This window comes from Allonocardiopsis opalescens (assembly GCF_003002095.1).
Taxonomy (GTDB): Bacteria; Actinomycetota; Actinomycetes; order Streptosporangiales; family Streptosporangiaceae; genus Allonocardiopsis; species Allonocardiopsis opalescens.
The window spans coordinates 1,369,555-1,427,225 of record NZ_PVZC01000001.1 but is presented as its reverse complement, the minus strand read 5'-3'; the positions used below and the strand labels follow the sequence as shown (position 1 = coordinate 1,427,225).

Here is a 57,671-nt window from a genome sequence, read left to right as displayed (position 1 = left end):
CGCGGCCGACGATGAGCAGGGTGGCGCCAGGCACCTCGCGGCGCAGCCGCGGCAGCGCCCGGATCAGGGTGTCCTGCCCCTTCCTCGGCACCAGCCGCGAGACGCACACCACCACCGGCCGGTCGCCCAGGCCGTACTCGGCCCGCACCCTCTCCCCGTCGCCGCCGGGCGCGAAGGTCTCGGCGTCGACGCCGGGCACCAGACGGCGCATCCGCCCGGCCGCCTCGGGGCGCAGCGAGCGGGCGATGCGGCTGCGGGTGTAGTCGCCCAGGTAGGTGAGCACGTCGACGGCGTCGCCTATCCGGCGCAGCGCCGCCGAGGTGCCGGGCACCCGCGACCACCAGACCTCGTGGCCGTGGGTGGTGGCCACCAGGCGCCGCACTCCCGCGCGGCGCAGCCGCGGACCCATCAGGCCGAGCGGCGCGGCGGCACCGAACCAGACGGAGTCGCAGCCGAAGGCGTGCGCGGCGTCCACGGCGCGGCCCGTCATCCGGGCGGTGGGCAGCAGCACCCGGGAGCGGTCGCGCAGCACCGGGAAGTCCAGCCGCCGGTCGAACTCCGCCGCTCCCGGGGTCGCGGAGGTGTAGACGACGATCTCGCCGGGGTCGAAGCGCCGGGCCAGCTCGTAGACGAAGCTCTCGATACCGCCCTGGCGCGGCGGGAAGTCGTTGGTGACGATCAGGGTGCGGCCCATGGCAGGGACGCTACCGCCTCGCCGCACCGGCCGGGCGCGGGTCAGTCGCGCAGGTAGGCCAGCACCGCGAGCACCCGGCGGTGGGTGTCCTCGGCCGGCGGCAGGTCGAGCTTGGTGAGGATGTTGCCGATGTGCTTGCCGACCGCCGCCTCGCTCACCACCAGCTCGCGGGCGATGGCGCCGTTGGAGCGGCCCTCGGCCATCAGGGCCAGCACCTCGCGCTCACGGGGCGAGAGCCGTTCGAGCGGGTCGCGGCGGCGGCGCAGCAGCTGCCGCACCACCTCGGGGTCGACCACGGTGCCGCCCGCCGCCACCCGGCCGAGCGCGTCGACGAACTCCTCCACATCGCCGATGCGGTCCTTGAGCAGGTAGCCCACGCCCGCGTCGCCGGAGGAGTCCAGCAGCTCGGTGGCGTAGGTCTGCTCGACGTACTGGCTGAGCACCAGCACGGCCAGCGACGCGTGCTCGGCCCGCAGCCGCACCGCCGCGCGCAGCCCCTCGTCGCTGAAGCCGGGCGGCATCCGCACGTCGGTGACGACGATGTCGGGGGCGTGCTCGCGCACCGCGCCGACCAGCCCGTCGGCGTCGCCGACCGTGGCGACGACCTGGTAGCCGAAGCGGGCCAGCAGCCCGGCCAGTCCTTCGCGCAGCAGTACGCCGTCCTCCGCGAGTACTACTCGGCGACCGGTTGCCGGTCGGTCAGGCTGCTCTGGGCGCACGGGATCTCCACACGAAGCACGGTCGGGCCGCCGGGGGGACTCGACCACTTTAGTGTGCCGTCCAGGACCGCGACGCGGTCCGCGAGACCGGTTATCCCGGTGCCTAGCGACGGATCCGCGCCGCCGCGGCCGTCATCGGTGACCTCCACGATGAGGGAGCCGTCCGCGAAGCGGCCGGCGACGATGGCGCGCCGCGCGCCGCTGTGCTTGGCGACATTGGACAGCGCCTCGCTGACCATGAAGTACGCCGCCGCCTCCACCTCGCCGGGCAGACGGTGCGGCAGCTCCATGTCGACGGTCACCGCGACCGGTGAGCGGTCGGCGACGTCGGCGACCGCCGCGGGCAGGCCCCGGTCGGTGAGCACCTGGGGGTGGATGCCGCGGATCAGCTCGCGCAGCTCGGCCAGGGCCAGCTTGGCCTGCTCGTGCGCCGAGGCGACCTGCTCGGCCGCCTCGGAGCCCGGCGGCAGGTCGAGCTTTGCCAGCCCCAGGCTCATCGCGAGGGAGACCAGGCGCTGCTGGGCGCCGTCGTGCAGGTCGCGCTCGATCCGGCGCCGCTCCACCTCGAAGGCGTCGACCAGGCGGGCGCGCGAGCGCTCCACCTCGACCAGCTGGGCGCCCAGCTGCTCCTCGTGCGGGGCCAGCATCAGCCGGGCCAGCGCGCCCCGCGAACCCGCCACGGCGGTGAGCAGGTAGCCGGAGACGGCGAGAAGCACCAGCCCGACCGGGACCGCGAACAGGGACTCGGGCAGGGTGGAGATCTCCCAGAAGGCGATCGCCACCGGCTCCTGGGTGAACATCAGCACCAGCGGGGCGCTGAGCAGCGCAACGGGGATGATGAGCAGGAGCATGCTCACCAGCAGGTCGAGCGGGGCGAGCACCACGACGAACAGCACCGTGTAGCCCAGCTCCCGCCAGGTGACCGCCTCCCCGTAGCGGGTCAGCAGCCAGCTCCACATCCCGGGGCCGTCCGGCTCGCGGTGCGGGTCGGCGGCCGGGCCGGTGTCGACCAGGCGCAGCCGCCAGCGCTCGACGGAGGCGACGGGCACCCCGGCCAGCAGCGACAGCGCCAGCAGCGGCAGCCCGATCAGGACCACCGAGCCGATGCCGCCCACCACCAGCAGCCCCGCCTGCAGCACCCCCACCACCAGCGCGACCGCCGCGGAGCTGAGCAGGTAGACGGCCGAGCGCCACGGCCATGCCGACAGCAGGAAGCGCTGGCGGGTCATCGCCTGCCAGGCCGTCTTGGCGAGGATGGGCTCGGGCTGGTGGGTGAGCAGCACCCGGGCCAGCCGGACCCGGACGACGGCGAGCACGGTGAGCAGGTAGCCGGCGACCAGCAGCAGCACCAGCCCGAGCAGCGAGACGAGCCAGCCGTCGGCGTAGCGTGCCAGCCACCACAGGTCCAGCAGCGCCGTCGGGCCGACCGGGGCGCCCGAGGGCGCGTAGAGCGGCGCGGCCACCATCGGCAGCGGGCCGACCACCAGCACCCACAGCACGACGGCGTCGAAGGGCGCGAGCACGAAGGCGAACAGCACCATGTAGCCGACGTCGCGCCAGGTGGAGCCGTCCCTGAGCAGGCCGGACAGCCAGCCCCAGGCACCCGGCGAATGCCGGGCCGCCCGGACCGTGGGCAGCGGCGCGGGGTCGATGACGGCCAGCCGCCGCCGCTCCAGGCGGGCCAGGCCGCGGGCGAACATCGGCACCAGCAGCAGCAGCGGCACACCGATCAGGAAGGAGAGGGTGAGCACCCCGGCGCCGGTCAGCACCAGCAGCGCCGGGAGCGTGACGGCGCCCACGACGCAGCTGCCCAGCAGGTAGTACAGCGAGCGCCACGGCCAGCTCGACAGCAGCAGCCGGGGGCTGCGCAGCAGCTCACCGAGGGAGACCTCACCCACGGACACGACCGTAGGCGCAACGGGGGGCCGCCGCCACCCGGCCAGGCAGACCCGCGCAGGTGGGGCTAGCACTACCGCATTTTCACAGGCGCGCCACCCTGCGCCGGACGGCGCGCTGCGGTTTGCTGAACGGATGATGAATCCCCAGTACCGCTCCCCCGGCGCGCCGCGTCCCGACGGGCCGCGGGCGCACGGCGGCGCGCCCGCCGCCGGCGCCCGATGCCCGGCAGACGCTCACCCCGCGCTCGCCTGGCCGAAAGCGGGCGATAACCGCGCTTGGTCAAGCTCGACGGTGGGCGTCGAGCGCGCCGCCGCACAGGCGCCGCGCCGGACCCGGAGCCGTACGGGAGATGAGATGGTGACCGTGATCGCCCACCGCGGTGCCTCGGCGTACGCGCCGGAGAACACCCTCGCCGCGATCGACGAGGCCGCCCGGCGCGGCGCCGACATGGTCGAGCTCGACGTGCGGCTCAGTGCCGACGGCGAGCTCGTGGTGCTGCACGACCCCACGCTCGGCCGCACCTCCGACGCCCGGCTGCGCTTCCCCGACCGGCACCCGTGGAACGCGTCGGACTTCACCCTGGCCGAGCTGCGCGAGCTGGACGCGGGCTCGTGGTTCGACCGGCGCTTCGCCGGCGAGCCCATCCCGACGCTGCGCCAGGCGCTGGACCGGCTGCGCGCGCTGGAGCTCGGCGTGCTGCTGGAGGTCAAGGCGTCGCGGGGGACCGCGCCCTCGGCCGAGCACCTGCTCGCCGAACTCGCCGCCGACCCGTACTGGCTCGCGGCCACCCCCGGGCGGCCCCGGCTGATCCTGCAGAGCTTCTGCTGGGACCTGGTCGGCACCGTCAAGCGGCGGCTGCCGTGGGTGTCCACCGCCGTCCTCGGCCGGGCGCACGGCCAGCGCGGGCTGGGCCAGGTGTCGGCCTACGCCGACCTGGTCAACCCGCACTTCCTCCGGGTGAACGCCCCGTACGTGCGCCAGGTGCGCGGCCACGGGATGCGCGTGTTCGCCTGGACGGTCAACCGGCGCCGCTTCATCCGCAAGATGATCCGCGACGGGGTGGACGGCGTGATCTCCGACTACCCCGATGTGGTGGCCGCCGAGTTCGCCGCGGCGGGGGCGGCGGTGCGCTGAGGCGTCAGGCCGGGAGCACACCGTCCGTCCGGCGGTACGGCACGGCCCGGCCGCCGCTCAGGCCCGCACCGCCTCGGCCGGCTCCTCGGCCGGGGCGGCGGTCTCGGGCGCCGGCGGCCACAGCCGGCGGTCCGCGAAGCGGATCAGGCTGATGAGCGCGGCGGCCACGGCCGCGGTGGCCAGGGCGACCGCGAGATTGCCGGTGTCGGTGGGGTCGAGTGCGAAGAACTGCTGTCCGAAGGGGATGAGCAGCGCGCCGAGGAACCCGGCCGCCATGGCCGCGATGAGCACCACCCGCCACCAGGTGTAGGGGCGGGCGGCCAGCACCAGCACCCAGAGCGCGACCAGGAAGAGGGTGATGACGGGGGTGGTGCGGGCGGCCAGGTCGACCGAGCCCGCCCCGTTGGTGACGATCAGGTAGCTGACCATGGCCGCGACGCCGGCCACCACGCCCGCCGGCACCGACAGCCGCAGCACCCGGGGTACGAAGCCCGCCCTGGCCCGCTCGGTGTTGGGCGCCAGCGCGATGATGAAGGCGGGAATGCCGATGGTCAGCGCGTTGATCAGGGTGGCGTGCCGGGGCAGCAGCGGGTAGGCCACCCCGAACAGCCCGACGATGGTGGACATCGTCATGGCGTAGACGGTCTTGGTGAGGAAGAGGGCGGCGACCCGCTCGATGTTGGCGATGACGCGGCGGCCCTCGGCCACGACGTGCGGCAGGGTGGCGAAGCGGTTGTTCAGCAGCACGATCTGCGAGACGGCCCGGGCGGCGGGGCTGCCGGCGCCCATCGCCACCCCGATGTCGGCGTCCTTGAGGGCGAGCACGTCGTTCACGCCGTCGCCGGTCATCGCCACGGTGTGCCCGCGCCGCCGCAGCGCCGCCACCATGTCGCGCTTCTGGTGGGGGGCCACCCGGCCGAAGACGCTGCCCGCGCCCATGCGCTCGCTGAGCCCGGCCTCGTCGGCGGGCAGGTCGCGGGCGTCGGTGGGCGACTCGGAGCCGGGCAGCCGCAGCGCGCCGGCCACGGCGCCCACCGAGGCGGCGTTGTCGCCGGAGATCACCTTGAGGCCGACGCCCTGCTCGGCGAAGTAGTCGAGGGTGGGCCGCGCGTCGTCGCGGACCCGCTGCTCCAGCACGACCAGCGCCACCGGGGTCAGGCCGTCGAGGGCGCGCCCGCTGTCGGCCGGGTGCGCGCCGCGCGCCAGCAGCAGCACCCGCAGGCCGCGTGCGGCGACCCGCTCGGCCTCGGCCGCCACCGGGCCGTCGTCGGTCAGCAGCACGTCGGGGGCGCCGAGGATCCAGTCGCCGTGCCCGTCGAAGCCGGCGCCGCTCCACTTGCGGGCGGAGGAGAAGGGCGCGACCGCCGTGCGCCGCCAGCCGGGGTCCTTCGGGTACGCCTCCGCGATGGCGCGCAGGCTGGCGTTGGGGCGGCTCTCGTCGGCGGCCAGCGCGGCCAGGACGTCGTGCACCTCGGCCGCCTCGGCGCCGTCGAGCAGCCGCAGCTCGGCCAGGCGCATGCCGTCCTCGGTGAGGGTGCCGGTCTTGTCCAGGCAGACGACGTCGACGCGGGCCAGGGTCTCGATGGCGGGCAGCTCCTGCACCAGGCACTGCCGGCGGCCGAGCCGGATGATGCCGACCGCGAAGGCGATGCTGGTCATCAGCACCAGGCCCTCGGGGACCATCGAGACCAGCGAGGCGACCATGCCGCGCAGCGCGTCGGGCAGGGCCTGGTCGGCGCGGAACAGCTGGCTGGTGACGATCAGCAGGCCGATCGGGATGAGCAGCCAGCTGATGTAGGTGAGGATGCGGTCGACGCCCGAGCGCAGCTCGGAGCGGACCAGGGTGAACCGGGACGCCTCCTCGGCCAGCCGAGCGGCGTAGGCCTCCTTGCCGACGCGGGTGGTGCGGTGGCTGCCGGTGCCGGCCACCACGAAGCTGCCCGACATGACCGGGTCGCCCGGCCGCTTGAGCACCGGCTCGGACTCGCCGGTGAGCAGCGACTCGTCGATCTCCAGGGCCGTGGCCTCGGTGACCACGCCGTCGACCACGACCTGGTCGCCCGGGCCGAGCTCGATGACGTCGTCCAGCACCACCTGGTCCTGCGGCAGCTCGGCGGTGGTGCCGTTCCTGCGCACCCGGGGCCGCGCCTCGCCGACGATGGCCAGCCGGTCCAGAGTGCGCTTGGCCCGCAGCTCCTGGAAGATGCCGATGGCCATGTTCGCGACGATGACGCCGGCGAACAGGCCGTCCTGGATCGGGCCGATGACGAGGATGATCGCGAACAGCACGCCGACGATGGCGTTCAGCCGGGTGAACACGTTGGCGCGGATGATCTGCCCGAGTGTGCGGCCGGTGCGCACCCGCACGTCGTTGGTCTGCCCGGCGGCGACCCGCTGGGCCACCTCGGCGTCGGTCAGGCCGGACGGCCGCTCCGGCGCGTCCGCCGTTCCCGCGGGGCGGTCACCTCGACTGCTCACTCGTCCTCCACAGACGTCTCCGCGGGCACCTCGGCCGCGCCTCCCGGCCGCGCGTCGCGGGCCGGTCACGGGCGAGTCTATTGAGGCCGGAGCGGGAGGTGACCCGCTCTCAGGGCCGACAGAGGGACGAATGGGGGGCGCCTCAGGGTTCCGCCGGAGGCGTCCCCGGGCCGGCCGCGCCGCGCGGGCGGCCGCGCGGCCCGAGGGATCAGGGCAGGTCGAAGCGTCCGTGGATGTCGCGGGCCTGCACGACCGAGCCGCCGATGCGGGCGCCCCTCTCGATGGTGTTGGCGACGTCGCCGTCGCCGGTGCGCAGCAGCGGCCGGGCGTCGCCGCGCACCCATGCGTCCAGCTCGCGGCCGAAGGCGGGGTCGGCCTCGGCCTGCAACTGGAGCAGCATCGCGAGCCTGCGCACCGCCACCTCGTCCACGGCGCCCCCGGCGGCCTGCTCGGCGACCGCCTCCAGCGCCACGGTCTCGGTGCCGCGCTCGCCGAAGGCCCGCCGCACCAGCCCGGTCAGCGCCGTCCATGCCTGCTTGGCCGCCTCGCCGGCCACGCCGCCCGCGGCGGCCGTGACGGCCGCGGTGATCAGCTCGATCTGCATGCCCGCCTCCTCCTCGCCGCCTCGCGCGGCGCCCTGCCGCTAAGGTATTCGGTGCGGTCGCGGCCGGAAAGGCGCCGGTGCCGGCCGCCGCCGAGACGTCACTGGATTCGAGGGACCGTGCCCGAGTGGGGAGCGCTTCGCGACCGCGAGGGACCCCGCGCGGCCTACCGGTGGACCTGGCGGCCGGAGCGCAGGGTGCTGGCGGTCGCGCGCAATGTCACCTCGGTCACCCGCCTGCTCGACGTGCTCCCGGTGGCCGCCGCCGATCCCCGGGTCGACGTCGTGTTCACCGTCGACCGGGGCTCGGCCTTCGACCTCGGGCTCGCGGAGTTCCTGGCCGACATCGGCGCGACGGTGTGGCCGTGGCGGCGGGCGGTGCGCTCGCGCGCCTTCGACCTCGCGGTGTCCGCCAGCGTCAACGCCGGGCTGCGCCGGATCAGGGCGCCGCTGGTCACCCTCTCGCACGGCGCCGGGTACAACAGGCTGGTACCGAGCTCCACGGGTGACGGCTTCTCCTCGGCCGGGCTGTCGCGGCACGAGCTGACCCACCGGGGGCGGGTGATCCCGGCGGTGCTCGGGCTCTCCCATCCCGAGCAGCTGGAGCGGCTGCGCCGCAGCTGCCCGGCGGCGGTGGAGCGCGCCGTGGTCGTCGGCGACCCCTGCTTCGACCGGATCCGGGTCAGCCTGCCGCGGCGCGACGCCTTCCGGCGCCGGCTGGGCGTGCGCGACGGGCGGCGCCTGGTCGTGGTGAACTCCACCTGGGGCGGGCGCGGCACCCTCGCCGCCGCGCTGGAGCTGCCGCGCCGCCTGGTCGCCGAGCTGCCCGCCGACGAGTACCGCGTCGCGCTGATCCTGCATCCCAACATCTGGTACTGGCATGACCCGTTCCAGGTCAGAGCGGTGCTGGCCGACGCGCTCGACTCCGGACTGCGGCTGCTCCCGCCGCGCGAGGGCTGGCGGGCGGCGCTGATCGCCGCCGACGTGGTGATCGGCGACCACGGCTCCACCTCCTTCTACGGCGCCGCGCTGGACCGTCCGACGCTGCTGGCCTCGCCGGGCGCGGCCGAGCAGATCGACCCCGGCTCCCCCACCGGCGCGCTGCTGCGGGCGCTGCCGGCGCTCTCCCCCGGCGAGGATCTGCGCGCCGCCGTGGAGCGGGTGCGCGCCGCGCACACCCCGGGCCGGCACACCGCGATCACCGGCCGCACCCTCGGCGCGCCGGGCGAGTCCGCCCGGCTGCTACGGCGCGAGTTCTACCGGCTGATGCGGCTGCCGGAACCGGAGACCGAAGCGCTGGTCCGGCCGGTACCGGAGCCGGAAGCGGAGACGGGCGACCGGCCGCGCGCCTTCCTGGTGGACGCGCTGCTGCGCGCCGATCCGGGCGACGGGCCCGCCGGAACCGTCACCCTGCGGCGCTTCCCGGTGTCGCCCTCGGCCGGCGGCCGCCCCGGCGCCCCGCCGGGCGCCTTCCTGCTCGCCCTGGCCGAGGCCGGGCTACGGCACCTCAACGGCTCCCCCGTACTGCTGCGCGACGACCCCGAGGCCGAGACGCCCGCGGCGCGGTGGCTGGACGAGACCCTGGCCGACCACCCCGGCTGCCTCCTCGCCGGCGCCGCCCTGGACACCCGCCGCCTCCTGCTCCGCCACGCCGACGGCCGCGAACTGTCGACCGTCGCCTACCGCGGCACCGGCGGCGCCCTCGAACCGGCCCTGGTCATCGCCGCCGTCTACGCCTGGCTCCGCGAGGGCCGCCCGCCCACCGGGCTCCGGCACGGCCTGCGCGTCCGCGCGGGGGGCACCGAGGGGTCGGTATTCGTCACCCCCCCCCGCGGGTGAAGGGGCTGGTGCCTGATCCGCGGCTCGGCGGCCCGGCCTACGCGCCGGAGCCGCCGAAGTGGTCGCGCAGCTGCTGAAGCTGCGGGCTTCCGGCCGCCTCGGCGACGGCCAGCGCCTCGCGCAGGTACCGCTCGGCCGCCGGGGCGTCGCCGCGCTCTGCGGCGATCGCGCCGAGCAGGCGCAGGGCGGTGACCTCCAGCTCCCGGCGGCCCAGCCCCTGCGCGGCGGCCCGGGCCGCTCCGGCGTCGTACTCGGCCGCGTCGAGTTCGCCGAGGGCGCGGCGCGCCTCGGCGCGCCGCAGCCGGAACCGGCACGCGGCGCTGCGGTCGCCGGACGGGAGCGCGTCGAGCGCCGAGTCGAGCACGGGGATCGCCTCGGCGGCGCGGCCGTGCTCGGCCAGCAGCTTGCCGCGCTCGTAGCGGGCGAAGGCGACGCCCCGCCGGTCGCCGAGTCCGGTGTAGAGCGCCTCGGACTCGTCCAGGGCGGCGAGCGCGCCGGGCAGGTCGCCGTGCGCGCCGCGGACCAGCGCGAGGGTGTCGAGCACGGCGGCGCGCACGTGCGGACCGCCGGACCTGTCGGCCGCCGAGCGCGCCTCCGCCAGGTACCCGCCGGCCTGCTCCAGCAGCGCGGCGGCGCGCTCGCCGCGCCCCCTGGTGCGCAGGGTCGCCGCCTGCTCGTGGTAGGCGCGGGTCAGCTGGTTGAGCATGCGGGCCAGCGCGCCGTCGTGGCCGCACCGCCGAGCGGAGTCCACCGCCAGCTCGTGCGCCTCGATCCAGGTCGTGTAGTTCTTGCGGGCGTGGTAGACGGGCCACAGCACTTCGACCAGCCGCCAGACCAGCTCGTGCCAGCCGTGCCGGTGCGCGGTGCGCACGGCCTGCTCCAGCTGGGGCAGCTCGGCGTCGATCCAGGCCGACGCCTCGGCGGCGCCGGCGAAGGGCTGTACGGAGTCGTCGTGGCCGCCGAGCCGCCAGCGGCCGCCCGACACCAGGCGGTCGACGGCGGCGGCGCGGTCCAGGTACCAGCGCACCAGCTCCCGCTCGGCCGCGTCGCGCTCCGCCACCGGGTCCTCCGCCTCTCCACGCTGCCGGGCGTGCAGCCGGCGCAGGTCGTGCCAGTACCAGCGGTCGTCGCCGTCGGCCTCGACCAGGTAGGCGTCCGCGAGCCTTCGCAGCAGTCCGCGCGCCTCGTCGGCCGTGGTGCCCGCGATCACTCCGGCGGTCTCCGGCTCCAGGCGCTTTCCGGCCAGCAGGCCGAGCCGCCGGTAGAAGCGGGCCAGGGGCGGGGCCAGGTCGGCGTAGGCGGCGTCGAAGACGGCGTCGATCGACAGCGCGCCGAGGCGCCGCCGCTCGTCGGCGAGCAGCGCGAGCAGTTCTGCGACGGTGTCCCGGGAGCCGCGGCGCAGCCGTGACGCGCACGACCGCAGCGCCACCGGCAGGCCGCCGCACAGCTCGGCCAGCCGCTCGACCTCGTCTCCCACCCCGTGCAGGTCGGCCATCCGCGCGAGCAACTCGCCGCCGTCCGCAGGGGTCAGCGGCGCCACCACCAGGGGCACCGCCGCCTCCTCGCTGACCAGCTCGGCCAGCCGGGTCCGGCCGACCACGACGACCAGCGCGTGCGGGGAGCTGGGCAGCAGCCACTTGACGTCGGGGTACTGCTCGGCATTGTCGATCACCAGCAGCAGCCGGCGGCCGTGGGTCACGGTGCGGTACAGGCCGACGAGGTCGTCGGACCAGGCGTCGATCCGCTCGGCCGGCACCGCCAGGCCGCGCAGCAGGCGGCGGAGCACCCCGAGCACGTCCACGGCACCGCCGAGGCGGTGCTCGGCCAGATCCGCGTACAGCCGTCCGTCGGGGAAGCCTCCGCCGAAGTCGTCCGCGGCGCGCAGGGCGAAGCCGGTCTTGCCGACGCCCTGCGCGCCGCTGACCAGCAGGACCAGCGGACGTCCGCCGTCCCTGCGCTGGGCCACCAGGGCGCCGAAGCGGTCCAGCAGCGCGCGCTGGTTGATGAAGTGGGCGGGCGGGAGCGGGAGCAGGTGCGGCACGAAGCGCTCGGGCGCAGCGCTGTTGATGGTGACCTGCCCTATGTCGCGTGCCTGCACCGCCGAGCCGCCCACCTGGCCACCGAGCCGGTTGTGCGTGCCCTCGCGCCGCTCGTCGTCCGCGCTCCGCGACATTCGCGCCCTGCCTCGTCTCGTCGGGGTCCCGGCCGCAGCGGGACGGGCCCTACGCTACGGCGCGCAGGGCCCGTGTGACAGGGGTTCGCGGCATTCGGGCCGCTGCCGGACGGGGGTCAGGCGATACCGCCGGTGAGGGAGCGGCCGCCGTCCAGGATGTGGGTCTGGCCGGTGATCCAGGCGGCGTCGTCGGAGGCGAGGAAGGCGACGGCGGCGGCCACGTCGGCCGGGCGGCCGAGGCGGCCCAGCGGGTATCCGGCGGCCACGTCGTCCTCGCGGTCGGCGATCAGGGCGCTGGCGAAGCGGGTCTTGACCACGGCCGGGGCGACCGCGTTGACGCGCACGGCGGGGGCCAGCTCGACGGCGAGCTGCTGGGTGAGGTTGATCAGCGCGGCCTTGCTGGTGCCGTACACGCCGATGCCGGGCGAGGCCGTCACTCCGGCGACGGACGAGACGTTCACGATCGCGCCGCCGTGCTCGGCCAGCCCGGCGTCGCGGGCGGCGCGCGCCCAGCCGATCGCGGCCAGCAGGTTCACCTCGAAGATCTTGGCGACCGCGCCGGGCTCGCTGTCCAGCACGGGGCCCATGACCGGGTTGATGCCGGTGTTGTTGACCAGCACGTCCAGGCGGCCGAAGCTGTCGAGGGCGCGGGCGATCACCTCGGCGCGGTGCTCGGCGTCGTGCGCCCGGCCCGCGACGCCCAGGGCGTGCTCGGGTCCGCCCAGCTCGCCCACCGCCTCGGCGAGCGCCTCCGCGCCGCGGGCGGTGACGACGACCCGGCCGCCCTCCGCGCGGATCCGCTGGGCCACCGCGAAGCCGATGCCCCGGCTCGCTCCGGTGACGATCGCGACTCTGCCCTCGAACCGTTCCATGCCGTCGTCTCCGCTCCCCGCGCCCGGACGGCGCGGCCGTTGGGTCGGTGAGTGCTGCGGCGCTCGCCCGGACCGGCGCCGGGACCGATGCTAGCCTGCCGGCCCGCTACGGCCGCTCGGGTCCCGCGTCGGCGAGCAGCCGCAGGTCCAGGGCGGTGAGCACCGAGGCCAGGTGCGAGCCCAGCATGATGAGGGCCAGCCCCGCGAGCGCGCCGGCGCAGGCCGAGCCCCAGCCGGTCAGATCCGCCGCCGCGGGCGAGGCGAGCGCCACCCAGGCGAGGGCGAGCACGCCGACGGCCAGGCAGAGCACGGCGGCGAGGGCGAGCAGGGCGAGCGGCAGCCGCAGCAGCAGGTGGGCGGCGGCGCGGTGTCCGTCGAGCCGGTCCGGTCCCTGGACGGGTCCGGCGGCCAGCAGCCGGGTGCGGGCGCGGCGGTCGGACCTGGCCAGGTGCAGGACCGTGCACCTGGCCCACACCGCCCACCAGCGCAGGCTCGGCGGCCACAGCAGGAAGGGGACCGCCGCCAGCAGCGCCGCCGCCCAGAAAAGCAGCGCCCGCACCCCGGCGACCAGGTCGGCGGCCGCATTCGCGGTCCGCCGCCACCACAGCGGCTCCCCGGCGTGCGGCCGCCGCGGGGCGGCGAGCGCCCGTGGAGCGGCCGGCGTCGGCGCCGTGGTCTGCTGCGGCACGGTCGGGTCCCATCCGGGGCGGGAGGCGGCGGTCTGCGGATCGTCTCCGACGCTACGCAGCGGGGCCGTCCGCCCCAATGGGGCTGCCACCACGCTTGAGGCGGGCCACCCCCCATCCGCGGGGTAGTGCTGGCCCCACCCCTCCCACCGCCCGCCATCCCGGACACGGCGCGAGTCCTGCGGCTACTCTGGAGGCGGCCCCACCGCCCCGGCGGCGCGGGCCCCCACCAGCGGCACCCTTGCACCATTCCCAGACGGCACCGCCCCCGCCCGTGGCACCCGCCGGGCCGCGCCGCGCGCCAGGCGCCGGCCGCAGACGCCGAGGAGAACCGACCACCATGCACGACCAGCTTGAGCGCAGCGCCCCGGGTCCCGACGCCGGCGAGACCCCCTCGGGGGTGGGCCGGTTCATCCCGTGGCTGCTCGCCGTCGGAGGCGCGATCGGCTTCACCGCCGCCTTCATCCTGATGTACGAGCGCATCGAACTGCTGCTGGACCCCGACTACGTCACCAGCTGCACGATCAACGCCGTGCTCAACTGCGGGAACGTGATGACCTCACCCCAGGGCGAGGCCTTCGGCTTCCCCAACCCGCTGATCGGCATCGGCGGCTTCGCGATCGTCACCACCATCGGCATGGCGCTGCTGGCCAAGGCGAGCTTCCAGCGCTGGTACTGGCTGGGGATGCAGGCCGGGATGCTGTTCGCCGTCGGCTTCGTGCACTGGCTGATCTTCCAGACCCTCTACAACATCCGCGCGCTCTGCCCCTACTGCATGGTCGTGTGGGCGGTCACCATCCCGATGTTCTGGTACGTCACCGTCTACAACGCCGAGCGGGGCCACCTGCCGCTGCCGAAGGCGCTGGTCCGCAACCACCTGCCGATCGTCATCGTCTGGCTGCTCGGCATCGCGGTGCTGTGCCTCCAGGCCTTTGTCTTCTAGCCGCGCTGGCGCGCGGCTGTTCGGCGCGCTTTGAGCTCGTGCCCGGGGTCCGGGGTGTCCCCGGGAAGACACAGCCCTCCTCGTCGGTCCAGACACGAGCGCGCGCCTCACGGATCACCGGGCCGCGCCGCAAACGCCATGGGCCGCGCCGTACGCGGCGTCAGGCCAGTGCGGCCGCCGCCTTGGCGATGGCGTCGACGGCGGCGGTGATGTCGGCGTCGCCGAGGTCGAGGTGGGTGACCAGCCGGATCGCGCCGCCGTAGGAGGCGCCGGCGGCGACGCCGTGCTCGCGGAAGGCAGCTAGGTAGGCGTCGGTGCGGCCGCGCGGGACGCCGACGAAGACCATGTTCGTGTGCACGGCCGCCAGGTCGACGGACAGACCGGGCAGCTCGGCGATGCCCTCGGCCAGCGCCCTGGCCCTGCGGTGGTCGTCGGCGAGGCGCCCGCGGTGGTGGCGCAGGGCGTACAGCGCCCCCGCGGCGATCACCCCGGCCTGGCGCATGCCGCCGCCGAGCAGCTTGCGGGCGCGGCGGGCCCGGGCGATGGTGTCGGCGCCGCCGCACAGCGCCGAACCGACAGGGGCGCCCAGGCCCTTGGAGAAGCAGACGGCCAGCGAGTCGGCGCCGCGCGCCGTCTCCGCCGGGGTGAGGCCGAGCGCGGTGGCGGCGTTCCACAGCCGGGCGCCGTCGAGGTGCACGAGCAGCCCGTTGGCGCGGGCGAAGTCGGCGACCCTGCGCTGCTCGGCCACCGGCACGACGGTGCCGCCGAAGGTGTTCTCCAGGCTGATCAGCCGGGGCGGGGCGCGGTGGATGTCGTGGCGCTCGCGCAGGCCGTCCTCCAGCCACTCCGTGCTCGGAGCCGGGCCCGGGCCGGTGAAGGTGCGCAGCTGGCCCCGGGCCAGCACGGCGACACCGCCCTGCTCGTCGATCGAGACGTGGCTGTCGACGTGCGTCCAGACCTCGTCGCCGGAGCGGATCGCGGCGTAGACGGCGAGCTGGTTGGCCATCGAGCCCGACGGCACGTACAGCGCGGCCGGGAAGCCGGTCAGCTCGGCCACCTCGGCCTCCAGCCGGTTCACCGTGGGGTCCTCGCCGTAGACGTCGTCGCCGGTCTCCGCCTCGTACATGGCGCGGCGCATCGCGTCGGTGGGGCGGGTGACGGTGTCAGAGCGCAGGTCGATCATGGGGCTCTCCGGCTCGGGGGACGGCGGAACGCCCAGGTTATTCCGTGGCCCCGCACCGCGCGGCCACCGGCCCCGGGCCGGCCGCGGCCCCCGGACGGACGGCGTCCGGGGGCCGCGGCCGGCGGTCGGGGCGTCAGTAGCCCAGGCCGTGCCCGAAGGGGTACAGCACCTCCGTCGCGGAGCCGGCCACCGGGATGTCCACCGGCAGCCGGCCGCTCGGCTCCACCTCGCCGAAGAGCACCCTCAGCAGGGAGCGGTTGGAGGCCGAGGTGGCCGAGTAGGTGGCCAGGTAGGCGTCGACTCCGGTGAAGTAGGCGATGTCGTAGGGGTCGCGCATCGCCACCGCCACCACCGGCACACCGGTCGCGACCAGCTCGTTCACCAGCTCGCGCTGCTCGGCCCAGCGGGCGTCGCCGGCGCGGTTGGTGGCGACCACGACGAGGTCGTGCCCGGCCGCGGCGGCGACGGCGGCGTCGATCTGCGCGGGTGTGGGGTTCAGCCCGGTGCCGACGCCCTCGGCCGCCACCCCGCGCTCGGCCATGCCGGCCACCAGCGGTTCGGTCAGGGTGCCGGTGACCAGCACGCTGCCGGTGGTGCCGGCGTCGAGCGGGAGCACGCCGTCATTGCTGACCAGGGTGGTGGTGCGGTCGGTGATACGGCCGGCGGCGGCCTGGTGCAGCCGGTTGCCGACGATGCGGTCGACCGTCCCGGTGTCGGCGTAGGGGTCGTCGAACAGGCCCCGCTCGTACTTCATCGTCAGGATCCGGACGACGGACGCGTCCAGCCGCTCCATGCTGATCTCGCCGGAGTCCACCGCGGCCAGGACGGCGTTGTACTGGGCGGCGAAGGCGCCCTCGGGCGACTTCAGCAGCATGTCGACACCGGCCTGCACGGCCCGCACCGCGATCTCCTCGTCGGTGTAGTCCTGGCGGACGCCCTCCATGTCGAGCCCGTCGGTGACGACCACGCCGTCGAAGCCCAGCTCGCCGCGGAGCACGCCGGTGATGATCGGCTCCGACAGGGTGGCGGGGGTACCGGTGGGGTCCAGGGCCGGCACCACCAGGTGGCCGGTCATCACCGAGTCGATGCCGGCGTCGACGGCGGCCCGGAAGGGCGGCAGGTCCAGCCGCTCCCACTCCTCGCGGGTGTGGTCGATCTGCGGCACCTCCAGGTGGCTGTCCTGGTGGGTGTCGCCGTGGCCCGGGAAGTGCTTGGTCGTCGCGGTGACGTCGGCGGCCTGGTAGCCGAGCACCTGCGCGGCGGAGTAGCGGGCGGCCAGTCCCGGGTCGGAGCTGAACGAGCGGACGCCGATCACCGGGTTGAGCGGGTTCACGTTCACGTCGGCGGTGGGCGCGTAGTTCTGGTTGATGCCCATCGCGCGCAGCTCGGCGCCGGTGATGTAGGCGGCCGTGGTCGCCCCCAGGACGCTGCGGCCAGCGGCGAGCGCCATGTTGCCGGGGAAGGTGGTGGCGGGCTCGCGGATGCGGGTGACCACGCCCTGCTCCTGGTCGGTGCCGATCACCAGCGGCACGCCCGCCCCGGAGTCGGCCGCCGCCCGCTGCAGGCCGTTGGACAGCCCGGCGATCTGCTCGGGGCCGCCGCGGAGGTTGTTGGACCACTCGAAGTAGATGACGCCGCCCAGGTGGTACCTGCTCACCACCTCGGCCGGCGTCTCGACCCCGAACAGCTCCATGTTCATCGCGGCGTCGGCCGGATCGGGGTTCTCGGCGTCGTCGCCGTAGACGTGGGGCACGAACAGCTGCCCCACCTTCTGCTCCACCGTCATCCCGGCGACGATCTCGGCGATCTCGTCAGGGTCTGCGGTGCGCTCCACCTGGCGCAGCGCGGCCGGATCGGGCGGCCCGCCGGAGCCGGGAGCCGGCTCCGCCTGGGCAGGAATCACGGCACCGGCACTGACCAGCACGGCCAGCCCTCCGGCGCTCAGCAGGGATCGGAGGGATCTGCGCACCATCGGCGTCCCTTTCGAAATTAAGTACCGGAAAGCACACCTTTGCTGGAAAGTTATCTACATCACATCCGAAGGTCAATCCCGCCACCGCGGCGCGTTCCGGTCTCGGTCCCGGAAACGACGCGTGAACGCACCCGCCACCGGCACCCCGCGCGCCCCCGCCGCCCGCTAAGGTCGACCACATGCCTGAAAACGAACCGAACCAGTCCAACGACCCCACCGCGAGCACCGGCAAGTTCCAGCGCTTCGCCAACGAGTACCAGCACCAGAGCGAGGACCCCATCCCCCGCTCCTCCACCAACTGGATGCGCTACGCCATCCCCGTCCTCGTCGTCGCCATCGCCGTCGTCGCCATCATCGCGTGGCTCCTCTGAACCCCACCCGCCCCGGCAGCCGTGCACCCCTCCAAACCGATTCGCAAGCGCCCACCAGCGCTGCTAAAGTTCTAACAGTTCCGCGCCACGGCCGCCGGAACACGCGCCGCTAGCTCAATTGGCAGAGCAGCTGACTCTTAATCAGCGGGTTCGGGGTTCGAGTCCCTGGCGGCGCACCCCAAAACCCCAGGTCAACGGGCGTTTCCTACCTTGGCGCTGGGGTTTTCGCTTGTCCGGACGCGCTCCAAACGTGCTCTTCCGTCCGGGTTCGGTCGAAGTGGCAGGCCCGGGCGGCTCGGGGGTCTAGCAAGCCCGTGAGGTGGGGCGCTTCCGGGTGTGTCCTACGAGGGCCGGGTCGGCGGTTCGACTGTTCGCGATGAGCCCATCATCGCGGTGAGTGCACGGTCGCGACGCGCCGCACCCGATCGTCGAGCGTTGCGGCTGGGGCACCGCCGCAGTGTTCGGTACGGCCCTCGGACACCGTCGTTTCGCACATGTCGTGGAGTCCCGGTTCGATCCGGGCCTCCACGATTCGTGTTCGCGGGTGGTAGGTCAGGGGCGCCGGCACCGCGTTCAACCGCGCCCCACTCGCAGCGGACCCAGCCCCACCAACTGCGCCAATGCACGCCGGGAGACCAGTTCTTCGGTTGAGCGATCCAGCTCCTGTCGCGACGTGCACATGCTGTCAGGACGGTGCGGAGCAGGCCACGCCCTCACGGATCTCGGTTAAATCGATGTCCTGCGGCACAGAATGGAAGGCCGCCTCACGGTAAATGTCACGGGCGTCAGCCGGCAGGTCGCGGGTGGTGCCGCCAATACCAGGTCGAAAGTCTCCTCCGCCAGTGCTGAACCACCAAGCCCCGGCTGGATCTACCACGGCGAAGCCGGCAAAGAACATCTCGATGTCGAATCGATCAGCACCCTGGATCCGATCGAGGTGCCCCCAATCCAGTTCGGGCATGGTGATGGACGAGCAGCCGGGGACCGTGGAGTCCACCTGTGCGATCACCGGGTTGACCGGTCCTGCGGAGAAGAACTCTTCGTCGAGTGCGGCAACGGCATCGGGCCAGGCGCCGTCTTCGACCACGTGCATGCTGTACACCAGGAAAGCCTCCACGGGCGCGAAGCCGGTGTTGTCAATGCTGATGACCTCATCAGGTTCCGCCGTCATGGGGTTGTACGAGGCCGAAACCATGTCGATATAGCGGCGCTCGCGGTCGTGCACGTCCGCCTCGTGCTGCTCCTGCTGCATGCGGAAAGTGGCGTCGACGTACTGCAGACTCGCGAATGCGGCCGCGGCGGCCACCACCGTGGCCACCGACATGATGAACTCGTTCCAGTTCCACCGCCGATCGCGCTTGAGCTGCGGGTGGCCCGCAGCCGCGAGGGAACGCGTAGTGGAATGCCGCCGTGTTGAGGCGAGCAGGCGCCTCGAGGCCGAAATGGGCGGCCGCCGTGGTGGTCGCCCGGTCCGCAGGCGACGGGAACCAACCATGACTGGAGAGTAATCGGCAGGTGCCGCTTTTCGGGGCACAACGACGAAGTCGGACAGACGATGAGTTCATCCGCGCGGGCGGGGATGCCGCCGTCGGATCGTCCATATAGAGCGTCGTTTTTGTCCTGGTCGCATCGCCTGGGCCTCCGTACCGTCGCTGGTGTGACGACGAACTTCGACAAGGCACAGTCCCAGACCGGCGACCAGGCACCGCGCACCCGGCGGGTCCGCGTCCCCAGAGCCCCCGTGGTGGGGAACGCTCCGCTCGACATGGGTCACGAGGAAGGCGTGCCGGGTGGGATCCGGCTCACGAAGCGCTATGTCGAGAGGGACGGGCGGCCGTGGTTCCCCGTCATGGGCGAGTACCACTTCAGCCGGGACCTCCCCGAGCGCTGGGAGACCGAACTGCGGAAGATGAAGGCGGGCGGTATCGGCATCGTCGCGACGTATCTGCTGTGGATCGTCCATGAGGAGGTCCGGGGTGAGGTCCGCTGGGATGGTCACCGCGACCTGAGGCGCTTCGTCGAGACCGCGGACCGCGTCGGCCTCAAGGTCCTCATCCGCATCGGGCCCTGGGCGCACGGCGAGACGCGCAATGGCGGATTCCCCGACTGGCTGCAGGCGCTGCCCATCGCGCACCGCACGAATGATCCCGGCTATCTCGAGCTGGCGCGCGGCTGGTACGCCGCCATCGAGGAGCAGGTGCGCGGCCTCTTCCACAGCGAGCACGACCCCGCCGGGCCCGTCATCGGCGTTCAGGTCGACAACGAGCTCTACGACCAGCCCGACCACCTCGGCCGGCTGCGTGCGCTGGCCGAGGAGGTCGGTATGCGGGCGCCGCTGTGGGTGGCGACCGGGTGGGGCGGGGCCGAGCTGCCGAAGGGCGCCCTGCTGCCGGTATACGCGGGGTATTCGGACGGGTTCTGGGAGGAGTCCACGACCGGCTGGCCGCACTTCGGCGTCATGCACTTCACCTTCACCACCGTGCGCGATGATCTGTCGGTCGGTGCCGACCTGCGCGACGCACCCGTCTCCGCCGGCAACGAGGCGGCCCTGGGCGCGGACGATCCGTGGCCGTTCGCGACCTGCGAGCTCGGTGGCGGTATGCAGGTCGCCTACCACCGGCGTCCCCTCGTCGACCCGGAGGACGTCTCCGCCCTCGCGCTCACCAAGCTGGGGAGCGGTTCGGCCTGGCAGGGCTACTACCTCTACCACGGTGCCACCCAGGTCGTCGGAGCGCTTTCGACGACCCAGGAATCCCACGCGACGGGTTATCCGAACGATCTGCCGGTGCGTGACTACGACTTCTTCGCCCCGCTGGGCGCCGAAGGCGGAGAACGCGCCCACTTCCACCGGCTGCGCCGCCAGCACCTGCTGCTCGACGCCTTCGGGCCGACGATCGCGACCTATCCGACCGTCCTGCCCCAGGGCGGTGACACGGTGCGCTGGGCCGTGCGCGGCGACGGCGAACGCGGCTACCTCTTCGTCAACAACCAGCAGCCGGCCCTCGCCGCGCTGGCCGACGTCGACGGAGTGCGCTTCGAGGTCGAGTTCTCCGAGCGTACGGTGACCGTGCCGAGCGCGCCCTTCACGCTGCGCTCGGGCGTCCACGCCGCCTGGCCGCTGCGGCAGCGCCTCGGCGGCATCCCCGCGCTCACCGCCACCGCTCAGCCGATCACGCGGATCGACACTCCTCGCGGGCCGGTCATCCTGTTCGCCGCGACCGAGGGTGTCGGCGTGGAACTCCAGCTCGAGGGAGTCACGGCCGACACCGTCCGCGGGGCCGAACTCCGTGACGAGGGCGATGTCCTCATCGCGGTGCCGACGTCGGCCCCTGGGCTGGGCGCCGAGGTGGTCGTGGGCGACACGACCCTCGTCTTCCTCGACCCCGCGACGGCGGACGCCGTCTGGAAGGGCGAGGTCGACGGCCGCGAGAGCGTCGTGGTCTGGCGCGGCAGCGGATGGTTCGACGGCGGCTTCCGCTACGTCGCGCAGGCGCACGACGGCGTCCTCGACGTCTTCCCCCCGCTTCGCGGGGGCGGGCTCACCGAGGTACCCGGGGAGGGCACGGTCTTCACCCGTTACGCGGTGCCCGGTGAGGACGTCTCGGTTCCGGTCCCCGCGCCGGTGTTCGACATCGCGGCGCTCGCGCCCGTGCGCACGGGCGGCAGCGTCGGGCGTTTGTCGGCTCCCGACGACGATGACTTCGCGGCGCTCGCACCCGTGGAGGTACCCGTGGACGATGCGCTCTTCGACGACGCCGAACGGCTGCTGCTGCGGCTGGACTGGACGGGCGATGCCGTCCGCGTCTACGCGGGAGACCGGCTCATCGCCGACCAGTTCTGGTACGGCCGGGACGTCGAAGTCGACCTGGCACCCTACCGCGAGGAGATCCGCGCCTCCGGTCTGTGGCTGCGCGCGTTCGCCTGGGCGCCGGACTCGGGCGTCTACGTGGACCCGCGGGTGCGCCCCGACGCGTCCGCGCCGGTGCTGCAGGTACGGGAGGCGTCCTTGACCGCCGTCCGCTCGCGGTCGGTCCGCTGACCGTTCCCGCCGGGATCAGCCCTTCGCCTGCGCACGGTAGGACGAGGGGCTGATCCCGTGGTGGCGGCGGAACTGCCGGGAGAAGTAGAGGGCGTCGGTGTAGCCCACCGCCCGGGCGATCTCGCCGATGGTCTTCGTCGTCGTGTCGAGGAGGGTGCGCGCCCGCGCCATCTTCAGTCCGGTGTGGAAGGCGCCGGGGCCGCCGCCCGTCGCCTTGCGGAACTGGGCCGTCAGGTGGGACGTCGAGAGGCCGACGAGCGCTGCCAGGTCGTCCACCCGAACGGTGCCGTCGACGCGCGCCTCAAGGTAGCGGATGGCCCGGTCGAGGGGGGAGTCCTCGCTCGGCAGGGCGCCGTCGGCGGCCAGCCGGGTCAGCAGCTGCCAGGCGACGCCGGAGGAGGCGAGGATGTGCGCGGGGGACAGCCGCCGCTCCAGCAGGGTCAGCAGCTCGTCGAACAGGGCGACCGCGTGGCCGACCGAGCGGACACGCGTGACCGGACGGCCGTCGCGCATGAGCACCCGGGTGAGGTCACCGAGCCCGGTGCCGCGCAGGTGCACCCACCAGATCGTCCACGGGTTGTCGGCGGAGGCCCGATAGGTGTGCGGCGTGAAGGCGGGCAGAACGGCGTAGCTCAACGGGCCGACGGGATGGCTCGTGCCGCCGACCTCGACGGTGCCCGTGCCGGCGATGCAGAGGATGACGATGACGTCGCGCGTGCCCTTTCCGCGTTCGCGCGTGTGGCCCGCGGCGCGGCGGTAGTAGCCCGCGTGGACGACGGTGAGCTGCCGCGTGGCGGGCCGGCGCAGGGCGGTGGCGACCTGCGGCAGCGGGACGACACATACGCGCTGCCCCGCGAAACCGGTGTTCTCCGCACGCGCATGCGCTGCTGCGGGCATCGCGGACCCTCCATGGGACTACGCCGAATCCTTGGTGACGCTCCATCCGCCGTCGACGGCGAGCTCGACGCCCGTGATGAACGAGGCGCGGTCGGAGCACAGGTAGGCGATGGCGTCGGCGACCTCCTCCGGGGCGCCCATACGGCCCAGAGCGGTCGCCGCCGCGGCCCCGGCACGGGCCTGGGCGTCGATGCCGTCCCACGCGGCGGTGAGCACGGGGCCCGGGAGCACGCTATTGACGCGGATGGCCGGGCCGTACTCGGCCGCGAGCTGGCGGGCCAGGCCGGTGATGCCCGCTTTGGTCGAGGCGTACGCCGCGCGGCCGGGGAGTCCGAAGTGCGCGTGCACGGACGAGACCATGACGACGGCACCGCGCCCCGACGCCGTGAGGTCGGGCAGCAGCGCGCGGGTGGCGAGATAGGCGCCGGTGAGGTTGACGCGCAGCTGCCGGTCCCAGCTGGCCGGTGCCGTGTCCTCAAGCGGTGCGACGTCCACGGTGAACGCGTTGCTCACCAGGATGTGGGGGCGCCCCAGCTCCGTTCGGCACGAGGCCGCCGCCGTGTTCCAGGCCACCTCGTCCGCGACGTCCATGACCGACGCCGCCGCGCGGTGCCCCGCGGCGCGCAGCTCGTCGCGGACCTGGAGGACGTCGGGCGAGAGGTCGATGAGGAAGACACGCGCGCCGTCCTCGGCGAGACGGCGCGCGGTGGCCGCGCCGATCCCGCCGGCGCAACCGGTGACGACGGCGACGCGCCCGGCGAGGGGGGATTCGGAGTTCACGGATGGCCTGCTTTCCTGGTCGCCTGCGGGATCACCACTCGGCATGGGCGCCGTCGTCGTCGCGCCAGACGGGAGGGGTCCAGGTGAAGCCGCGTGCGTCGGCGGCACGGACGGCCCCCTCGTCGATCTCGATTCCCAGCCCCGGGCCGGTGAGGCGGGGGATGTGTCCGTCCTCGGTCCGGAAGACGGAGGTGTCGACGAGGTAGTCGAGCAGGTCGGCACCCGCGTTGTAGTGGATGCCGGCGCTGACCTCCTGGACGAGGAAATTGTGCGTGCTGAAACCGACCTGCAGGCTCGATGCCAGCGCGATCGGCCCCAGCGGGCAGTGCGGGGCGATCTGCACGCCCCACACGTCGGCCATGGAGGCGATGCGGCGTACCTCGGAGATGCCGCCCGCGTGCGAGATGTCGGGCTGCGCCACCGAGATCCCCGCTGTGAAGGCGGGGAGGAACTCGTGCCGTCCGAAGAGTCGTTCGCCCGTCGCGATCGGCACACCGTGTTCGGCCAGCTGGGGCAGCAGGTGGCCGAGCTCCGGTACGAGGGGTTCCTCGACGAAGAGCGGCGACAGCGGCGCCAGCCAGGGGAAGAGGCGCCGGCAGTCGATGATCGACATGCGGCCGTGGAAGTCCAGGGCGAAGTCGCGCTCGGGACCGAGGACCGATCGCGCTTCAGCTGCGCGCGCGATGACGGCGTCGAGCTCCGCGTTCGACGCGACCGCCCGCTTGCGCCCGATCGCGTTCATCTTGACGGCCGTCGCCCCCGCCTCGACCTGCGCCGCCACGCGGTCGGCGATCTCGGCCGGTTCGTCCCCGCCGACCCAGGAGTAGAAGCGCACCCGATCGCGTACCGGTCCGCCGAAGAGCTCGTGCACGGGGACACCGCGCGCTTTGCCCGCGATGTCCCACAGGGCCTGGTCGATGCCCGCCACCGCGCTCGACAGGATGCCCCCGCCGCGGTAGAAGGTCGACTTCGTCATGACCTGCCACAGGTCCTCCACCCGCAGCGGGTCGCGTCCGATGAGCAGCGGAGCGAGCTCCTCCACGGCGGTGCGCACGGTGAGAGCGCGGCCTTCGAGCACGGGTTCGCCCCAGCCGACCAGGCCCTCGTCGGTCTCGACGCGGCAGAAGAGCCAGCGGGGGGCGACGAGGAAGGTCTCAATACGGGTGATTCTCATGCTCGACCGGCCTTCTTCGAGGAATGGGCGTCGGTTCCGGCTTCCCTGCCCGTGGCGGAGGTGGTGATCGAGGCGTTCTCGTCCGCGAGGGCCTGGCCCAGGAGCCGTTCGGTAGCACGGGCGGCGTCCGCAGGTGCTCCGGCGGCGATCGACTCGAACAGCGAGCGGTGCAGGGCGAGGCCGTCAGCGGTCGCGACGTGCTGATGCACCAGGAGGTCCCGTTCGGCCAGGAGCACGCGGGTGACCAGTTCGACCCGGCCGAGGAGATCGTTCTTCGTGGCCGCCAGCACCGCGCGGTGGAAATCCAGGTCGGCCCGGGTCAGCTCCTCCGGGTCCGCCGCCGCCTCCATCGCCGCGAGTGCGGCCTCGATCGCGGAGATGTCGTTCTCTTCGCGTCGGGTGGCAGCGAGTGCGGACGCGGCGGGTTCGAAGATGGCGCGCACCTCGGCGAGCTGTTCGAGCTTGCCCGGCAGGTTCTCCGCGGTGATCTCCCACCGCAGGATGTCGGGGTCCAGGAGATTCCAGCGGCCGCGCGGCAGCACGAAGGTGCCACGCCGCTGCCGGGCGTCGACGAGCCCCTTGGCCGCGAGGACCTTCAGGGTCTCGCGGATGACCGTGAGGCTCACGTCGTGTTCGCGCCGCAACTCCTCCATGTCGAGGGTCAGCCCGTCGGTGTAGTGACCCTGGACGATTCGACGACCGACCGCCTCGACGACCTGGCCGTGCAGGCCGCGGCCCTTGTAGCTCCGCACGTTCCTCCTCGTTCCGCCCTGCGCACGCTCCATCGCAGGTTCACGTTACCGCAGATGGACGATTTATTGATAAATTATGAATTATAGTGTGATCTGTGTCATCATGATCCCGGGACGTTCGTCCCATGTGGCTTTCGATGTGACGCGACGCCTGGCCAGGACCGGCAGGCGGGGCGCGTCCCGATCCACTGAGAGGAAACATGAGTACTCGGTCAGCCACCCCCGCCACCGGTCGGGCACCTGCCGGCGAGCGGCCTCTCCCCACCCGGCGCGCCTTCCTGGCCGGTCTGGGAGCGGTCGGGGCGCTCGCGCTCGCGGGATGCGGCGCCCGTTCGGCCACGCAGGTCACGTCCGGCGCGGTGGAACTCGGCTTGTGGACGCACGACCCCGGATACGTCACGGCCTTCCAGAACGCCGCGGCCAGCGACGCGCTGATGCGGGGTTCGGCCTTCGCTCCGCGGATCGCGCCGGTCTCGGCCAACGGAGGCGACCTGGTGACGCGCACCATCACCCAGGCGGTCGCGGGAAACGAAGGCCCTGACCTGCTGGGGATCATCATCTCCGAGTTCCCCCGCGTGATGAAGAGCCAGATGGCCGAGAACCTCTTCGTCGACCTCGGCGGACTCGTCACCGACATCGACGACGAGGTCCTGCGCACGGCGCCCTACACACGGGACGGCACGGTCTACGCTCTGGAGTCCGACGCCTCGATCTCGGTGTTCTTCTACCGGGAGGACGAGTTCGCGAGGCTGGGCATCGACCCCGGGATGGAGACCTGGGACGAGTACCTCGAAGCCGGCGCGATGGCGTTCGAGCGGACGGGGCAGGCGATCGGATCGGTCTCCAACGGAGACAACACCTCGATCTTCAACAGCTACCTGCAGTTCCTGCTGCAGCGGGGCGGCTCCCCCTTCAGCGAGACCGGCGAACTCACGATCGACACCGACGAGTCCGTCGAGGTGCTGGAGTTCATCCGCCGCGGCGTCGACAGCGGCTCCCTCATGGTCATCGGCGACCCCTACGGAGCCGCGGCCGCCTCGGCGCTGCAGTCGGGAACGCTCATCGCCACCGTGATGCCGTCCTGGTACAACCTCTACGGCCTCCAGGCCAACGCCCCGGACCAGGCCGGGCGGTGGCGGATGCGCACGATCCCGCGCTTCGGCGCGGGAGGGCACATCGCGAGCAATCTCGGCGGAACGGGTTTCGCCATCGGGCTCGACAGCCCGCGCGCCGAAGCCGCCCTCGACCTGCTGCGCCGCACCTACCTGACCAAGGAGGGGCAGCTGCTGCGCTACCAGGCCGGCGGCTACCTGCCCACCCTGGCCTCCCTGTACGAGGACCCCGACTTCGTCGGCATCGAGGACGAGTTCCTCGGCGGCCAGCGGGTCTTCGACGTCTTCCGCGAGGCCGCACGCGATATCCCGGTCTTCTACCAGTCGGAGACGATGCAGCAGCTCTCCGCGGCGATGGGGGCTCCGCTCCTGGACGTCTACAGCGGTCGCATGAACGCGGCCCAGGCCATCAGGGCCACCACCGAGGGCTACCTGCAGCAGACGCGCCAGGCCGTCTAGGAAACACGAAAGAGCCCCCATGAGCAGCAACGCACTTCTCGCCGGTCCGCGCTCGGCCACGCGAGCGCAGGCACCACGACCCCGCCGGCGCGGCACGTCGATGACACGCGCCCCCTACCTGTTCATCTCGCCGTTCTTCGTTCTCTACGCGCTTTTCATGCTCGTCCCGATCCTCGTCGGGATCGCGTTGAGTTTCACGGAATGGACCGGCCTCGGCACGCCGGTCTGGGTGGGCTTCCGCAACTACACCGAACTGTTCCGCGACCCCAGCTTCTGGACCGCGCTCGGCAACACCGCCATCTACACGGTTGTCACGATGGCGGTCGTCCTGCCGCTGTCGCTCTTCCTCGCGATGGCCATCAACGCGCGAGGACTGCGGCTGCGTGACATGTTCCGCGCCGTGTTCTTCATCCCCGTCGTGGTCTCGCCCATCGTCATCGCCCTGGTGTTCGGCCTCTTCTTCGACCAGCAGTACGGGCTCGTCAACGCCCTGCTGCGCGCCGTCTTCGGCTTCGGCGGCATCGAATGGCTCACCAGCCCCGCCTGGGCGAAGGTGGTCGTCATCATCCTGGTCCTGTGGCGCTGGACCGGTTATCTCACCATCTTCTTCCTGGCCGGCCTGCAGAACATTCCACGCGAGCTGTACGAAGCGGCCTCGCTGGACGGCGCGGGGGACATCCGTTCGTTCTGGCACGTCACCCTGCCGCAGATGAAGCCGATCAGCGCCTTCATCGCCGTGACCGTGCTCGTCAGCACCGCCCAGATCTTCGAGGAGCCGTTCCTGCTCACCCGCGGCGGCCCCGGTGAGGCGACCATGTCCATCGCGCAGTTCATCTACCGCGCGGGCTTCGAACGGCAGGAGTTCGGCTACGCCGCGGCCGGCGGAGTGGTGATGTTCCTCGCGGTCTTCGTCATCGGCCGCATGCTCTACACGTCACTCGGGATCGGAAAAGCCAAGTGAACAGCACACTCGACCCAAGGCCCACGGAAACGCGCTCCGCCGCCGCCATCGCGCCCAAGCGGGGAAGGCGAGCCGTGCGGCGCCCGGGAGCCTCGCGGGACACATCCCGTCCGCTCATCTTCATCGCGCTCGCCCTGGTGGGGCTGTTCTGGCTCTTCCCGCTCGTCTGGGCCCTGTTCTCGTCCTTCAAGCAGCGCAGCGACCTGTTCGGCTACCCGCCGACCCTGATTCCCGCGGACCCCACGGTCCTCAACTACGTGAGCCTGTTCGAACGCTATCCCTTCGTCTCATGGTTCCTCGTCAGCACGGTCATCGCGGTCGTGTCCACGGTGATCACGGTGTTCGTGTGCTCACTGGCGGGCTTCGGCTTCGCCAAGTACGAGTTCCGGGGCAAGCGCGCCCTCTTCGACATCATGTTCAGCTCGATGGCCATCCCGTTCGCGGTGATCGTCGTTCCGCTGTTCATCATGCTCGCCAAGACGGGACTCGCCCAGCCGTGGTTCGCCCTCATCGTGCCCTGGGTCGCTCCGGCGTTCGGCATCTTCATGATGCGGCAGTTCAGTGAGCAGGCGATCCCCGACGAGATCCTGAACGCCGCCCGTATCGACGGCGCCGGCGAGTTCACGATCTTCCGCAGTATCGTCGCCCCCCTGCTGCGTCCCGGACTCGGTGCCCTCGCCGTCTGGAGCTTCCTCAACGCGTACAACAACTTCCTGTGGCCGCTCATCGTCGTCGGCGACCCCGACATGTACACGCTGCCGCTGGGCCTGCAGGCGATCTTCGGCGCCGAGGGGCGTCAGTACGACATCGTCCTGGCCGGCTCGATCCTCGCCGCCATCCCGAGCGTCATCGTGTTCATCGCGCTGCGCAAGCAGTTGATCGACGGGCTCGCCGCCGGAGCCGTCAAGAGCTGACCGTTTCCCCGAGACGCCCCGCGAACAGAGAAAAGGACGCTCTGTGACCTACCAGCCCACTCCGATCCACGACCACCTCCCCGAACGGCTCACCATCACCCTGTGGGACTTCAGCTGGTACACCCGGACCGGGCCGGGTGAGCCCTTCGAAGACCTCGACCGCGCCTTCCAGGAGGCGGTCGACCGCGGATACAACACCATTCGCATCTGCGCCATGCCCTTTCTCCTCTTCGGTTCGGGGCTGGACACGAGCGCGGCGTCATTCGGTCCGCTGGGCGGCGACTACGCCCAGGGAACCCGCTGGTACGACGTCAGGCACCGGGTGACGCTCGACGCGCGCGCCCATCTCGTCGCCCTGTTCGAGGCGGCCCGGCGGCACGAGGTCTTCGTCATCGTCTCCAGCTGGGAATACCAGCAGAGCTCCTCGTTCTATGGGGACCGCTCCTGGTTCGACGCGCTCATGGCCGTCGAACCCCGGGACCGCGCCGCGGCGCTCGCCCACGCCCAGGCCGACCTCTACGAGTTCCTCGCGGAGCGGGGCCTCCACGACCGGGTCGCCTTCGTCGAACTCCACAACGAGGTGCAGTACGGGCTGCTCACCGGGGGGCTCGAACCCGTGGGAACCGATCTCGTCGTCCCGCTCGAAAAGCGGCTCACCGCGGCGCTCGACGTCTTTCACGAGCGACTCCCCCAGGTGCCCGTCACGGTGAACTACGCGCGCGTGCCGGTCGACGCGATGCGCGGTATCCCGCACAACATCGATGTGGCGGTGTTCCACCCCTACGTCTACGGGGTGCTGGGGGAACTGGCCGACCGGCTCGCCCTGCGCGACGAAAAGAGGTTCAGCACCGAGCGGACACGTCCCTTCCTGCGTCCCGGCGCCCCCGCATACGAGGACTGGCAGCCGCCGGCCGAGGACCTGTGGCGCAAGGAGGCGACGATCGTCGGCAAGCCCGAGATCTATGTGCACGACTGGTGCGACCCGGAGGTCTGGGATCGCTACCTGTACGAACACCACGCACTGCACCACAGCGCCATGCTGGTGAAGCTGGACCTGTGGACGGACGCCGCCAGAGACTTCAGCCTCGGCCGCGGCGTGCCCCTCGTGTTCGGAGAAGGGTGGATCGGCTACACACCGCTCAACACCTGGTACGAGGAAGGGCCGGTCGGCAAGGAGATCCACCGTGCCGCCGCCCGCAAGGCGCGGGCGATCTCGGCATGGGGGTCCGTGGTGACGTCGAACGCCGCGCCCCACCACCCGATGTGGACCGAGATCGACATTCAGGTCGAGTGCAACGACATCTTCGGAAACGGTAGCCCGGGTGACTGACGGATATGCGCCCGAGGTCGTGTGCCTCGGAGAGACGATGGTCATGCTCGTCACCGGGAACGCCCGGCCCATCGCCGCCGACTCGCGCCTCGTCCTGCGGGTCGGCGGCGCCGAGTCCAACGTCGCGGTCTCACTCGCACGACTCGGCCACCGCACACGCTGGGTGAGCGCGGTCGGCAAGGATCCCTTCGGCCGCATCATCCTGGACGAACTCACCGACGCAGGTGTGGACGTCTCGTGGGTCACCACCGACGACGCGGCGTCGACCGGACTGTACGCCAAGGACCCGCACGGCGAGTCGACGCGCGTCTACTACTACCGCGGCGGCTCGGCCGCTTCCCGCATGGACGTCACGCACCTGAACCCCCTGTCCGCGCAGGGTGCCCGCGTCGTGCACATCAGCGGGATCACACCCGCTCTGAGCGAGGACTGCCGCGGACTCACGCACGCGGTCGTCGGTGACCGGGTGCTCGGCCCTGCCGCTGTGAGCTTCGACGTCAACTACCGGCCCGGACTCTGGCCGGTGTCCGAAGCCGCTGACGAACTCGCCGTCATCGCCCGTCAGGCCGACATCGTGTTCGTCGGTCGCGACGAGGCCGAGACCCTCTGGGGAACCGCGTCCCCCGAGGCGGTCCGGGCTCTTCTCCCCGAGCCCAGGACCCTCGTCGTCAAGGACGGGGCGACCGGTGCGACGGCGTTCGGCCCGGACGGAGCGTCCTGGGCGGACGCGCTCCGCGTGAACGTGGTCGAACCGGTCGGGGCGGGCGACGCGTTCGCGGCGGGGTGGCTGAGCGGGTGGATGCGCGGACTGGACTCCGAGCGTGCCCTGCGGCTCGGCCACCTCATGGCCTCGCGTGCGGTGCAGATCGTCGGGGACTGCCCCCAGGCGCCGACGCAGGACGAGATCCGTCGCCATCTCGACCTCGAGCAGGAGAAGCGATGACCACGAACGACATGTTCGACGAACTGTTCTCAACCGCCCAGGTGATGGGCATCTTCCGGGGAGTGTCCCCGCAGGACACCGTCGCGCTCTGTCATGCCGCTTGGGACGCCGGCGTCACGGCGGTCGAGGTGCCCGTGCAGGGCGAAGAGGCGTTCGACGCCCTCTCCGCAGCAGTCGTCGCGGGGCGTGCACGCGGCCGCGCCGTTGGCGCGGGGACGGTGCGCTTCCCCGACCAACTGCGGCGGGCCGCGGATGCCGGAGCGCGGTTCACGGTCGCACCCGGGCTCGACCTCGACATCGTGCGCCTTTCGAACGAGATCGGTATTCCGCACCTGCCGGGCGTGGCGACATCCACCGACATCGACACCGCTCTCAAGGCCGGCCTCACCTGGCTCAAGGCCTTCCCCGCCTCTGTGCTCGGCGCCGAATGGGTACGCGCGCAGCTCGCCCCGTTCCCGGAGGTGCGCTTCATCGCAACAGGCGGAATAGGCGCGGACAACGCCCGGGGGTTCCTGGACGCCGGGTGCCGCGCGGTCGCCATCGGGTCGGCCTTCAGCGACCCCGCGCAACGCGGATCGCTCCTGGAACGGGGACTCCTGCCGGCGTGAGGGCCATGGACGCCCCGACGGTCCCGTCCGTGCCCGCGCGAACGCTGCCCCTGCTCGACCACCTTCGTGTCGTGGAGGCAGGGTTCTTCGCACGCGCCGCGGGGCACGAGTGCGAGCGGCCACGCGGCACGGACGAGACGATCGTGCTGCTCTGTGTGGACGGAGAAGGCGATGTCCGCGTGGGCTCCACCCGTGTTCGGATCCAGCGTCAGCACGCGGCCGTCCTGCCTCCCGCGGTCGCGCACCGCTATGGAGCGGGGGCGAACACACCCTGGTCCATCTGGTGGATGCACGTCGTCGGCGATGACGTCCCCGCGCTGCTGCGGTCGGTGCTCAGCATGCGAGGGGCTCCCGCCTTCACCGTCAGCGACATGGCGGGCGCCGTGTCGGCGATGGGCCAGGTCCGGGAGGCGACGCAGGAGGACTCGCTGGCCTCCCGCTGCCTGGCCGCCGGTGCCGCGTGGCGGCTCTTCGCGCTCTTCACCGGGGAGGCGACGGCCGAGGGGTCGCGCGCCGCCGTCGCCGCGGTCCGCGACAGCATCGTGGACAACCCCGCCATGGACGTCCACGTACCCGAACTCGCCTCGCACGCGGGCCTCAGCCCGTCGAGATTCTCCGTGCTCTTCCAGGAGATCACCGGCATGGGCGTCGTCGACTTCGTAAGGGCACGCCGGATCGAGCGGGCGAAGCACCTGCTTACCGCGAGCGAGCTCCCCGTCTTCCGTGTCGCCGGTCTCGTCGGCTACGCCGATCCGCTGTACTTCTCCCGGGTCTTCCGCTCGGCGGAGGGAATGAGTCCCACGGCCTTCCGCCGAAGACGCGCGGGCACGGTCCCGTCCGAATGAGGGGCGGACGCACGGCGACCGCACACGGCCCGATCTGCACCGTGTGCGGTCGCGATCCCGTCCAGGAGGGCTCAGGGACCGTCAGGGCCCTGCGGCCGGTGCCCGGCCACAGCGATCGTTTCGCGCGGCGAGGCGGCGTTCTCCCGGTAGGCCTGGAACACCGGCAGGGCGACACCATCGAAGTCGAAGACGGTCGAATTGCTGACGTAGTTCGGCTGACCGACCTCCCAGCCCGCTCCAGGGACGCCGAGGAAGATCGGGTCCCAGTAGATGTCGCCGATCACGGTGCCCGGAGGCAGCGCCTTCACCGCGGCGAAGAGTTCGCGGAAAAAGTCGCGCTGGCTGATCGGGTCCTCACCGTAGGGGCCGTTGTCGTTCAGCTGGCCCTCGCGGCCTTCGTGCGTGAGCGGCGTCCAGTTGAAACCGGTTTCCATGATCATGACGGGCTTGTCGAACCGTTCGTTCGCCCACTGGAAGAACGGGGCGACGGTCTCGACGTCCAGCTGCGTCCAGTAGGGGTAGTACGAGCTGCCGATGACGTCGTAGGGCACGCCGCGCCGCTCCAGCTCGCCGAAGTACCACTCGTACTTGTCCCGGTTGCCCGCGTCGTCCAGGTGGATGATGACCTGCGCGTCCGGAAGCGTGTCGTGGACGGCCTGCGAGGCGGCGGTGAAGAAGTCGGCCATGACGTCGAGACTGCCGCCCTCCTGCCAGGAACCACCGTACGGGTGGAGGAGCCCGCCCGCGGTCTCGTTGCCCAGGGCGACGTAGGCCGGAGGAGTCCCCTGGTCGACCATCTCCTGCAGGAAGTCGCGCGTGTAGTCGTACATGAGCCTTTCGAGCTCGGCCACGGCCTCCTCGTAGGGCAGGTCGTTGACGTAGCGCCACTCGAGCGGGATGTCCTGGATCTCTCCATTCGACCAGTAGTCGCTGTAGTGGAACGTGAGCTGGATCTGCATGCCCGCGTCATGCGCGCGGCGGGCGAGGTCGAGGACGTCTTCGGGGTCCTGGTATCCGTCCGCGAGATAGGAGCCGGGGTATCCGATGCGGTGGTTCTCGGGGCCGGTGTCGTTGTACATGCGCAGGCGGGCGATCCCCATGCCGTTGTCGGCCATGAATTCGACGGGGTCGACGGCCCGGCCCTGCTCATCGCGGAAGACGCCGCCCAGATCCTCGATGTAGTTCAGCTGGGTGAGATCGCCGCCCGCCAGGAAGTCCTCTCCCGCGCCGCCCTCGGCGATCGCCACGTCATCGATCACAATCGACTGGCCGGCCGCTCCGGCCAGTTCGAAGCGCACTTCCAATTGGCCGCTCGTCGCCTCGACCCCGCGCACCGTGACCTGGGTCCAGTCGGTGGAGGAAGGGATGCCGGTGCGGCGCCACTCCTGGTCGCCGAGGGCGACCGCACCACCCTCGAGCCCGTCCGTCCGGGTCCAGGCGGTGAGGTCGTAGGCGCCCGCCGCCTGGTCGACGATGACCTGGCGGAGGACCACGGAACCGTCCTCGTCGAACGACACGCGCATGGCGCCCTCGCCGCCGCGCGCGTCGGACACGACGCTGATCCGCGCGTCACCGCTCGCGACGGTCCATCCGTCGGGAACACCGTCCCCGCCGTCCTCGAAACCGCTGTTGACCAGTGCTTCAGCCGCGGTCTCCTCTTCGGCGTTCAGCGGAGCGACGAACGCCAACGGCACCACGACGAGCGACACCGCGGTCAGGGAGAGCGCTGTGCGAACTCTTTCTCTGGGGATCTGCATGGAAACTCCTTGCCGCCGATGGCGCGGCGATGCTCACCTGGCCGACGTCTCCGTCGTCACCGCGCAAGGGTCACCGGCTGCGGCAAGTTCACCACCCGCGTGTCCTCATGTGAGCACGGCAGCGAATATGTCCATGCAAAGGGGCCAGGCGTCCATATCGCCTCACCCCTCGCCGCACTTCCTTTCCTCAGTCCACTCCGACGATGAGCAAGAGGCCGGCGTCGACCGGTAGCACCGCCCCGATGATCACGCGAGCTCCGACTCCAGCGAGGAAGAGGACTATCACCGCGACATCGGTGGAGGCGGCCATACGCTGCAAGGAGTGGGCGTCGACCACACGGTCGAGCGAATGGGCGTCGTCACCGCCGTCGCCCATTCGTCATTGACGGATGTGAGTCCGTCCCGGGGCAACCGCGATGACATTTCCCGTTCCTGGCGCCGAACAGAGCGACGCCTTCGAGGAACGGCAGAGTCCATCCCGCACGATTGGGGGCGTAGCCGCAGCTCAGGTCACTACACCACCCTCGACCAGCAGAGCTTCCCGATTGGCCAGGATGAACTCCTTCAACGCGGTCGGCTTCAAGTCGATCGACGCGAGATCGTCTCCCCGAAGGTCAATCCGGTCCAGGTCATACCCACCGCGCGACGAATCGCCGAACTCCGGGCCACTACGGGCCGACTCGTCCAAACTGACCAGCCGGGCCACGAAGAAGTGCTGCACAGCGACCCCACCATCCGACGGCGAACTGAACAGGAACACCTGCGAGGCATCCGCAGCCTTGGCACCCAGTTCCTCCGCCAACTCCCGGTACAGAGCCGCCTCCACCGAGGCATCGGTGCCCTCGACACCGCCACCGGGCGCGGTCCAGTACGGCGCCTGGCCCGGTCTGGTCCGCTTGATCACCACCAAACTGCCGAGATCGTCAATCAAGATCGCGCGTGCCGCACATCGTCCCACCCCTAGAGATAATCAGCGACCCACATAACCTGCGGGTCCGCCCCCGGCGAGCGTGGTTGCGATCCCTCCAGGGATGATCAGCGAGGTGCAACTGCTCTGACCGGGACGGCACATTGTCAGCCAGGCTCACGGCGGCGCCCTCCAGGTGGTACAGGCACGCCGCTCGCGCTGCCCACCCACCTACCCAAGGACGTCGCGGTGCGCGCCATGGACCCGGTCGACGTCGACACCGTCCGCACGGTCCATGCCCTCGCACTGGTCACAGCGGTTATCGTGCATCCGGGCACCTTGTGTGCATGTCGCGGTGTGGGTCCGAGACCCCGGGCCAGCCGCCAACTGGTCGAACTTCCCCTGTTGACGCTGGGGTTTTCGCGTGTCCGGACGTGCTCTAAACGTGCTCTTCCGTACGGACGCGGTCGAAGTGGCAGGTCGAGACGACTCGGTGGTCTAGCCTGCCGGGTGGCGCTCCCGAGTCGTGTCCAACACGGGGCCAGGGCCGGCGGTTCGACTGGTGTGGTGGTGTGGGGTTCTCTCAGACGGCGTGTCGGCCGCTGGACCCCCGTAAAGGCGTATCCGCGCGAGGGAGACGTGAACGGCACGATCGCGACGAGCCCACCACCGCGGTGGGTGAACCGTGACGACGCGCTGCACCCGATCGTCGAGCACTGCGGCCCGGGCACCGCCGCAGCGTTCGGTACGGCCATCGGACACGACAGGGCGACGAGCTCGCCCCACCGCAGCGGTCGACCGAAGCCGAGGCATTGGCGACCTTCACCTATGCGGGCAAGACCAAGCGGGATCGCGACAGCGCCTCGGCGGCGGTCGAATCCGGAATCAGCAGGTTAAGAAGCCTGCAGCGCGCAACACCTCCGCAGGCTAGACATCTACCGTAGCCCCCACAGCGGCCAATGTGGCGGTGAGCTCCACGACAGCGGAGCGTCACACACTCAGCAATTCCTGCGCCTTACGCCGAACAACCGGTACGCAGGCGGGCTTGATGGCGCGGCGAAGGCCTATTCAGGTTGGCTCTGATGTGCAGGGTTACCATCACACCAACGATGGCCAGGCGGGACAGGTCGCCGCTGTCCGCCCGGTGGGCCGGGTCGGGATCATGGTGCCACGACCGCCGTCCACGATGTAGGCCGATAACGATCCCGGGGCAACGCGTGCTGCGGTTCGGAATTACGCGGTATCCACCGCCGCGATCGGTCCGCCGACGATCATCGTGAGCCGATCACATGGTTTGAGCGGTGTCCGTTTACGGACGGATCCGCCATCAGCAGAGCCGCTCCGAGCTTCGCCTCCCTCGACGAGAAGATCACCGAGATGTCTGATGGAATCTTGATCATTTAATACTCTGAGCTCAAGGCAATGATCATTTATCAGCGTGGACACTCCTACCATCCATCGGACGGCCAGACAATATGCCGAACACGAACGAAGAGGCAATCCACATCACACGAAGCCGCCGCGGCGCTCCGTGCTAGATTGCCTTTGCATCTTCGCAAAACGGATACTATGTTCGCCTGAGTGGAGGCTGGAGTGTTTGCATCTAGGAGTAAGTGGATCTTAGCGGCATCCGCCGCGACGAGTCTGGTTCTCGCTGCCCCCTTGCCTGCGGCGGCAGAGGAGCAGGTGGGGTGGTCCACCCCTGAAGTTGCACACCTTACGCGTCAGCAGATCCTTGAAGGACAACTCTCGCCGGGGCAGATGCGCGCGCTGGACGACCAGCCGCGGATCGAGGAGTTCTTGGACGAGCAAGCACGTCAGGGAAATCTCGTCGACATCACCCAGATTCGCAGTTCTAGCCTTGAGAACCCGGTCAACGGTGGGGCCATTGATCTTATTTGGAGCAATAGCATCCAGCCGTCGGAGGTAAATCTATCAAGGGTCGAGGGACCCGAAGGCCAGGTGCAATCAGGCTTCGGCGTAGGAGTAGTCGAAACCTCCCAAGCTGCACAGGTGGAAACACCCGAAGGTACCGGCATGGGATATGCCGCCGCCACCCCCAATGGGATGTACTTGTATTCGAACGATTGTTTCACCGGTTACTTCGCCCCCCAGTTTCCATCTGACCACGATCACCATATGGTCACCTGTTATGAGAAGTACGCGGAAGCGGGCACGAGGGAGTGGGCTTACAACAGATGGGGCCTGTGGACCACCGCCGATGCCGATCTTAACGTCAGGACCGCCCTCATCGACTACACGTTGCGCAGCCGCCCCTGGCAAGGCACCGGAGCCCGAATCAGTAGGATGAATGATTACGAGCCCCGATCCCCCAGCACTCAGTGCAACCCCGGAGCCAACGTCGACGTCGGCTTCAACGGAACGGGCATATCGATTCCTATCGACAACTGCGAGGATGTCGTCGTTCTTCCCGATACCGGAGCGAGGTCCATGGGAGTGGACTACGATCCGCCTTTCATTCGCTCCGGCGATCAGCGGGCATTGGATTTCGGCATGCACGTGACCGCGCGCGACACCACGACCGTTCCGCTCTATGCTGATTACGTTTGGGCCGAAGTAATGACGTGCAGCATCATCTGTTCGCCCGAGAACCCCTCGTTCAGCTATGTGCACACTGACAGCGGCTGGTAGAGCGTGAATCAGCGCAAGGCATCGGGGGTGCTCCGACTCGTTCGGAGCACCCCTCCAGCATATATGGTGTCAGCATCCATTCTCGTGGTCATCGTCAGCCTCGTAGCCGTATTCGTGCACGTCGACCAGCCTACGCCCGCTTCCCCCATACCGGACTCCGCTCCCGCCACCCCTTGCGAAGAGCCCCGACCGAACGAACCATGCCAGTCGATCACCCATGCTGGCCGAGAAGTCAGATACGCTCTGCTCAGATCAGAGGAGGAAACATCAGAGACCGCGATCGTCGACTTCGGAGGGCCCGGAGTATCGATCCTGTCCGGCAGATTCAATCTGCACGAGTTCCGAAACTCCATCCCCAGCCTAAGAAATTCTAATCTTCTTTTCATCGAAGAGCCTTGGGTAAGATCCAACCAGTCAGATGAGTGCTCTTCGTCCTTGTCATATTTCTATGCGTCGAGCCGCACCGGGCACCCAGACACGCTTCCCGGCATAGAGAACGTCATCAATCAATGTGGTATCAGTGGAGACGACGCCTTGGCTTGGGGATTCTCTCCCGATCACTACGCCTCTGTCGTCTCCGCCATCGAGGCGACTGAATCAATTGAACTAAACGGCTTTCTCGGGTACTCGTTCGGCTCTGCGAGACTTTCTTACCTAGCCGAGGTGGAACTTGACTGGATCGCACTGATCCGCCCTTTTCCAGTCGGAGTGGCCGGCGAAGAGCTGCTGGGTGCGCGCGTAGAGCAATCTGACGGTCTTCTCGACGATTTCGAACGCTCCGACCACGAGTTCATGTCTTCGAACGTCGCAAACAGGCATCTGCCGGTGGAAGCATTCGATTATGCGTCTGCCGAACTCGCACTGGGTTACCTGCCCGGAGACGAGATCACCGATAGCGCCAGAGAGATCGCAGGTAGATCAGACCATGAGTTGGCAGGCCGACTCTCCGACTCGTTGTGGCTCCGCTACGGAGAAAACTCGATTTCGTCCGGATACCTGGCTTACCTTGCGGAAGTCTGCCGGATCGCTGCCCCGTGGGCGGACGATCAAGGCGATGAATCCCCGGTTGCACACGTACTCGCTTCCCTCCACGCTCCCTGCCGCGACTTCACACGTCCACCTGGGGAACCAGCGCGGATCGAGGCGACTGCGGAAAACGTCTGTGTCGTGACATCCGATCAAGATCCACTAGTTCCAGATACACTGATACGTCGTTACCTTCACTTTGACAACGAGGTAGATTGGCTTGAGTCGCCTGATGGTTCGCACTCCGCCCAGGACGGGACCGTGGAGTGCTTGGAATCGGTAGGTCTTTCCGCAGAATGAGAAATGGCTTCGATATGATTAAGGCCCCCGTCGGGTTGCTGGCCGTGGCCCTGCTGGCCACCTCGTGCGCCGTGGGCGACCCCGGGCAAGCGGACGACGCCTTGGTGGTGTCGGAGATCGGCGCCTCACCCCTGCACGCGCGGGTCGGGCACTCCTCGGTGCTGGCAGAGGATTCCCTGCTGATCTGGGGTGGAGATTTCGGGGACGAGCACCGGCCGCATGCGGACGGGGCGGTGCTCTCTCTGACCGGCGGCGGCTGGAATCCGATCCCTCCCGCGCCGGTGGCGCCGCGCACGCGGCACGTCGCGGTGTGGACGGGTACGGAGATGATCGTCTGGGGCGGCGCGACGAGCGCACCCGCCCCTGGCCACTTCGCCCGCGACGGAGCGGCCTACCACCCCGGCGAGGACACCTGGCGGCCCATCGCACCGGCCCCGCAGGAACGGAGTTCGGCGCTGGCGGTGGCGACCGGCGGGTGGATGGTCATCGGCGGCGGGCGTAGGTCGGACCGGCCGACCGACGCACTGCTGAGCTACGCGATCGCCGACGACCACTGGCACACCACCGAGGTCGACATCCAGGTGCAGGCCATGGCGGCGACCGGACCGGGGCGGGTACTGCTGGCCGGCACCGACCCCGACCGCACCCTGGCGATCCGCCACTACGACGCCGACAACGACTCGACCTCCGTCGTGCCCCACGACATCGACCTCACCGAACCGCTCCGCTCACTTGGACTCGCCTCCGACGGCCAGGGCTCCACCTACCTGCTCGCCTCCGACGACACCCGCACCCATGTCGCGCACATGAGCGAGGACGGCGCCGTGCAGACGGTCGCCACCCACGACAGCGTGGACCTGCGCCCCCCGATCGACCTGACACAAGCAGGGCTCAACCGGGGAGCCATGTGGATCTCCGCAGCACGTCAGATCATCTCCCTCAACGGCCGCGACCTCAGCACCTTCGACCCCGACTCGGGCGAACTCACCCACTACCGCCTCACCGACCACGCCGACTACTGCGGCGCCGGCGCCACCGCCGCACTGACCGCCCACCACCTCATCACCTGGGGCGGCCGCAACTGCCAGGGCGCGGACCTCACCATCACCAACCGCGGCCTGCGCATCCAGCTGCCGTCCTGAGCAAGGCAGGAACCAGCCAGCCTCAGAAGACCGGGTTTCAATGGTCAGCCGAAGGAACTCGTCAGAGGAGCAAACCCTCGCCTATCGGAAGCTTCATCTGCCTTTTTGTGAGTGATTTCCCCGCTGGGCCTTCCACAGCCCGCCGCGCGAACCCCGCCTACGCGTCACATGTGGAAGGGCGAGCGTACGGCCAGGCAGTTCCAGCCGCCGAGACCGCACGATGACAGCAGTCCGTGACCAGTGCGACGAGGTTCTTCAGCAGGTCAAAGCCTTCGTGGTCAATGCGGCCAAGCAGGCGAAGGCGGCGAGCAGGGCCACATCCTGACGGCCTGCGGCAATCTCGGTAGCGGCTATCGGGCAACTTGGGAAGTGCGTTCGGGGTGCGCGGTGGCGATGTACTCCATCGCGGTCTGGGCGGCGATGCCGAAGACGCGCATGAGGTGGACGGGGTCGGCGGTGCGGCGGGCTTCGTCGAGGATGCGGCCCTGGCGGAGTTTTGACGGGCTCAGACCGAGGGGTCGGTAGATGGCGTTGATGACCATGGTGGCGACGGCGGGAGCCGGTCGTCGGCGACGGTCTGCCGGCTGACCAGGAGGTAGGGATTGGTCGTCAGAGGCCACCGCTGGTGACGGTCACGAAGCCAGTCGCTCGCGAGGGCAAGGGTGACTTCGTCCAGGTAGGCCGTGTGTCGCAGGACCCGGTGGACTCCCGGGCGGCCGCGGGCACGGTCGAGATCGGTCAGCAGGAGGTAGCGGGTCTCGCGCCGGCCGAGGCCGTGGACGGCGACGAGCGCGACGACGAACTTCGCCACGGGGACTCGACCCGGTCGACCAGGCCGCGGAGCCGATCGGTGGGATGGGCACCGGCAGGCGTCGGGCGGCGGGTAGTGAGATGCCGCGAGTCGGGTCGCGGAAGATCAGTTGTTTCTGTTTGAGGGCCTGGAGGGCTGCGCAGTGCGCTGAGGAGATGCCGGCCTGTTGGACCCGGCCGCTGGGCGAGGGGGTCCTGGAGGTCGTCCTTGGTGATCTCGCGGAGGCTGGTGACGCGACTCGCCCAGGCGGTCAGGACCGGGTGGAGGTAGCCCGGGTACTTGCGCATCATCTCGAACGAGCATCGCAGGATGTTCGCAGCGGCCTTCGCCCCGCAAAACCAGGACCCAGCTGCGCAGTTCGTCGGCGATGTCTTCAGGGAAGGTCTGGATGCGCTGGTGGATGTCGGCCTGGTGGGTTGAATCGGGAATGACCAGGCCGCGGTGTGCGGGGAACTGAAGGATCCGTCGTGCCCTGATTCCGGGCCCCTCGGTGGAAGGGACCGGATGCCGGCCTCGCGCATGGGGTGCCGACGCCGCTGTCAGCTTGCGGATCTCCCGCAACATCGACTCCAGGTTCACATTGCCCGGCATCGCCTTCACCAGCGCCAGCACCGACTCCTCCTCGGAGCCGCCCTCCGCCTCGGCGCCCACCGTCTCCTCGCCCCTTCCGGTGCACCAGCCACCAGGGCCAAGATCCGCTCCCGTACCGGCTAGGGCACCCTGGCGAAGACCGTGGCGACCAGGTCTCCTCCACGGTGTGCAGGGCGGAGCGCACCATCCGCATGATGCGCTCAGGCGACGGCGGCTCGACGCCTCCTACCCCCAGCGCCTCACCGCGGCGCGGCGGCTGTACCGCCACCAGCACGACGCCGCCCAGGTGCGCGGGCACCTGCTGCTGCGCGCCCCCACCGGGCGGGGCAAGACCGAGGCCGCGCTGCTGTGGGCCCACCGCCAGGTCACCGACCTGGCCGTCACGCGCGGGGGCACGCCCCGCGTCTTCTACACCTTGCCCTACCTGGCGTCCATCAGCGCCATGACCCAGCGCCTGGGTGAGGAACTCAACGACCCGCACCTGGAGCGCATCGGCGTCGTGCACTCGCGTGCCGCCTGCTTCCACCTCGAACGCGCCCTCAACGACGACTGCGACCACCCACCCACCGACACCGACATCCGCAGGCACCTCGGGCAACCGCCCGCTGATTACGGCCATCGGCGTAGGCGAGGCAGGCAGCGCTCACAGCCGCTCGCCCTTGGACGCGGCCGCGTCATGCAGGTCGAGGAGCGGTCAGCAGCGCGCAACTGGCCGCGGCCGACTGGCTGCACCACGCACTCACCGCAGTACAAGATGCTTTACCGCCCGGCCTGCCCAAGACCGCCATCAGCCGCATCGCTGCCCGACGACTCGGCCCAGCCGGACAGCACTACATCGACGTCGCCACCGCCTGGACTTACAAACTCACTCCCAAAGATCGCAGCTACATCAACGAAGCCAGAAACAAATAACAGTGAACACATAGAATCTCAGCGACGCACTTCCAGCACGCTGCGACCAGCTGCGGCAGATCATTTGATTTCGTATCGGCCCTCAGAATATCAGCCCATGGGAATGTGGCGCTTGAATTTACAAAAAGAGCGAATGGGCTGCCATGATCGATCGAGCCGGGAATCCACCCCTGATGGACCGAACTAGATGTTCCGCGGGGTCCCGTCGAACCTACTTCTTCTCTGGCCTTCATTCATACGATCGATTATCTCTTGTTGCGTCATCTCGCGGGTCTGATCAACTGGCCCTTGCGCCCCCGTCCTGGCGCCCCGCCTTGCTGCGCTCCCCTCACTCACGCCATGAAGAGGCGTCTTCTCGGACCACAACTGAACGACGTACCGTTCGGATATATCGACGTAATATGAGAACACGGAACCATTAACCGGCACCCGACTCGAGTCAGATTCCCGAATCACCCGGCATTGGTAATCGCCAGCATACTCCAAGTCGAGGTCTATCCTCGCCGGCCCCAGCGTCAGAGTGGAAACATGAACCTCGGGTACGGCAAGCGACATCTGGAACTGGCGATATTCTTCGACTTCGGCAGGGAAGGTTGGCGCATGCTCCCAAAACTGTAGATCAATCGCGACCTTCGCGTCCTCATGCCTGCTTCGGATCGCAACGCATTGGCCAACGATGACGACCCAGCTATCAGGGTTCTCCCGGAGTCTGGCCGTCATATCGCTCCGTAGCAGCACATCGGCTCCAATGTAAAACAGATGTCGTTCCACCACGACGCGACCACTAGCTTGCCGAATGAGTGACATCGCACCCCTTCCCCAATGTCGATTGCTGCACACAGCGCCCAACATTCTACCAACCACAATGCAGCCGCCGGATTCGCAGAGATCCGGCGGCCGCACCACCTAAGGAGATGATCGCGCCATCGACGCCCAGGACACTCGCCGCTATGGAACTATTCGAGTGATGAATGGGTCTCTCATGTCGCCGAATTGGCCGCCCCGATAATCAAGGATTCTGTTTTCTGCATAAAAAATCGAAATCCAGTTACCCGCCATCTGGTTGTCGGTTGAGTCGATCGGACGGGCAGAAAAGTTACCGATCCGGGCGTCTTGCTCGTAAACACTCTGAGCCCCGCCTTGATACGTGCTCGCAAATGGATACTCGTCACAATCCATGTTGCCGCCCGGATAATTCGGCTGTTGAGAGCATACTCTCCGCGCAGCATCCCTATTGAGTTCCCTCCGGAGATCGTCGTGATAAAGTCTGTGCAACGGATTCACTGTATCGTCACATCCAGGAAGATGTTCGGCGACGCCCAGGACATAGACAAGTCCGCGCAGCACACGTTCGGTTCCAGGGTGAGCGCCGCGCTGCCATTTGGCGAAGTGGCCGGTGAGCACGCCGTCACAGAAATTGTCGTCGCTGCTGCCAGCCATGGGTCCGGCGGCCCAGGCGGCGGCCTCCACCGTCGCTCCGAGGGTCGTCGTCCCCCAGAGCACGCCCTCAACCGTTCCACGGTGGTGGCGAGCCCCGAGCAGGGGCAGCGCACCGAGGATGGAGCTGGCGACTCATGGACGAGCCACTGACGGCGAGACCACCGTGCACCTGTGAGATGCGGACATCGACACATGACACCGCACCCTCAGAGGATTTACCGGTAATCCACGGTTAGGGCAAAACCAGGCGAGACTATTTTCCGCACGTTCGAATGGATCAACGACGAACGGCGCCCATCTGGGTCACTGGTCCGCGCGGTTACAGCTTACGCTGAGCAGAACAGCAGCGCAGGAGCTCTACTACCTGCTTGCGACCAGACCCAACAAGTAATCGAACGTGACCTTTCTATGCCTTCATCGACGAGGAAGCACGCGCAATGAGAGCGGCGCGTTATGACGAGCCCGGTAGACGGCGTCCATAGGGTTGCTTAGGTGGATTACCACCAGCCCGGGTTGCTAATGAAGTCGATTCCTCCAAGGCAATTACATCCGCACCTCAAGAAACTACAGCTTGTACGCTTCGACCCACCCCTCGCACCCCTTCATCAGGGCATCCGCACGAGGGCGTCCACGGCTGGTCCACCTCATTGCACGAGTCATTCTCCAGATCCGCATCAGATCCGAGACACCAACCCGACGGTTTCCTTGCGTCGACCGTGCTCCAAACGCGCTCGGCGCATTTGAAGCAAACCGCCATCACCCATCACCGAACACCGAAAAGCGGCACACCAACACGCGAACGACCGGCCTATACGGCACACAGCAACACCAGATGCCATTCCGAGACATCCATCAAGGGAACTCTTAATCAGCGGGTTCGGGGTTCGAGTCCCTGGCGGCGCACCCCCAAAACCCCAGGTCAACGGGCGTTTCCTACGTTGACGCTGGGGTTTTCGCGTGCCCGGACGTGCTCTTCCCCCCGGGGTCGGTCGAAAGCGGCAAGTCAGGGCGGTCTGTGGCTTTGAGCGTCTGGATGCTGTGGGCGTTGGTGCCGGGAGGCCGCCGCAGGGTGTCGACCGCCGGGTTGGGCCGTGGCGTCAACCCTGGTGACTCGCTCGCGTGTGACGTTCGCCGTGATGCTCCTCGACCTCACCTCGGTCAGGGACCGGGCGCTGGGCATCTACTAAGTGGCCAACCGGACAAACTCATCAGTATCCCCCGGTGGTCAGTGGTCCGGCAGGTCCAGCAGATCGAGGAACGCGGTTGCCGCCGGGGTGCGTCCGACGCCGCTCCAGATGAGGTACTCGACGCGCATGGGTGGGTCGGTGATCTCGACGGTGGCCAGACCCGTCAGGTGGGGGACGTGGGCCGAGGGCAGCAGCGCGATCGCCAGCCCTTTTCGCACGTTGAAGCGTCGGCGTCGAACTGGGCGGAGATGCGCCCGGATCTGGATTCCGCGGCCGTCCCAGCGCCGAGAATGCGATGGCGAGGATGGCGAGTGCCGCCGCGATCCCATCCCCTGGGGGGCGGTGGTGGCGGCGGCGACGTAGTAGTCGATCTCCTCGCCGAAGCCCTCGTCCCCGTCCAGGGCCATGGTCACCGACAGCGCGCCGCGCGGCTCCTGGTCGCCGAGCTCCTCCAGCCGCTGCCAGGTGGGTCGTCGACCGCCTCGGTGAAGGCGGCCATGTCGGGGTTGGGGCCCTGGGCGATGTTGGGGATCCGCCTTCGCAGTCCGACCAGGGCGAAGGCGCCCTTGTCGAGGATGCGGTAGCGCATCTGCGTGCTCCCTTCGACGGTGAGGTGGAAGGCCAGCCGGGCCTGGGAGACCAGCGCGACCCCCTGCGCCGGGCCTGGCCGGGGGCGACGCCGTGAACAGCGCGGAAGGCCCGGCTGAACGCCTCGGTGGAGGAGTACCCGTAGTCCACCGCGATATCGAGCAGAGCCCGCTCACCCTCCAAGCTCCGCACCCGCCAGGGTGAGCCGACGCCGACGCAGGTACTCCGACAGCCCCATGCCCGCCAACACCGCGAACGTCCGACGCAGATGGTGCTCCGACGTCAAGGCGATACGCGCCATCGCCGCCACATCCACCGCACCGCCCGGATCCTCCTCAACGAACTCCGAAGCCTCGTTCAACCGGTCCAGCATCGCTCCCCCTCCGATCAAGCCGAAGCCCACTTGATCGCAGCCGGTACGCAACGGTCGGGCCTCACCCGCGCCGCCGTTCCTACCGTGGCCGGGACCGCTCACGAGCAACGGCCGCCACGCGGCCGCACCACCCGGAAGTGAGGACCATGCCCCCGGCACCCCCCGGCGCGGCCGCGCGCCACCTGGCACCGGATCTGGCCCGCGGCACCCTGCTGCTGCTCATCGCCATCGCCTATGCCCCCGCCTACCTGGAGGTGGCCTCGGCCTCGGTGGGCGCCCACCCGGCCGGCGGCGGCGCGCTCGACACCGCGGCCCGCACCCTCGCCGTGCTGGTGGTGGACAACCGCGCCTTCCCCATGTTCGCCGCCCTGTTCGGCTACGGCCTGGTCGTCCTCATCGACAAGCGCCGCGCCGCCGGGGCCTGCGACGTCCAGGCCCGGCGCCTGGTGCGGCGCCGGTCCCTGGTGCTGCTGGCCTTCGGCTTCGCGCACGCCGTGCTGGTGTTCCCCGGGGAGATCCTGGGCGCCTACGGAGTGGCCGGGCTGATGGTGGCCGGGTTGCTGGCCGGTCCGCGACGCGGACTGCTGAGCACCGCGGTGGCGGCGGGCGCGGTGTCCACCGTGCTGGTGACGGGCGCGGCGTGGGCCGGGTGGTACTCGGGGCGCGAGCCGATCGCGGGCTACACGCGCGCCGCCGACTGGGTCGAACGCATCGCGCTGTGGCCGGTGACACCGCTGGTCGTCCTGGCCACCTACCCGCTGCTGCCGGCACTGCTGCTGGGCGCCTGGGCCGGTCGGCGGCGGCTGCTGCACGAACCCCGCCGGCACCGCCGGCTGCTGGCCTGGGCGGCCGCGACCGGGATCACCGTGTCGCTGGCCGGGGCGGCACCGAGCGCGCTGATCGCCTCCGGCGCCCTCGCCGACCCCGCCTGGGCCGAGGCGGCCCTGGGGGTACAGACGCTGACCGGGATGGCCGGCGGACTGGGCTATGCCGCGCTGTTCGGTCTCATCGCGGCCGCGGTCGAGCAGCGCCGCACTCCGGTGGTGCGGGCGCTCGCGGCCGCCGGACGGCGCTCGCTGACGGTCTACCTGCTGTCCTCGGGGCTGCTGGCCCTTGTGCTGCACCGCGACCTGCTGGGCGCGGGCTCTCACCTCAACAGCGCCGGTGCGACCGCGGTCGCCGCGGGATGCTGGCTGGTGGCGGTACTGGCAGCCCTGGCCTTGGAGGGCGCGGGCCGGCCCGGTCCGGCCGACGCACTCCTACGCCACTGGAGCGAGCACGGCCGTGCCCGCGGCGGGAGCGGCTGACAGGCGCGTGCGGCCATCGGCGGTGACCACCAAGATCCACCTGCTCGCCGACTCCCGCCGAAAGCGCCTGGCGTTCGTCACCAGCCCTGGCCAGCGGGGCGACGCGCGGATGTTCGAGCCGGTGATGGACGCCCTGCGCCCGCCCCGAGCCACCGGCCGCCCCTGAACCCGCCCCGACCGCCTCCTCGCCGACAAGGCGTACCCCTCGGCGGCGATCCGCGCCCACCTGGCCCGCCGCGGGATCAAGGCCACCATCGCCCAGCCCTGCGACCAACGCGACAAGCGCCGCAGACGCCGATCACGCAGCCGGACGCGGATCGCCTTGCTGCTGTAGCCCTTGTCGCCGATGACGCGGTCCGGGCGGACGCGGGCGAGGCCGGGCCCGATCCGTGGCACCCTTGAAACCAACGTTTGCGTACGTTCAGGACTCCCCGAGGCTCCTCATCGCGCGCCGCGTACGAAGAACGCGATGACCGTGCCGCCCGCCGTGCCCAGTACGGCCATGACGAGGTAGAGCAGGGTGAAGTTCTGAGGGCCGCCGCCGACGGCGAGGATCAACGGGGTGAGCAGCGGTGCCGTGACGCCCGGGATCTTCTGGGCGAGCAGCATGGTGGCCATGTAGCGCCCTGCCTGTGTCTCGCGGTGGGGCAGCACGTCGAGCAGTAGTGCCTGGCCGACGGCGGTGAAGGCGGCGATTCCCATCGAGGACAGCAGTGTCCCGCCCACGAGTGTCACGAGGTCGTGGGCGAAGGCCGACACCACACCGCCGGTCGCGAACAGCGCGGCGCCCACCAGGACCAGTGGGCGGCGCCGTCCGATGCGGTCGCTGATCCAGCCGCCGCCGACGGAGCCGATCGTCGTCGTGATGATGCCCAGCGATGACGTGAGGGCCAGCACCGGCGCGATGTCGGCAACGGGCAGGGCGAGCCGCTGTGCGTACATGTAGACGGTGAAACTCGTGGTGAGGGTGAGCCCCATGAAGAACACGAAGCGCCCCAGCCAGACCCATGCGAAATCGGGGGCGTCGCGCGGACGGAAGAGGTAGCTCCGCAGTACCTCGCCCACCTGCAATCCGCCTTGCGGGGGAGCATCGCGGGTGGAGGGCTCGGGGATGAGCACGACGAAGAGCGCGGTGCCGACGCTGCCCACCACAGCGGGAATGAGAAACACGAGCCAGGTGTGGTCGCGCACGGAGCTGACGAGGATGATCCCGACGACCGGTGCGATGTGCGTGATGAGCGCTGTGAGCCCCGAGACCTTGCCGCGCTGGCCGGGCGGGAGCCTGTCGGCCTTCCAGTTGCCGACCGATGCCGATGCCGTGCTCCAGCCGACCGTCGACAGGACCCACCCCAGTGTGAGCATCGTCGTATCGGGGGCGCCGGTCATCAACGGGATCGAGCCGGCGCCCACGAACGCGCCGATGACCGTGAACGGCCGCCGCTTTCCCCACCGCGAGCGGGTGCGGTCGCTGACGATGCCGGTGATCGGTGCCATCACGAGTGTCGCCGCCGCGCCCGCGCTGAGGATGAAGCCGAGAACCTCAGTGCGTCCCGGCGCGAGCTCCTCGACGCGCAGGGCGAGCGAGAAGGCGGTCGGCACCACCGCCGCCATCATCGTGCCGAAGGTGGCGCCCAGGGCGAGCAGGATGGCCCACCAGGGAACGCGTCGCTCACTCGGGGAATCGGATTCCATCAGCGGATCACGGATACGCGGCGATCAGACTCGGCGCGTACATCATCGACCACGCGTCCCCTCGGGGAGCGCGCCGTCGGAGGGCGGCAGATGGAACCGCCACTCGCCGTCGAGCGGCACCGTGATCGGCCGCCGAACCGAGCTCACCGGCAGCCGACCGACGTGGTCCAGGCCAGTGGTGTCGTACGGCCGCTCGACCGGCGCCGAGTCGTCAGCGGGGAAGCTCAACACGGCTCCTTCCGTCACAACATTGCCGTTTGACAATCGGTTGCCATATGGTGAAAGTTACCACGCCCCGCACGCTCCGTACCATCCACAATCTGGCATCTCGCTCTCCGGGAGTGCACGAGAAGAAACCATCCGTGCGCTTCCGAGAACCACTGCAATCGATTGCCGAGTCCGCGGATCGGACGGCCGAGCCGCTTCAGGAACCCGTGATCCCGGAGGAACCAGAGGTATGACGTCGTCGAGCAGTGTCATGTCGGTCGCCGCCGCTGAGGACCTGCTGGCCGACGAGACGATCACGTGGGCGATCGACCGTCTGCGCGCGACCGTCCGCCCCCACGGCATCAGCGTGCGGCAGGGTGCGGCCGACGCGTCGACGCACCTCCATCTCCTCGCGTCGCAGAGTGCGGGCAGTGGACTCGCCGGGGCGGCGGATGCCGAGTCATATGTCCTGCGGATCGGCACAGAACCGGACGGGGTGCGCATCACCCTCGAGGCAGGCGGCGCCCGCGGCTTCTCCTATGCGCTCACCGAACTCGCCGACCGGATCGCCGGCCCTGAGGGTCTCGCCGCGCTGCGGCCCGGCGTCGAGATCGCCCGCCCCGCCACTCCGGTGCGCGCCGTGATGCGCTCCTTCTCCAGCGTCCACGAGGACACCCCGTGGTTCCACGATCGCCGGTTCTGGGCCGAGTACCTCGACCACCTCGCCGCACAGCGGTTCAACCGGTTCCAGCTCGCCTTCGGGATGCAGTACAACTACGGCTCGCGCATCGACAGCTCCGCCGCGACCGACAACTACCTGTGCTTCGCCTATCCGTTCCTGCTGGACGTCCCGGGCTTCAAGGTGCGCGCTGAGGGCGTCGGCGAGGACGAGCGCGACCGCAACCTCGCCGCGCTCGCCCACATCGCCCGCGAGACGCGCCGGCGCGGGATGAGCTTCCAACTCGGCCTGTGGAACCACGCGTACGACTACGGCGCCGCCGCCCGGCACGACTACCCCGTCCTGGGCATCGGACCCGAGACGGTCGCGGAGTACTCGGCGGCCGCGCTCAGGATGCTCCTGGAGGCGGTCCCCGACATCGGCGGCATCACCTTCCGTGTGCACTACGAGGGCGGCGTGCCCGAGGAGGCGGGCCGGCGGGCGTTCTGGGACCGCCTGTTCCGGGCCGTCTCCGACGCGGGGCGCCCGATCGTGGTCGACCTGCACGCGAAGGGCGTCGACCGAGAACTCATCGACGCCGTGCGCAAGCCCAACATCGTGCCGATGGTCTCGCCCAAGTACTGGATCGAGCACATGGGCCTCCCCTACCACCAGGCGTCCATCCGCACCCGCGAACGCGTCGGCTTCGCCAGGTCGCGGCTCGGCGACCGCGCGGCGCTCATGGGCGTCACGGAGGGCGAGCGCCGCTTCACGCGCTACGGCTATGCCGATCTCCTCGATGAGGACCGCGAGATCGACGTGCTCTACCGGATGTGGCCCGGCACCCAGCGCCTGCTGCTGTGGGGCGATCCGCTGAGTGCCGCCGGCTACGGGCGCCATGCCACCTTCGGCGGCGCGCTCGGCGCGGAGTTCTGCGAACCGCTGTACTTCAAGGGCCGCAAAGGCAGCGGAGCACCGGGCCGACGCGACCCGTACGTGCGCGACGACCTCCGTCTGGGCGTGGACGACTGGAAGAAGTACCGGTACACGTACCTGCTGTGGGGCCGCTTGATGTACGACCCGGGCGCCCCCGCCGACACCTGGCGCCGCTTCCTCGCTCGTGAGTACGGCGCGGGCGCCGACGGCTTCGAGGAAGCCCTGTCGAACCTCAGCCGGATCCTGCCGCTGGTCACAGTGGTGCACGGGGTCAGCGGTGCGAACAACGCCTTCTGGCCCGAGGTGTACACCAACCTTCCCGTCTCGCCGTGGATCACGTCCCGGCACTACCTCTGGGACACCTATCCCGCGCCCGCCACCTGGGGCGGCGTCGAGACCTTCGACCCCGAACTCTTCGCGCCGGTCGGCGAGTACGCCGAGGCGGCGCTCCGCGGCACCCTTACCGGAAAGTACGGCCCGCTGGAGGTGGCGTGCTGGCTTGAGCGGCTCGCCGCCGACGGCGAGCGCGCGATCGAGCGAGCACTGGCGTCGCCCGGCGTGGACGGCCCGCAGGTGCGGCGCACCGTCATCGACGCGGCGGTGCTGGCGCGCCTCGGCCGGTTCTTCGCAGGCAGGCTGCGCGCGGCGGTCGAGTACGGCTTCTTCGAACGCACGGGCGACACCTCCTTCCTCGACGCCGCGATCGGGCTCACGGCGGCGGCGAACGAGGAGTACGCCGGCATCGTCGGCGTCGTGAAGGGCGTGTACCAGGACGAGTTCGACTTCGGTGTCGCGCTGTCCGAACGCACGCACTGGTCCAAGGAACTCGAACGGATGGCCGAGGACCTGGACGCGCTCCGGAAGGAACGCGCGAAGGCCGCCGATACCGCGAGCGGCGCACGCCCCGTGCGACGCGAGAGCCGTCCGTCGCTCGACGGCGTGAAGCTGGAGTCGGCCGACGCCTTCGAGCGCGGCGCACCGCTGCGCGTCCGGCTCATCGGCGCGGGTGAGGGCATCGAACGGGCGCTGCTGCGGTACCGGCACGTCAACCAGGCCGAAGAGTACACATCCCTTGCGATGACACCGGCCGACGGCGCATGGTCGGCCGACATCCCGGCGGACTTCACGGACTCGACGTACCCGGTCATGTTCTTCGCGGAGGTGACGCCGCGCGGCGACCAGCCGATCATCCTGCCGGGCTTCGATCCGAGCCTCACCGACCAGCCGTACATCGTCGTCCACAGCACGCTGTGGCACGAGCGCGAGCGCTCGGCCGAGGTCTCACCGTGACGAGCGCGCGCTTCCGCCCAGGTCCCCGCCGTCGCCTCGGCGGCACGGGACACCGAGGTGTCCGACGTCAGGCCACTCGCGGAGAGCAGATCGCGCCGCGACCGGTCCGTGGCCGGCTTGCCGGATACGGCGGCGCTCGTCAGCGGTCGGCGCGCCGGTGACGATGAGGATCGAGGCGGTGGACGCGCCGCTCACACCGCGGTGGACGTCCTCAGCCGTGCTCGCCGCTCGCGGCGCCTGCGCTGCAGCGCGGGGTCGGCGACCGGCGCGGCGAGCAGGAGCCTCTGTGTGTAGGGGTGCGAGGGCGTGGAGGTGACATCCGGGGCCGGTCCCGTCTCGACCAGGTCCCCTTGGTAGAGCACGGCGACGCGGTGGCTGATGTGGCGCACCACGGTCAGGTCGTGTGAGACGAAGAGGTAGGAGACTCCGGTGCGGCGCTGGATGTCGATGAAGAGGTCCAGGACACGTGCCTGTGTGGAGAGGTCGAGAGCCGACACCGGTTCGTCGCACACGATCAGCTTCGGTTCGAGCGCGAGCGCGCGGGCGATGGCGACGCGCTGGCGCTGGCCGCCGGAGAACTCGCGAGGGAGCCGCTCCGACGCATCGGACGGAAGCCCCACCTGGTCGAGCAGCGCGCGCACGCGCGCACGCGCCCCCTTCGCCACCGTGCCCTGCACGACGAGCGGCTCGGAGAGGATCTCGCCGATGGTCATGGCCGGGTTGAGCGAGGAGTAGGGGTCCTGGAACACCACCTGGATGTCCGGGGCGAGGGTGCGGCGCTCCCTGCGGGACAGCCCCGAGATCTCCCGCTGGTCGAAGCGAATGCTGCCGCCGGACGGCTTGACGAGGCCCAGCACCGCGCGACCGATCGTCGTCTTCCCCGAACCGGACTCTCCCACGAGTCCCAGCGTCTCCCCTGCGGCCACCTCCAGCGACACGCCGTGCAGCACCTCGACGGGTTTCGCCCGCAGGCCCCGGGTCCGGAAGGCGACCCGCAGCTTCTCGACCTCAAGCAGTGTCATGGCCGGATTCCTTCCTCCGAGGCCACCAGCGGCGGGTCGGCGCGGACGGTCTTCTCGTCGAGGATGGAACCGAGCAGCATCCGGGTGTATTCGTGCCGCGGCTCGGCGAACAGCCGCGCGACCTCGCCGACCTCGACGATCCGTCCTGCCTGCATGACCGCGACGTGGTCGCAGATGTCCGCGACGACACCGAAGTTGTGCGTCACCAGCAGGATGGCCATGCCCAGTTCCGCCTGCAGGTCGCGCAGCAGGTCGAGGATCTCGGCCTGCACGGTCACGTCCAGGGCCGTCGTCGGCTCGTCGGCGATCAGCAGCTTGGGCCGGCTGGCGACGGCGCCCGCGACGAGCACCCGCTGCGCCATCCCACCTGAGATCTCGTGCGGGTACGCCCGAAACGTGCGCTCTGGATCGGTGATGCCGCACCGTTCGAGCAGCGCGAGCACGCGGCGCTTGGCCTCCGGTCCGTCGAGGCCGAGCGCCCACCGGACATCCTCGACCAACTGGGTGCCGACCTGGTACGACGGATCGAGATTGGACATCGGCTCCTGCGGGACGTACGCGATCGCCTTTCCACGCAGCGGACGCAACTGGGCGTCCGTGAGGCCGATCAGTTCGCGCCCCTCGAAGCGGATGGAGCCGCGCGTGATCACCGCCTCGTCGGGCAGGACGCCGAGGGTCGCGAACGCGGTCTGGGTCTTGCCCGACCCCGATTCCCCGACGAGGCCCACGGTCTGGCCACGCTCGATGCGCAGTGACAACCCGCGCACGACCTCGCGCTGCTTCCCGGCCGGGTCCGGATAGGAGATCGCGAGGTCGTGAATGTCGAGCAGTGCGGGAGTCCCCGCCGCGGCGTCTTCGGCGTCCGCCACCACCTCGGCCCGCTGGCCGGCGCCCACCTTCGCCGGGGCCGGTTTCGACCCCTCGACCACGTCGCGCAGCGCGTTGCCGAGCAGCACGAGTGATGTCGTGATCAGGCCCAGCAGCAACGACGGCCAGAGGAACTGGGTGGGGGCGATGTAGAGGTTGCGGAAACCCGACGAGATCATGGCGCCGAAGCTCGGGATCTCTCGCGAGCCGACGCCGAGGAAGGCGAGACCCGACTGCACGCTGATGGCCGACCCCGCCATGAAGGCCGTTGCGATGATGATCGGTCCGCGCACGACGAAGAACACATGACGCCCGAGGATGCGCAGATCGGTGAGTCCGGACACGCGGGCCGCGTCGACGTACAGCTCGTTCTTCACCCCGACGACGAGGTTGCGAACGATGCGGTAGATGCCGGGCGAGAGCAGCACACCGAAGATCAGCATGGTCCAGCGGTAGTCACCGCCGGTGACCGGCATGAGGACGATGAGCAGCAGTACTCCGGGGAAGGTCATGACCAGGTTGAACATCCACTCGGTGACCGCGCGGGTGCGCGTCCCGAAGTAACCGCCGACGAGTCCCGCGGTGGCGCCTACGACAAGGGCCGTGGCGGCGCCGATGAGCGCGGAGACCGTCGCCGTGTTGATCGAGTGGAGCAGCCGGGTGAGGATGTCGCGTCCGCTCTCGTCCGCGCCCAGCGGGTAGCCCGGAGTGCCCGCAGGCGCGTTCACCGCGTGGAGGTCGGTCTGGTTCGGTCCGTACGGCGTGATGAAGGGGGCCAGCGCGCCCAGCAGCATGATCACGATGAGAGTGCCCAATGTGATCACTGCCTGCGGGTCGCGCAGCACACGCTGCCACATCGGCATGCGGGGAACCGCGTGCCCGGCGGCGACGGCCCCGGTGCTCGCCGCCTCCGCCGTCGTGGACCCGTGATCCCGGTCGGTACTCAATGGACTCTCGCTTTGGGGTTGAGGAGGCCGTTGGCGATGTCGGTTGCCAGATTGACGGCGGTCACGAGCAGCACAGCCCAGACGGTGACGCCCATGATGACGGGGACGTCGCCTTGCATCGAGGCGTTGAACGCGTAGCTGCCGTAGCCGGGCAGGGCGAAGACCTGCTCAATGATGAGGGCGCCCCCGAACATCTGGATGAACTCCAGGGACATCACCGTCAGGGCCGGGCTGCCCGCGTTGCGCAGCGCGTGCTTGAAGACGATCGAGGACGTCGAGGCACCACGCGTGCGCCGGGTGCGCACGTAGTCGCGGCGCAGTTCGTCGATCATCCGGCCGCGCACCTGCGCCGCCATGCTCGCGACGCCCCCGATGACGAGCACGATCACGGGCATCGTGATGCTGCGCATCCAGGCGAGGACGTCGTCGGCGGGCGCGGTGTACCCGGTCGCCGGCAGCCAGCTCAGCTGCACGGCCAGCACGACGACCAAGCCGATCGCCAGCAGGAGGGCGGGCAGGATGTTGCCGATGAGCGAGATGACCTGGGCGAGCCGGTCCGCGACACCGCCGCGCGAGGCGGCCCACACACCGAGCAGCACCGAGATGAGCACCGTGATGAGCAGCGCGGGGACGATCAGCGAGAGCGTCACGCCGAGCCGCTGCAGCACTGTCGGGCCCACCGGCAAGGCGTTGTACACGGACTGGCCGAAGTCTCCCTGGACGGCGCCGACCAGCCACTCGGCGTACTGGACGGCGACGGGCCGGTCCCATCCCCGGTCCGCCATCAGTGCGGCGATCGTCTCAGGAGTCGCGGACTGCCCGAGGATCGTCGCGGCGACGTCGTCCAGCGACGTGCTCAGCAGCAGGAAGGTGATGAGGGTGACCAGCACGGTCAGCACGGCCCCGGCGCCGAGCCTTCGCAGGATGTAGAGGAGCATCGTCCATCCTTGTGGTGCGGAGTGCGGGCTCTTCGCCCTGCGTCCGGCGTCGTACGGTCATCCGGCGATGGTGAACTGGCGCACCGTCTGGCGACTGGAGCCGTTGTCGGCCATCACCACGCCGTCGCGCGTGACCCATGTCGTCATGTTGAAGGCGATCGGCACCTCGAAGGCCTGCTCGACGACGTACTCGTTCAACCGGCGGAAGATCGGCAGCGCGGCCTCCTGGTCCACCGTCGCGGAGATCTCGCCGATCAGCTCGTCGAGCGTCGGGTCGGTGTGGTTCATCGGGTTGGCATAGCCGCCCTGACCGAAGTGGTTGATGACGTCGGCCACGTCGGAGGTGTACGGGGTCACCTGGAAGCTCATGCCGTAGTCGCCCGAACGGTGAGCGGACTGGGCCTGCTGCGGGGGCACCGGGACCCATTCGATGCCGAGCCCGATCGACTCGAAGGCATCCGACAGGGCCGCTTCGAAGGTCGTCGACAGGTACGTGCTCGGGACCTGGAAGACCTCGCCGGTGTGGCCGGCCTCCTCGACCAGCCTGCGGCCGCGCTCAGGATCGTACGGGTACGTGTCGTTGAGCGCCTCGTCGTAGACCTCGCCCTGCGGATTGAACACCTGGTTCGTCGGGATGCCGACACCGCCGAGCAGGCCCGTGACGATGCCCTCGCGATCGATCGCGTAGTTGATCGCCTGGCGGACGCGCTGGTCGCCCAGCGCGGGAAAGTCCTCGCCGCCCCGGTCGAGGATGTCGAGGTACATCACGGACTGCGCGGGGAACTCCGTATGCGTGTAGGTACTCTCGTCGCCGACCTGCGGGAGCAGCTGCGGCGGGACCGACGCGGCGTCGATCTCACCGGCCTGCAGCGCGTTCAGCGCGGCGGTCGGGTCCTGCAGCACGCGGATCGTCACCGTGGTGAACGGATGGGCGTCGGCGTTCCAGTGGTCCTCGCGCTTGCGCAGGACGTACGTGTCGCCGGGGACCGTTGCGGCCGTGTCGAGCGTGTACGCGCCCGAGCCGATCGGTTCGGTGGCGCCGCGGTCGTCACCGAAGGTGTCGGGGTCCGCGATCACGCCGGCGTTCTGGTACAGCTCCGAGATGAACTGCGGATCGAAGCGTTCGAACTCGATGACCACCGTGTAGTCGTCGGGGGCCGATACAGCCGTGACGTACTGGAACTTGTTCTGCACGGTGCCCGGGGTGTCACGCGAGCGCTCCATGGTGGCGACCACGGCATCCGCGGTGACAGGGTCGCCGTCGCTGAAGGTCATGTCGTCGCGCAGCCTGAGGGTCAACCGGGTGCCGTCTTCGTTGTACTCCCAGCTCTCCGCCGCGTTCGGCTGGATCTCACCCGTCATCAGATCGCGAAACAGCAGCGTGTCGAAGATCGAATTCCAGGCGTATGCCTGCGAGCCGTCGGCGAGTTGTGCGGGGTCGAAGGAATTGGGGGCCGTTTGGACGGAGAAGACGAGTTCGCGCTCACCGTCAGCGGTCGCTTCCCCACCGCCGGACGCACATGCCGCCAGTACGAGAGCGGCCGCGAGTAGCACCACAGGGAAGCCCCGGTATCGAGCGATCTGAGACATGGGCCCAAACTCCCTTGCTCGAACGTTCTGCAATCGATCGCTAATTGCTGTCAGACCGGCAGATCCGCCGGTCGGGGGGAGATCAGCAAACCACACCCACGCCAGATTGACAATCGGTTGCCAGAATGTAAAGCCCAGCGGCTGCTGGCGCTG

At 70.1% G+C, this 57,671-nt stretch carries 47 protein-coding genes, 1 tRNA gene and 2 pseudogenes (2 of these 50 only partly in view); 22 read left to right on the top strand and 28 right to left on the bottom strand.

Translation table 11 applies throughout. The features are described 5' to 3' along the window. The 3 genes in view from CLV72_RS05865 to CLV72_RS05855 are tightly spaced (at most 41 nt apart) and all read right to left on the bottom strand, a layout consistent with a single transcriptional unit that may run on beyond the window. Positions 1-694, bottom strand: the 5' portion of a protein-coding gene (locus CLV72_RS05865) for a glycosyltransferase family 4 protein (RefSeq protein ID WP_106240411.1). The gene continues 440 nt to the left of window position 1, outside the view; 694 of the gene's 1,134 nt are visible here — the first part of the coding sequence; it begins with the start codon at positions 692-694; the stop codon falls past the left edge of the window. Positions 695-735: 41 nt separating this feature from the next. Then, positions 736-1,413 (bottom strand): response regulator transcription factor, encoded by a 678-nt coding sequence (locus CLV72_RS05860; RefSeq protein WP_106240407.1) that lies wholly within the window; start codon positions 1,411-1,413, stop codon positions 736-738. Next, on the bottom strand, positions 1,368-3,311 hold the full coding sequence (locus CLV72_RS05855) for a sensor domain-containing protein (protein WP_146159358.1): 1,944 nt from the start codon (positions 3,309-3,311) through the stop codon (positions 1,368-1,370). Before CLV72_RS05855 ends, CLV72_RS05860 begins: the two co-directional genes overlap by 46 nt. 355 nt (positions 3,312-3,666) lie before the next feature. On the opposite strand from CLV72_RS05855, the gene CLV72_RS05850 reads away from it, so the two are divergent. Beyond that, positions 3,667-4,446 (top strand): glycerophosphodiester phosphodiesterase, encoded by a 780-nt coding sequence (locus CLV72_RS05850; RefSeq protein ID WP_245929877.1) that lies wholly within the window; start codon positions 3,667-3,669, stop codon positions 4,444-4,446. A gap of 57 nt (positions 4,447-4,503) precedes the next feature. Here the strand turns inward: CLV72_RS05850 and CLV72_RS05845 are convergent, their stop codons facing one another. Next, positions 4,504-6,924 carry an HAD-IC family P-type ATPase gene (locus tag CLV72_RS05845; protein ID WP_106240401.1) on the bottom strand — a complete coding sequence of 807 codons (2,421 nt, stop codon included), beginning with the start codon at positions 6,922-6,924 and terminating at the stop codon, positions 4,504-4,506. 208 nt (positions 6,925-7,132) lie between these two features. Continuing rightward, positions 7,133-7,528 (bottom strand): hypothetical protein, encoded by a 396-nt coding sequence (locus CLV72_RS05840; protein ID WP_106240398.1) that lies wholly within the window; start codon positions 7,526-7,528, stop codon positions 7,133-7,135. Positions 7,529-7,645: 117 nt separating this feature from the next. Here CLV72_RS05840 and CLV72_RS05835 point away from each other — a divergent pair, with 117 nt between their 5' ends. After that, positions 7,646-9,364, top strand: coding sequence for a hypothetical protein (locus tag CLV72_RS05835; RefSeq protein WP_146159357.1), 1,719 nt, complete (start codon positions 7,646-7,648; stop codon positions 9,362-9,364). A gap of 37 nt (positions 9,365-9,401) precedes the next feature. Here CLV72_RS05835 and CLV72_RS05830 read toward each other — a convergent pair whose 3' ends face one another. From CLV72_RS05830 to CLV72_RS05820, 3 genes are all read right to left on the bottom strand, one after another. Further along, positions 9,402-11,537: a hypothetical protein gene (locus CLV72_RS05830; RefSeq protein WP_106240391.1), complete on the bottom strand. Its 2,136-nt coding sequence runs from the start codon at positions 11,535-11,537 to the stop codon at positions 9,402-9,404. A 116-nt stretch (positions 11,538-11,653) separates the two neighbouring features. Continuing rightward, positions 11,654-12,409: an SDR family oxidoreductase gene (locus CLV72_RS05825; protein WP_106240388.1), complete on the bottom strand. Its 756-nt coding sequence runs from the start codon at positions 12,407-12,409 to the stop codon at positions 11,654-11,656. A gap of 106 nt (positions 12,410-12,515) precedes the next feature. Beyond that, positions 12,516-13,097 carry a hypothetical protein gene (locus CLV72_RS05820; RefSeq protein ID WP_106240385.1) on the bottom strand — a complete coding sequence of 194 codons (582 nt, stop codon included), beginning with the start codon at positions 13,095-13,097 and terminating at the stop codon, positions 12,516-12,518. 338 nt (positions 13,098-13,435) lie between these two features. Here CLV72_RS05820 and CLV72_RS05815 point away from each other — a divergent pair, with 338 nt between their 5' ends. After that, positions 13,436-14,038, top strand: coding sequence for a vitamin K epoxide reductase family protein (locus CLV72_RS05815; protein WP_106240381.1), 603 nt, complete (start codon positions 13,436-13,438; stop codon positions 14,036-14,038). 160 nt (positions 14,039-14,198) lie between these two features. On the opposite strand, the gene CLV72_RS05810 is transcribed toward CLV72_RS05815, so the two are convergent. Both CLV72_RS05810 and CLV72_RS05805 read right to left on the bottom strand, forming a co-directional pair. After that, complete coding sequence (locus tag CLV72_RS05810; protein WP_106240379.1) at positions 14,199-15,221, bottom strand: threonine aldolase family protein; 1,023 nt, start codon at positions 15,219-15,221, stop codon at positions 14,199-14,201. A 133-nt stretch (positions 15,222-15,354) separates the two neighbouring features. Further along, a complete protein-coding gene (locus CLV72_RS05805) occupies positions 15,355-17,193 on the bottom strand; it encodes a glycoside hydrolase family 3 protein (RefSeq protein WP_106240376.1) in 1,839 nt (612 codons plus the stop codon). A gap of 179 nt (positions 17,194-17,372) precedes the next feature. On the opposite strand from CLV72_RS05805, the gene CLV72_RS05800 reads away from it, so the two are divergent. Then, positions 17,373-17,564: a hypothetical protein gene (locus CLV72_RS05800; protein WP_106240373.1), complete on the top strand. Its 192-nt coding sequence runs from the start codon at positions 17,373-17,375 to the stop codon at positions 17,562-17,564. Positions 17,565-17,667: 103 nt separating this feature from the next. Then, positions 17,668-17,740: transfer RNA gene (locus CLV72_RS05795), tRNA-Lys, on the top strand. Between the two features lie 509 nt (positions 17,741-18,249). Here CLV72_RS05795 and CLV72_RS05790 read toward each other — a convergent pair. Then, positions 18,250-18,888, bottom strand: a complete 639-nt coding sequence (locus CLV72_RS05790; protein ID WP_106240371.1) for a hypothetical protein — start codon at positions 18,886-18,888, stop codon at positions 18,250-18,252. 333 nt (positions 18,889-19,221) lie between these two features. On the opposite strand from CLV72_RS05790, the gene CLV72_RS05785 reads away from it, so the two are divergent. Next, positions 19,222-21,603 carry a beta-galactosidase gene (locus CLV72_RS05785; RefSeq protein WP_170140887.1) on the top strand — a complete coding sequence of 794 codons (2,382 nt, stop codon included), beginning with the start codon at positions 19,222-19,224 and terminating at the stop codon, positions 21,601-21,603. A 15-nt stretch (positions 21,604-21,618) separates the two neighbouring features. Here CLV72_RS05785 and CLV72_RS05780 read toward each other — a convergent pair whose 3' ends face one another. Genes CLV72_RS05780 through CLV72_RS05765 form a run of 4 tightly spaced genes read right to left on the bottom strand, consistent with a single transcriptional unit; the run spans position 21,619 to position 25,206 of the window. Continuing rightward, positions 21,619-22,500: an AraC family transcriptional regulator gene (locus CLV72_RS05780; protein WP_106240365.1), complete on the bottom strand. Its 882-nt coding sequence runs from the start codon at positions 22,498-22,500 to the stop codon at positions 21,619-21,621. An 18-nt stretch (positions 22,501-22,518) separates the two neighbouring features. Further along, positions 22,519-23,280, bottom strand: coding sequence for an SDR family NAD(P)-dependent oxidoreductase (locus CLV72_RS05775; RefSeq protein WP_245929876.1), 762 nt, complete (start codon positions 23,278-23,280; stop codon positions 22,519-22,521). Positions 23,281-23,311: 31 nt separating this feature from the next. Beyond that, positions 23,312-24,454 (bottom strand): galactonate dehydratase, encoded by a 1,143-nt coding sequence (dgoD, locus tag CLV72_RS05770; protein ID WP_106240358.1) that lies wholly within the window; start codon positions 24,452-24,454, stop codon positions 23,312-23,314. Further along, on the bottom strand, positions 24,451-25,206 hold the full coding sequence (locus CLV72_RS05765) for a FadR/GntR family transcriptional regulator (RefSeq protein ID WP_106240354.1): 756 nt from the start codon (positions 25,204-25,206) through the stop codon (positions 24,451-24,453). Before CLV72_RS05765 ends, dgoD begins: the two co-directional genes overlap by 4 nt. 200 nt (positions 25,207-25,406) lie before the next feature. Here CLV72_RS05765 and CLV72_RS05760 point away from each other — a divergent pair, with 200 nt between their 5' ends. From CLV72_RS05760 to CLV72_RS05730, 7 genes are all read left to right on the top strand, one after another. Next, entirely contained in the window at positions 25,407-26,777 is a 1,371-nt protein-coding gene (locus CLV72_RS05760; protein ID WP_106240352.1) for an ABC transporter substrate-binding protein, read from the top strand. A gap of 100 nt (positions 26,778-26,877) precedes the next feature. Continuing rightward, on the top strand, positions 26,878-27,738 hold the full coding sequence (locus tag CLV72_RS05755) for a carbohydrate ABC transporter permease (RefSeq protein ID WP_106240349.1): 861 nt from the start codon (positions 26,878-26,880) through the stop codon (positions 27,736-27,738). Between the two features lie 74 nt (positions 27,739-27,812). After that, positions 27,813-28,652: a carbohydrate ABC transporter permease gene (locus tag CLV72_RS05750; protein ID WP_106240346.1), complete on the top strand. Its 840-nt coding sequence runs from the start codon at positions 27,813-27,815 to the stop codon at positions 28,650-28,652. A gap of 43 nt (positions 28,653-28,695) precedes the next feature. After that, positions 28,696-29,982 (top strand): cellulase-like family protein, encoded by a 1,287-nt coding sequence (locus CLV72_RS05745; protein ID WP_211302719.1) that lies wholly within the window; start codon positions 28,696-28,698, stop codon positions 29,980-29,982. Beyond that, a complete protein-coding gene (locus CLV72_RS05740) occupies positions 29,975-30,925 on the top strand; it encodes a sugar kinase (RefSeq protein ID WP_342755649.1) in 951 nt (316 codons plus the stop codon). Before CLV72_RS05745 ends, CLV72_RS05740 begins: the two co-directional genes overlap by 8 nt. After that, positions 30,922-31,533, top strand: a complete 612-nt coding sequence (locus CLV72_RS05735; protein WP_106240341.1) for a bifunctional 4-hydroxy-2-oxoglutarate aldolase/2-dehydro-3-deoxy-phosphogluconate aldolase — start codon at positions 30,922-30,924, stop codon at positions 31,531-31,533. Before CLV72_RS05740 ends, CLV72_RS05735 begins: the two co-directional genes overlap by 4 nt. Before the next feature lie 29 nt (positions 31,534-31,562). Beyond that, the gene (locus CLV72_RS05730) at positions 31,563-32,378 is read left to right on the top strand and encodes a helix-turn-helix domain-containing protein (RefSeq protein ID WP_170140885.1); all 816 of its coding nucleotides are present in this window, start codon (positions 31,563-31,565) and stop codon (positions 32,376-32,378) included. A gap of 71 nt (positions 32,379-32,449) precedes the next feature. On the opposite strand, the gene CLV72_RS05725 is transcribed toward CLV72_RS05730, so the two are convergent. From CLV72_RS05725 to CLV72_RS05715, 3 genes are all read right to left on the bottom strand, one after another. Next, a complete protein-coding gene (locus CLV72_RS05725) occupies positions 32,450-34,135 on the bottom strand; it encodes a glycosyl hydrolase 53 family protein (RefSeq protein WP_106240333.1) in 1,686 nt (561 codons plus the stop codon). Between the two features lie 187 nt (positions 34,136-34,322). Further along, positions 34,323-34,511: a hypothetical protein gene (locus CLV72_RS05720; RefSeq protein ID WP_106240330.1), complete on the bottom strand. Its 189-nt coding sequence runs from the start codon at positions 34,509-34,511 to the stop codon at positions 34,323-34,325. A 129-nt stretch (positions 34,512-34,640) separates the two neighbouring features. After that, a complete protein-coding gene (locus tag CLV72_RS05715; RefSeq protein ID WP_211302718.1) occupies positions 34,641-35,093 on the bottom strand; it encodes an NUDIX domain-containing protein in 453 nt (150 codons plus the stop codon). Positions 35,094-36,623: 1,530 nt separating this feature from the next. Here CLV72_RS05715 and CLV72_RS31700 point away from each other — a divergent pair. The 3 genes from CLV72_RS31700 to CLV72_RS05705 all read left to right on the top strand — a co-directional run bounded on the left by CLV72_RS31700 (position 36,624) and on the right by CLV72_RS05705 (position 40,162). After that, the gene (locus tag CLV72_RS31700) at positions 36,624-37,694 is read left to right on the top strand and encodes a hypothetical protein (protein WP_146159355.1); all 1,071 of its coding nucleotides are present in this window, start codon (positions 36,624-36,626) and stop codon (positions 37,692-37,694) included. 84 nt (positions 37,695-37,778) lie between these two features. Further along, the gene (locus CLV72_RS31695) at positions 37,779-39,020 is read left to right on the top strand and encodes a hypothetical protein (protein WP_146159354.1); all 1,242 of its coding nucleotides are present in this window, start codon (positions 37,779-37,781) and stop codon (positions 39,018-39,020) included. Positions 39,021-39,034: 14 nt separating this feature from the next. Beyond that, positions 39,035-40,162, top strand: coding sequence for a Kelch repeat-containing protein (locus tag CLV72_RS05705; RefSeq protein ID WP_146159353.1), 1,128 nt, complete (start codon positions 39,035-39,037; stop codon positions 40,160-40,162). Positions 40,163-40,512: 350 nt separating this feature from the next. On the opposite strand, the gene CLV72_RS05700 is transcribed toward CLV72_RS05705, so the two are convergent. Continuing rightward, the gene (locus tag CLV72_RS05700) at positions 40,513-40,704 is read right to left on the bottom strand and encodes a hypothetical protein (protein WP_106240317.1); all 192 of its coding nucleotides are present in this window, start codon (positions 40,702-40,704) and stop codon (positions 40,513-40,515) included. Continuing rightward, complete coding sequence (locus CLV72_RS31690; RefSeq protein ID WP_146159352.1) at positions 40,668-40,973, bottom strand: hypothetical protein; 306 nt, start codon at positions 40,971-40,973, stop codon at positions 40,668-40,670. Before CLV72_RS31690 ends, CLV72_RS05700 begins: the two co-directional genes overlap by 37 nt. A 279-nt stretch (positions 40,974-41,252) precedes the next feature. Here CLV72_RS31690 and CLV72_RS32070 point away from each other — a divergent pair, with 279 nt between their 5' ends. Together CLV72_RS32070 and CLV72_RS31685 are read left to right on the top strand one after the other, a co-directional pair. Continuing rightward, on the top strand, positions 41,253-41,393 hold the full coding sequence (locus CLV72_RS32070; RefSeq protein ID WP_170140884.1) for a hypothetical protein: 141 nt from the start codon (positions 41,253-41,255) through the stop codon (positions 41,391-41,393). Positions 41,394-41,730: 337 nt separating this feature from the next. Continuing rightward, entirely contained in the window at positions 41,731-42,663 is a 933-nt protein-coding gene (locus tag CLV72_RS31685) for a DEAD/DEAH box helicase family protein (protein WP_146159351.1), read from the top strand. A gap of 761 nt (positions 42,664-43,424) precedes the next feature. Here CLV72_RS31685 and CLV72_RS05695 read toward each other — a convergent pair. After that, complete coding sequence (locus CLV72_RS05695; protein ID WP_211302717.1) at positions 43,425-43,979, bottom strand: NucA/NucB deoxyribonuclease domain-containing protein; 555 nt, start codon at positions 43,977-43,979, stop codon at positions 43,425-43,427. A 1,450-nt stretch (positions 43,980-45,429) separates the two neighbouring features. Continuing rightward, a pseudogene (locus tag CLV72_RS33875) lies at positions 45,430-46,064 on the bottom strand (AraC family transcriptional regulator); the annotation flags it as partial. Positions 46,065-46,210: 146 nt separating this feature from the next. On the opposite strand from CLV72_RS33875, the gene CLV72_RS05680 reads away from it, so the two are divergent. Together CLV72_RS05680 and CLV72_RS32065 are read left to right on the top strand one after the other, a co-directional pair. Further along, positions 46,211-47,371 carry a DUF418 domain-containing protein gene (locus CLV72_RS05680; RefSeq protein ID WP_106240313.1) on the top strand — a complete coding sequence of 387 codons (1,161 nt, stop codon included), beginning with the start codon at positions 46,211-46,213 and terminating at the stop codon, positions 47,369-47,371. Positions 47,372-47,393: 22 nt separating this feature from the next. Further along, on the top strand, positions 47,394-47,537 hold the full coding sequence (locus CLV72_RS32065; protein ID WP_170140883.1) for a hypothetical protein: 144 nt from the start codon (positions 47,394-47,396) through the stop codon (positions 47,535-47,537). A 275-nt stretch (positions 47,538-47,812) separates the two neighbouring features. On the opposite strand, the gene CLV72_RS05670 is transcribed toward CLV72_RS32065, so the two are convergent. After that, a complete protein-coding gene (locus tag CLV72_RS05670; protein WP_106240310.1) occupies positions 47,813-49,063 on the bottom strand; it encodes an MFS transporter in 1,251 nt (416 codons plus the stop codon). 42 nt (positions 49,064-49,105) lie between these two features. After that, positions 49,106-49,291 (bottom strand): hypothetical protein, encoded by a 186-nt coding sequence (locus CLV72_RS05665; RefSeq protein WP_146159350.1) that lies wholly within the window; start codon positions 49,289-49,291, stop codon positions 49,106-49,108. A 229-nt stretch (positions 49,292-49,520) separates the two neighbouring features. On the opposite strand from CLV72_RS05665, the gene CLV72_RS05660 reads away from it, so the two are divergent. Further along, the gene (locus CLV72_RS05660) at positions 49,521-52,154 is read left to right on the top strand and encodes a hypothetical protein (protein ID WP_146159349.1); all 2,634 of its coding nucleotides are present in this window, start codon (positions 49,521-49,523) and stop codon (positions 52,152-52,154) included. Positions 52,155-52,345: 191 nt separating this feature from the next. Here CLV72_RS05660 and CLV72_RS05655 read toward each other — a convergent pair whose 3' ends face one another. The 4 genes from CLV72_RS05655 to CLV72_RS05640 all read right to left on the bottom strand — a co-directional run bounded on the left by CLV72_RS05655 (position 52,346) and on the right by CLV72_RS05640 (position 57,518). Further along, positions 52,346-53,176: an ATP-binding cassette domain-containing protein gene (locus CLV72_RS05655; RefSeq protein ID WP_106240300.1), complete on the bottom strand. Its 831-nt coding sequence runs from the start codon at positions 53,174-53,176 to the stop codon at positions 52,346-52,348. After that, positions 53,173-54,906, bottom strand: a complete 1,734-nt coding sequence (locus tag CLV72_RS05650; RefSeq protein WP_106240298.1) for a dipeptide/oligopeptide/nickel ABC transporter permease/ATP-binding protein — start codon at positions 54,904-54,906, stop codon at positions 53,173-53,175. Before CLV72_RS05650 ends, CLV72_RS05655 begins: the two co-directional genes overlap by 4 nt. Before the next feature lie 80 nt (positions 54,907-54,986). Continuing rightward, positions 54,987-55,928, bottom strand: coding sequence for an ABC transporter permease (locus tag CLV72_RS05645; RefSeq protein ID WP_106240295.1), 942 nt, complete (start codon positions 55,926-55,928; stop codon positions 54,987-54,989). Between the two features lie 57 nt (positions 55,929-55,985). Next, positions 55,986-57,518 carry an ABC transporter substrate-binding protein gene (locus tag CLV72_RS05640; RefSeq protein WP_146159348.1) on the bottom strand — a complete coding sequence of 511 codons (1,533 nt, stop codon included), beginning with the start codon at positions 57,516-57,518 and terminating at the stop codon, positions 55,986-55,988. Positions 57,519-57,670: 152 nt separating this feature from the next. On the opposite strand from CLV72_RS05640, the pseudogene CLV72_RS33870 reads away from it, so the two are divergent. Continuing rightward, position 57,671 (top strand): annotated as a pseudogene (locus tag CLV72_RS33870) (lantibiotic dehydratase); its annotated part runs 230 nt beyond the window's last position; the annotation flags it as partial.

Coding starts and splice junctions, on each gene's coding strand:
- CLV72_RS05850 (WP_245929877.1), top strand. CDS start 3,667: ATGGTGACCGTGATCGCCCACCGCGGTGCCTCGGCGTACGCGCCGGAG.
- CLV72_RS05840 (WP_106240398.1), bottom strand. CDS start 7,528: ATGCAGATCGAGCTGATCACCGCGGCCGTCACGGCCGCCGCGGGCGGC.
- CLV72_RS05830 (WP_106240391.1), bottom strand. CDS start 11,537: ATGTCGCGGAGCGCGGACGACGAGCGGCGCGAGGGCACGCACAACCGG.
- CLV72_RS05825 (WP_106240388.1), bottom strand. CDS start 12,409: ATGGAACGGTTCGAGGGCAGAGTCGCGATCGTCACCGGAGCGAGCCGG.
- CLV72_RS05815 (WP_106240381.1), top strand. CDS start 13,436: ATGCACGACCAGCTTGAGCGCAGCGCCCCGGGTCCCGACGCCGGCGAG.
- CLV72_RS05810 (WP_106240379.1), bottom strand. CDS start 15,221: ATGATCGACCTGCGCTCTGACACCGTCACCCGCCCCACCGACGCGATG.
- CLV72_RS05805 (WP_106240376.1), bottom strand. CDS start 17,193: ATGGTGCGCAGATCCCTCCGATCCCTGCTGAGCGCCGGAGGGCTGGCC.
- CLV72_RS05800 (WP_106240373.1), top strand. CDS start 17,373: ATGCCTGAAAACGAACCGAACCAGTCCAACGACCCCACCGCGAGCACC.
- CLV72_RS05790 (WP_106240371.1), bottom strand. CDS start 18,888: ATGTCGGTGGCCACGGTGGTGGCCGCCGCGGCCGCATTCGCGAGTCTG.
- CLV72_RS05780 (WP_106240365.1), bottom strand. CDS start 22,500: ATGCCCGCAGCAGCGCATGCGCGTGCGGAGAACACCGGTTTCGCGGGG.
- dgoD (WP_106240358.1), bottom strand. CDS start 24,454: ATGAGAATCACCCGTATTGAGACCTTCCTCGTCGCCCCCCGCTGGCTC.
- CLV72_RS05760 (WP_106240352.1), top strand. CDS start 25,407: ATGAGTACTCGGTCAGCCACCCCCGCCACCGGTCGGGCACCTGCCGGC.
- CLV72_RS05755 (WP_106240349.1), top strand. CDS start 26,878: ATGACACGCGCCCCCTACCTGTTCATCTCGCCGTTCTTCGTTCTCTAC.
- CLV72_RS05735 (WP_106240341.1), top strand. CDS start 30,922: ATGACCACGAACGACATGTTCGACGAACTGTTCTCAACCGCCCAGGTG.
- CLV72_RS05725 (WP_106240333.1), bottom strand. CDS start 34,135: ATGCAGATCCCCAGAGAAAGAGTTCGCACAGCGCTCTCCCTGACCGCG.
- CLV72_RS05720 (WP_106240330.1), bottom strand. CDS start 34,511: ATGGGCGACGGCGGTGACGACGCCCATTCGCTCGACCGTGTGGTCGAC.
- CLV72_RS05705 (WP_146159353.1), top strand. CDS start 39,035: ATGATTAAGGCCCCCGTCGGGTTGCTGGCCGTGGCCCTGCTGGCCACC.
- CLV72_RS05700 (WP_106240317.1), bottom strand. CDS start 40,704: ATGGTCATCAACGCCATCTACCGACCCCTCGGTCTGAGCCCGTCAAAA.
- CLV72_RS05680 (WP_106240313.1), top strand. CDS start 46,211: ATGCCCCCGGCACCCCCCGGCGCGGCCGCGCGCCACCTGGCACCGGAT.
- CLV72_RS05670 (WP_106240310.1), bottom strand. CDS start 49,063: ATGGAATCCGATTCCCCGAGTGAGCGACGCGTTCCCTGGTGGGCCATC.
- CLV72_RS05660 (WP_146159349.1), top strand. CDS start 49,521: ATGACGTCGTCGAGCAGTGTCATGTCGGTCGCCGCCGCTGAGGACCTG.
- CLV72_RS05655 (WP_106240300.1), bottom strand. CDS start 53,176: ATGACACTGCTTGAGGTCGAGAAGCTGCGGGTCGCCTTCCGGACCCGG.
- CLV72_RS05650 (WP_106240298.1), bottom strand. CDS start 54,906: ATGCCGATGTGGCAGCGTGTGCTGCGCGACCCGCAGGCAGTGATCACA.
- CLV72_RS05645 (WP_106240295.1), bottom strand. CDS start 55,928: ATGCTCCTCTACATCCTGCGAAGGCTCGGCGCCGGGGCCGTGCTGACC.
- CLV72_RS05640 (WP_146159348.1), bottom strand. CDS start 57,518: ATGTCTCAGATCGCTCGATACCGGGGCTTCCCTGTGGTGCTACTCGCG.